Source organism: Desulfuromonadaceae bacterium, assembly GCA_019429445.1.
In the GTDB taxonomy this organism is placed as follows: Bacteria; Desulfobacterota; Desulfuromonadia; order Desulfuromonadales; family JAHYIW01; genus JAHYIW01.
In genome coordinates this window covers 57,672-105,336 of record JAHYIW010000009.1, presented here as the reverse complement: position 1 = coordinate 105,336, position 47,665 = coordinate 57,672, and the positions used below count along the sequence as shown (strand labels likewise).

The 47,665-nt window shown below is 56.5% G+C and carries 45 protein-coding genes (1 of these 45 running past the window's edge); 7 read left to right on the top strand and 38 right to left on the bottom strand.

What is annotated here, in order from left to right:
* The 26 genes from K0A93_05140 to K0A93_05015 all read right to left on the bottom strand — a co-directional run.
* On the bottom strand, positions 1-305 hold a 305-nt coding region (locus K0A93_05140; protein MBW6511494.1), incomplete at its 3' end, for a hypothetical protein.
* A 257-nt stretch (positions 306-562) separates the two neighbouring features.
* Positions 563-1,276 carry an ion transporter gene (locus K0A93_05135; GenBank protein ID MBW6511493.1) on the bottom strand — a complete coding sequence of 238 codons (714 nt, stop codon included), beginning with the start codon at positions 1,274-1,276 and terminating at the stop codon, positions 563-565.
* An 83-nt stretch (positions 1,277-1,359) separates the two neighbouring features.
* A complete protein-coding gene (locus K0A93_05130) occupies positions 1,360-1,773 on the bottom strand; it encodes a hypothetical protein (protein ID MBW6511492.1) in 414 nt (137 codons plus the stop codon).
* Positions 1,774-1,856: 83 nt separating this feature from the next.
* Positions 1,857-2,201: a DUF86 domain-containing protein gene (locus K0A93_05125; protein ID MBW6511491.1), complete on the bottom strand. Its 345-nt coding sequence runs from the start codon at positions 2,199-2,201 to the stop codon at positions 1,857-1,859.
* Entirely contained in the window at positions 2,194-2,493 is a 300-nt protein-coding gene (locus K0A93_05120) for a nucleotidyltransferase family protein (GenBank protein ID MBW6511490.1), read from the bottom strand. Before K0A93_05120 ends, K0A93_05125 begins: the two co-directional genes overlap by 8 nt.
* A 265-nt stretch (positions 2,494-2,758) precedes the next feature.
* Positions 2,759-4,174 carry an NADH-quinone oxidoreductase subunit N gene (locus K0A93_05115; GenBank protein MBW6511489.1) on the bottom strand — a complete coding sequence of 472 codons (1,416 nt, stop codon included), beginning with the start codon at positions 4,172-4,174 and terminating at the stop codon, positions 2,759-2,761.
* On the bottom strand, positions 4,171-5,667 hold the full coding sequence (locus K0A93_05110) for an NADH-quinone oxidoreductase subunit M (GenBank protein ID MBW6511488.1): 1,497 nt from the start codon (positions 5,665-5,667) through the stop codon (positions 4,171-4,173). The genes K0A93_05115 and K0A93_05110 overlap by 4 nt, the downstream gene beginning before the upstream one ends.
* Before the next feature lie 24 nt (positions 5,668-5,691).
* Positions 5,692-7,563 carry an NADH-quinone oxidoreductase subunit L gene (gene nuoL / locus K0A93_05105; protein ID MBW6511487.1) on the bottom strand — a complete coding sequence of 624 codons (1,872 nt, stop codon included), beginning with the start codon at positions 7,561-7,563 and terminating at the stop codon, positions 5,692-5,694.
* Complete coding sequence (gene nuoK / locus K0A93_05100) at positions 7,560-7,865, bottom strand: NADH-quinone oxidoreductase subunit NuoK (GenBank protein MBW6511486.1); 306 nt, start codon at positions 7,863-7,865, stop codon at positions 7,560-7,562. The genes nuoL and nuoK overlap by 4 nt, the downstream gene beginning before the upstream one ends.
* On the bottom strand, positions 7,862-8,314 hold the full coding sequence (locus K0A93_05095; GenBank protein ID MBW6511485.1) for an NADH-quinone oxidoreductase subunit J: 453 nt from the start codon (positions 8,312-8,314) through the stop codon (positions 7,862-7,864). Before K0A93_05095 ends, nuoK begins: the two co-directional genes overlap by 4 nt.
* 95 nt (positions 8,315-8,409) lie before the next feature.
* Entirely contained in the window at positions 8,410-8,517 is a 108-nt protein-coding gene (locus tag K0A93_05090) for a GxxExxY protein (protein MBW6511484.1), read from the bottom strand.
* A gap of 328 nt (positions 8,518-8,845) precedes the next feature.
* Positions 8,846-9,376 carry an NADH-quinone oxidoreductase subunit NuoI gene (gene nuoI, locus K0A93_05085; GenBank protein MBW6511483.1) on the bottom strand — a complete coding sequence of 177 codons (531 nt, stop codon included), beginning with the start codon at positions 9,374-9,376 and terminating at the stop codon, positions 8,846-8,848.
* 3 nt (positions 9,377-9,379) lie between these two features.
* Entirely contained in the window at positions 9,380-10,375 is a 996-nt protein-coding gene (nuoH, locus tag K0A93_05080; protein ID MBW6511482.1) for an NADH-quinone oxidoreductase subunit NuoH, read from the bottom strand.
* Complete coding sequence (gene nuoG, locus K0A93_05075; protein MBW6511481.1) at positions 10,375-12,786, bottom strand: NADH-quinone oxidoreductase subunit NuoG; 2,412 nt, start codon at positions 12,784-12,786, stop codon at positions 10,375-10,377. The genes nuoH and nuoG overlap by 1 nt, the downstream gene beginning before the upstream one ends.
* Positions 12,787-12,788: 2 nt before the next feature.
* Positions 12,789-14,081 (bottom strand): NADH-quinone oxidoreductase subunit NuoF, encoded by a 1,293-nt coding sequence (gene nuoF / locus K0A93_05070; GenBank protein MBW6511480.1) that lies wholly within the window; start codon positions 14,079-14,081, stop codon positions 12,789-12,791.
* Positions 14,078-14,563: an NADH-quinone oxidoreductase subunit NuoE gene (gene nuoE, locus K0A93_05065; GenBank protein MBW6511479.1), complete on the bottom strand. Its 486-nt coding sequence runs from the start codon at positions 14,561-14,563 to the stop codon at positions 14,078-14,080. The genes nuoF and nuoE overlap by 4 nt, the downstream gene beginning before the upstream one ends.
* 222 nt (positions 14,564-14,785) lie before the next feature.
* Positions 14,786-17,170 (bottom strand): NADH-quinone oxidoreductase subunit B/C/D, encoded by a 2,385-nt coding sequence (locus K0A93_05060; GenBank protein MBW6511478.1) that lies wholly within the window; start codon positions 17,168-17,170, stop codon positions 14,786-14,788.
* Positions 17,167-17,634, bottom strand: a complete 468-nt coding sequence (ndhC, locus tag K0A93_05055) for an NADH-quinone oxidoreductase subunit A (protein ID MBW6511477.1) — start codon at positions 17,632-17,634, stop codon at positions 17,167-17,169. The genes K0A93_05060 and ndhC overlap by 4 nt, the downstream gene beginning before the upstream one ends.
* Positions 17,635-17,873: 239 nt before the next feature.
* Entirely contained in the window at positions 17,874-18,179 is a 306-nt protein-coding gene (locus K0A93_05050; protein MBW6511476.1) for a hypothetical protein, read from the bottom strand.
* Between the two features lie 27 nt (positions 18,180-18,206).
* On the bottom strand, positions 18,207-19,124 hold the full coding sequence (locus K0A93_05045; GenBank protein ID MBW6511475.1) for an electron transfer flavoprotein subunit alpha/FixB family protein: 918 nt from the start codon (positions 19,122-19,124) through the stop codon (positions 18,207-18,209).
* Positions 19,125-19,297: 173 nt separating this feature from the next.
* The gene (locus K0A93_05040) at positions 19,298-20,071 is read right to left on the bottom strand and encodes an electron transfer flavoprotein subunit beta/FixA family protein (GenBank protein ID MBW6511474.1); all 774 of its coding nucleotides are present in this window, start codon (positions 20,069-20,071) and stop codon (positions 19,298-19,300) included.
* Between the two features lie 186 nt (positions 20,072-20,257).
* Positions 20,258-22,246, bottom strand: a complete 1,989-nt coding sequence (locus K0A93_05035) for a 4Fe-4S dicluster domain-containing protein (protein MBW6511473.1) — start codon at positions 22,244-22,246, stop codon at positions 20,258-20,260.
* Positions 22,247-22,274: 28 nt separating this feature from the next.
* On the bottom strand, positions 22,275-23,420 hold the full coding sequence (locus tag K0A93_05030; protein ID MBW6511472.1) for an acyl-CoA dehydrogenase: 1,146 nt from the start codon (positions 23,418-23,420) through the stop codon (positions 22,275-22,277).
* A 14-nt stretch (positions 23,421-23,434) separates the two neighbouring features.
* The gene (locus K0A93_05025; protein ID MBW6511471.1) at positions 23,435-24,217 is read right to left on the bottom strand and encodes an enoyl-CoA hydratase/isomerase family protein; all 783 of its coding nucleotides are present in this window, start codon (positions 24,215-24,217) and stop codon (positions 23,435-23,437) included.
* Positions 24,218-24,225: 8 nt separating this feature from the next.
* A complete protein-coding gene (locus tag K0A93_05020) occupies positions 24,226-25,074 on the bottom strand; it encodes a 3-hydroxybutyryl-CoA dehydrogenase (protein ID MBW6511470.1) in 849 nt (282 codons plus the stop codon).
* Positions 25,071-26,249, bottom strand: coding sequence for a thiolase family protein (locus tag K0A93_05015; GenBank protein MBW6511469.1), 1,179 nt, complete (start codon positions 26,247-26,249; stop codon positions 25,071-25,073). Before K0A93_05015 ends, K0A93_05020 begins: the two co-directional genes overlap by 4 nt.
* 190 nt (positions 26,250-26,439) lie before the next feature.
* Here K0A93_05015 and K0A93_05010 point away from each other — a divergent pair, with 190 nt between their 5' ends.
* The 4 genes from K0A93_05010 to K0A93_04995 are packed head-to-tail and all read left to right on the top strand — an operon-like array spanning position 26,440 to position 27,837.
* Positions 26,440-26,880, top strand: a complete 441-nt coding sequence (locus K0A93_05010) for a MerR family transcriptional regulator (protein MBW6511468.1) — start codon at positions 26,440-26,442, stop codon at positions 26,878-26,880.
* Positions 26,877-27,014 (top strand): chalcone isomerase family protein, encoded by a 138-nt coding sequence (locus K0A93_05005; protein ID MBW6511467.1) that lies wholly within the window; start codon positions 26,877-26,879, stop codon positions 27,012-27,014. The genes K0A93_05010 and K0A93_05005 overlap by 4 nt, the downstream gene beginning before the upstream one ends.
* 3 nt (positions 27,015-27,017) lie before the next feature.
* Positions 27,018-27,434, top strand: a complete 417-nt coding sequence (locus tag K0A93_05000) for a chalcone isomerase family protein (GenBank protein MBW6511466.1) — start codon at positions 27,018-27,020, stop codon at positions 27,432-27,434.
* A gap of 1 nt (position 27,435) precedes the next feature.
* Entirely contained in the window at positions 27,436-27,837 is a 402-nt protein-coding gene (locus tag K0A93_04995) for an acyl-CoA thioesterase (protein MBW6511465.1), read from the top strand.
* A 608-nt stretch (positions 27,838-28,445) separates the two neighbouring features.
* Here K0A93_04995 and K0A93_04990 read toward each other — a convergent pair.
* The 12 genes from K0A93_04990 to rnhA all read right to left on the bottom strand — a co-directional run bounded on the left by K0A93_04990 (position 28,446) and on the right by rnhA (position 45,075).
* Positions 28,446-29,624: a 4Fe-4S binding protein gene (locus K0A93_04990; protein ID MBW6511464.1), complete on the bottom strand. Its 1,179-nt coding sequence runs from the start codon at positions 29,622-29,624 to the stop codon at positions 28,446-28,448.
* 84 nt (positions 29,625-29,708) lie between these two features.
* Entirely contained in the window at positions 29,709-31,409 is a 1,701-nt protein-coding gene (locus K0A93_04985; protein MBW6511463.1) for an acyl-CoA dehydrogenase, read from the bottom strand.
* Positions 31,410-31,449: 40 nt separating this feature from the next.
* On the bottom strand, positions 31,450-32,238 hold the full coding sequence (locus K0A93_04980) for an enoyl-CoA hydratase (GenBank protein ID MBW6511462.1): 789 nt from the start codon (positions 32,236-32,238) through the stop codon (positions 31,450-31,452).
* A gap of 135 nt (positions 32,239-32,373) precedes the next feature.
* A complete protein-coding gene (locus tag K0A93_04975; GenBank protein ID MBW6511461.1) occupies positions 32,374-34,377 on the bottom strand; it encodes an FAD-dependent oxidoreductase in 2,004 nt (667 codons plus the stop codon).
* Positions 34,378-34,400: 23 nt separating this feature from the next.
* On the bottom strand, positions 34,401-35,315 hold the full coding sequence (locus K0A93_04970; GenBank protein ID MBW6511460.1) for an MBL fold metallo-hydrolase: 915 nt from the start codon (positions 35,313-35,315) through the stop codon (positions 34,401-34,403).
* A 66-nt stretch (positions 35,316-35,381) separates the two neighbouring features.
* On the bottom strand, positions 35,382-37,160 hold the full coding sequence (locus K0A93_04965; protein ID MBW6511459.1) for an acyl-CoA dehydrogenase family protein: 1,779 nt from the start codon (positions 37,158-37,160) through the stop codon (positions 35,382-35,384).
* A gap of 50 nt (positions 37,161-37,210) precedes the next feature.
* Complete coding sequence (locus K0A93_04960; protein MBW6511458.1) at positions 37,211-38,383, bottom strand: acetyl-CoA C-acyltransferase; 1,173 nt, start codon at positions 38,381-38,383, stop codon at positions 37,211-37,213.
* Positions 38,384-38,443: 60 nt separating this feature from the next.
* Positions 38,444-40,831, bottom strand: a complete 2,388-nt coding sequence (locus K0A93_04955; GenBank protein MBW6511457.1) for a 3-hydroxyacyl-CoA dehydrogenase/enoyl-CoA hydratase family protein — start codon at positions 40,829-40,831, stop codon at positions 38,444-38,446.
* Complete coding sequence (locus K0A93_04950; protein ID MBW6511456.1) at positions 40,828-42,684, bottom strand: long-chain fatty acid--CoA ligase; 1,857 nt, start codon at positions 42,682-42,684, stop codon at positions 40,828-40,830. The genes K0A93_04955 and K0A93_04950 overlap by 4 nt, the downstream gene beginning before the upstream one ends.
* A 179-nt stretch (positions 42,685-42,863) precedes the next feature.
* Positions 42,864-43,718: an outer membrane protein transport protein gene (locus K0A93_04945; GenBank protein MBW6511455.1), complete on the bottom strand. Its 855-nt coding sequence runs from the start codon at positions 43,716-43,718 to the stop codon at positions 42,864-42,866.
* Positions 43,658-44,308: an outer membrane protein transport protein gene (locus K0A93_04940; GenBank protein ID MBW6511454.1), complete on the bottom strand. Its 651-nt coding sequence runs from the start codon at positions 44,306-44,308 to the stop codon at positions 43,658-43,660. The genes K0A93_04945 and K0A93_04940 overlap by 61 nt, the downstream gene beginning before the upstream one ends.
* Before the next feature lie 311 nt (positions 44,309-44,619).
* Positions 44,620-45,075, bottom strand: a complete 456-nt coding sequence (rnhA, locus tag K0A93_04935) for a ribonuclease HI (protein ID MBW6511453.1) — start codon at positions 45,073-45,075, stop codon at positions 44,620-44,622.
* Positions 45,076-45,709: 634 nt separating this feature from the next.
* On the opposite strand from rnhA, the gene tsaA reads away from it, so the two are divergent.
* The 3 genes from tsaA to K0A93_04920 all read left to right on the top strand — a co-directional run.
* Entirely contained in the window at positions 45,710-46,420 is a 711-nt protein-coding gene (gene tsaA, locus K0A93_04930) for a tRNA (N6-threonylcarbamoyladenosine(37)-N6)-methyltransferase TrmO (protein ID MBW6511452.1), read from the top strand.
* Positions 46,421-46,480: 60 nt separating this feature from the next.
* The gene (locus K0A93_04925; GenBank protein ID MBW6511451.1) at positions 46,481-46,759 is read left to right on the top strand and encodes a hypothetical protein; all 279 of its coding nucleotides are present in this window, start codon (positions 46,481-46,483) and stop codon (positions 46,757-46,759) included.
* Positions 46,760-46,959: 200 nt separating this feature from the next.
* On the top strand, positions 46,960-47,665 hold the 5' portion of the coding sequence (locus K0A93_04920; protein MBW6511450.1) for a potassium channel protein. It continues 302 nt past the right edge of the window; 706 of the gene's 1,008 nt are visible here — the first part of the coding sequence; its start codon is at positions 46,960-46,962; its stop codon lies beyond the right edge, outside the window.

The window sequence follows — 47,665 nt, the reverse complement described above, 5'->3', positions numbered from 1 at the left end:
CCAATTCGTCCACTTGGAGTAGAAAGAAACCACCAGCGTCGCTGCGCTCCGAAAGGTGGACGAATTGCCTCGGAATCAGTGGCCGGTTTCCTCTGGAATGAGTGGACGAATTCGTCGGAATACGCACAAATGAATGAAGATGAAGATGAAGATAAAAACAACCAAAGGGGGTGCTCTTTTTGGGCCTTTTTCGATAGTGACACCTTTTGTAATTTGTAGGTCTGACCCTTTGGTTTTTTCTTTGGTTTTTTCACCTCCAGAGCCGCATTGCCATCCTCGGCCTGATAAATAACAACCTCACTCATGATGACCTCCTAATTCCTCCATCAACTCCTGCTTCAGCATCTCCCGCGTCTCACTCACCCCTGTAAGCAGCGTCTTGTACTCGGCCAGCAGCTCGTCGGGATCACCGAGTGCATCGGCAACGAGTGAAAACTTGCCATGGAATTGTTGGGTTGCAAGACCCCGGCGGCGCTACGGAAGAAACCGGTCTACTCGACCAGTTCATTTATGAAAAGTGTAGACGCGCCCCCCTCATGGTCTTTCAAGTGCATGTGATTCGTTATGCCTTTTCTTCTTCGCGTGCTTGAGAAAGAGCTGATGCAATTAAACCTGTTGGCACCGCAACAATACCCAAACCAACCATAAGAACAAAAAAAGTAAAAAATTTCCCACCTGCTGTAATTGGAAACATATCTCCGTAACCAACAGTGGTCAAGGTAGTAACAGCCCACCAAAGACTATGAATTACCGACTTGAATTGATCTGGCTGAACATCATTTTCAAAATAGTAGATTCCGACCGCAGACAAGTAAAGCATGATGATTGCAACAAATCCAAACAATATTAGTTCTTCTTTTGCTATAGAAAGAGCCCTTTGAAATCTTTTTATAGCCTGATTGTACCTGAATAGTTTCAAAATCCTGACTAAGCGCAGTAGCCTAAAGACCCGGACTGCTCTAAGATCTAAACCAGAAGAAATATAGAATGGAAGGATTGCTAATAAATCAACCACGCCATAGAAGCTGAAAACAAACGTCGCTTTCTTTTTTGCGACTATTATTCGGAGGATATATTCAATCGTGAATATTATGACTGTAGCCACCTCGAAAATATTCAGAAGTTTTTTGATGTTTAGGGTTAGATCAGGGAGCGTATCAATGGTGAAAGTTACAAGTGACACAACTATCAATAGTTGAATTGTAAAGGCAAATCCCCTTCCATAGAGATTGTCCGTATCATCTACCACCTTTCTGATTTTTTCGATGTGACTCACTCGCACGTCCTTTTCAAAGCGTAACGGCAACCATCAGCGACGCCCACCTTTGGCGCGTCCGCTGGATGGTGGGCGTTAAAAGCTTACTTCGTTTTTACTTTGATATACGCATAGTCTGATGCAGATGCGCCTTTGAACAAGGAAACTTCTCTCAACCCTTGGATTGACTCCCATCGCATGGTGAACGCATTGGTAAATGATGGGTTTGCCTCTTTCAAGCCAAGAGCGCCTAAGGCCGCTTTTGAAAAAGGAACTTGATCAATTCCTCCAACAGTAATCCAGTCTGCTTTGCTGTTTATAAAGATGATTTCCGTTTCCCCTTTATTATATTGGCACTTCTTTCCGTACTTGCTATTGCCACAAGAAGACGGTACTCCGAGATATGTTGAAACCTCTTTTTCTGATTTTCCTGTAATCTTGGTTACATCAATGATTGCTTCAGCCTGAGCCAGGCCTGCTATGAGGACAATAGTGGCCGCAGTGATAATTTTCTTCATTTGTTTCTCCTTTGTTCCTCCCAACAGTTTTGGCCTGCGCGGCGGATCACAGAACGTGGAGAGCTGTGAATTCAGGGGAAAGTTTACTTAATTCCTGTGGACATCCGTTGAATTGCATCCATCAGCATCGGTAAATTCAGCTGAATCGTATTCCAGACGATCTCCAGATCAACTCCGAAATATTCATGCGCCAGCAGATTGCGAAAATCCTTGATGTCTTGCCAAGGAACACCCGGATAAGCCTGCTTCACATCCGCCGACAGCTTCCCCACCGCCTCACCGATAATTTCGAACTCGCGAATGACCGCCGAATAGCGCATGCGATCCCGCACAAACGTCTCGAAGTCGATCCCCGCAACATAACTGTGAATCGCCGCGCCCGATTCGAGAATATCCTGGCAATAGAGCCGGTCCGAGCGTTCAGACATGAATAATCTCCTTGGAGACCTTCTCTCTGGCCAGCGGTTTCAACGCACTCTCGATCCCCAGATCGACCGGCTTGCCGAACTGCTGCTCCAGGTAGCGCCGCAGGCCGAAAAAACTGCTCAGCGACTTGTGCTCCGGAAGTAATTCGATGGCGATGTCGATATCGGAATCGTCCCGTTCATCTCCCCGTGCATAACTGCCGAAGAGACCGATACTCGTCACGCCGAAGCGTTGCTCCAGTTCGTCTTTGTGCGTCTGCAAAAAGAGGATGATATCGTTACGGTTTCTAACCATGGCATGGCTCCATCGATTGAATGCGCAGAGTATACTTTTGCCTTGACCTGAATGCAAGAAAGGCGTTCGGGGTACATATATCTCCTGGAGGTACAGGGGAGATTTCCCATCCAAACGCGTTGGCGGGCCCTTTATTCTATTACCGCGAAGATCACGAAGAAGTCGTTATACTTTTGCTCTTTCTCCGGAAAATCTCGACAGGGTCATGCAATCAAATCCGCATCAACTCTCTTCACCGCTCACCACACAGGCAAGTAATGCCCGCTCAGAACAAACCGTGAATCAGATCAAGCAACGGCCCCGGATAGAGGCCGAGCAGCAGCGTCGCCAGCAGACACACCCCCAGGACGGCATGCTCCAGTTCGTTCCCCGGATGGAGGGTGTTCCCCTGCGTATCGTCCTCCGTGAACATGGCCAGTACCGGTCGCAGGTAATAGTAGAGCGAGACCAGCGATGCGATGACCGCGAGGAGGGTTAAAGCGATGAAGTCGCCTTTGATGGCGGCGCGGAAGATGCCGAACTTGGCGATGAAACCGGCGGTGGCGGGGATGCCGGCGAGGGAGAGGAGGAGAATGGTGAGGGTGGCGGCGCGGAACGGGTGGCGGAAGCCGACCCCGCGCAACGATTCGTAATCCTGCACTTCGGCGCGGCTGCCGCTTAGCGAGGTGATCACGCCGAAGGTGCCGAGGGTGACGACGGCGTAGACGACGAGGTAGAAAACGACCGCTTCGAAGCCGCCGCTATTCCCCGCCAAAAGGCCGATGAAGAGGTAGCCGACCTGGACGATGGAAGAATAGGCGAGCATCCGTTTGAGGTTGGTCTGGGCCAGGGCGCAGAGACTGCCGACGATCAGGGTGAGGGCGGTCAGACCGACGACGAGCGGATGCAGCAGTGCCCAGTCGGGGCCGAACCCGGCCAGCAGCGGAACGAGGGCGGCGAGGACAGCGCCTTTCGAGCCGGCGGCAAGGAAGCCGGAGACCGGCGCGGGGGCACCCTGATAGACGTCGGGGGTCCAGAAGTGGAACGGAACGAGGGAGGTCTTGAAGCCGACTGCGACGGTGACCAGCAGCCAGCCGAACAGACCGAGCGGGTGCAGCGCGCCGTTGCTGACCACCCCGGTCAGCGCTGCGGGGAGATGAAACGACCCGCTGGCGGCATAGATCAGGGCGATGCCAAAGGCGAGGAAGGCGGTGGCGACGGAGCCGAGGACGAGGTACTTGATACACGCTTCGGCGCTGTGCGCCGAGTCGCGGTTAAAGGCGATCAGCACGTAGAAGGCGAGTGACAGCAGCTCCAGTCCGAGGAAGACGCCAACCAGCGAGGTTGCCCCCGACAACAGCGCCATGCCGGTGGCGGCCAGCAGGGTCAGGGCGGTGTACTCACCACCGCCAAAGTGGCGATTGGCCCCGTAACGCAGCGACAGCAACAGCGTCAGCGCGGCGGCCAAGGCCCAGAGGATGGTGAAGAAACGGGCGTAACTGCCGGTGCCGAAGAGGCTGGTAACTTCGACGGTGGCGGGGGGGAGCAGTCCGGCGCACAGCGCCGCCGTCGCCGCGCTGAACACACCACCGATGACGACGCTCCGGTAACCGAGACCGAAGGCGCCGAGCATCAGCCAGATGACGGAACCGCCCGCCAGGATCAACACCGGCAGCAGCGCAAAGAGCTCTGGTCCGCTCATGGCGCCCCTCCGCTTAACGTCCCGACCGTCGTCAGGAGAAATTGCACCGGCTCCCGCAACGGCGCCAGGAACGGTTCGGGGTAGACGCCGACCCAGACGATCAGCAGCGCCAGCGGAACCAGCACCCACCCTTCGCGCCAGGTCAGGTCGGCCCACACCGCGTCATCGGCCGGGGAGCCCCATAATACCGCCTTGAGCAGGCCGGTCATGTAGACAGCGGTGGTGACCATCGTGGTGGCGGCCACGGCGGCAAGCAGCGGATGGGCGCTGAAGGTACCAAAGAGGATTAAAATTTCGCCGACAAAATTTCCCAGCCCCGGCACTCCGGCGCTGGCCATCCCGAAGAGGAGGAAGAGCCCGCCGAGGAACGGCGCGCGTCCCCAGACGCCACCGAGTTCATTCAACTGCGTAGTTCCGGCGCGGGCGGCGATCATCCCGCTGGCGGCGAAAAGGGCAGCGGCGGAGACGCCGTGAATCAGCATCAGCAGGATCGCGCCTTCGAGGGCGGTGGTATTCCAGACCGCGAGGCCGAGAACCACCAGCCCGAGGTGCGACACCGACGAGTAGGCGGCGAGGCGTTTCAGATCGGTCTGGCGATACGCCACCCAGGCGGCGTGAAAAAGACCGAAGAGTGCCGGAATTATCAGCCACGGCAGCCACAGCCGCGTCGCGTCGGGGAAGAGCGGAAAGCCGAACCGCAGCAGACCGTAGATCCCGGTTTTGAGGAGCAACCCGGCAAGGTCGACCGCGCCGCAAACCGGTGCGGCGGTGTGGGCGTCGATCAGCCACGAATGCAGCGGCACGATCGGCGCCTTGATCAGGAACGCCGCGAGAAATGCGCCGCAGACCCAGTACTGTGCCGGGCCGGTTAGGGGGTGCTGGAGTAGCTCGCGCAGGGCGAAGGTGTAGGTGCCGGTCTGCTCACCGTGCAGCAGATAGAGGGCAATGATCCCGACCAGCATCAGCAGACTGCCGCAGAGGGTGAACAGAAAAGCCTTGAGCGCGGCCCGTACCCGCCCTTCGCGCCCCCAGATGCCGACCAGAAAGAAGAGCGGCACCAGCATCACTTCCCAGCAGATATAAAAGAGGACCAGATCGAGGGCGAGAAAAACGCCGAGAAAGCCGGATTCCATGATCAGCAGCAGCGCCAGGAAGAACGGCACCCGCTCGCTGATCCGCCAGGCGAGAAGGTGAGCGCCACAGCTGAGCCCCGCGGTCAGAACGATCAGGGTCAGCGCCAGCCCGTCGAGGCCGAGCGTCCAGCGGATGCCGAAATGCTCGATCCACGCCGCATCCTCAATCACATACCAGCCGCTACTGCTGCAATGCTCCCAGCCGAGCCATAAAGTCAGCCCCAGCACGGCGACGCTGGTGGCCAGCGCCACGCCACGGCAATCGCGGGCCGCTTTGCGCAGCAGCAGGCAGGGGAGCACACCCGCCAGTGGCAGCAGGGTAATCAGGGTGAGCCAGGGAAATGTCGGTAATGCATTCATAAGTCGTCAGTTCACGTCAACGGTTCAGTGTGAGCCAATCAGGAGCAACAGGCCACAGCCGAGCAGGATCAGCACCCCCCAGGCAAAGCCGTGGAGATGGGCGGTCAGGCGGCCATTGCCGAGCCAGCGCAGCTTGTCGCCGCAGTTGCGCACGGTTTGCGCCAGCCCGTCGAAAGTTTCGTCAAAGAGCAGCCGGTCGAGGCCTGCGCTGCAAAACAGCGCCATGCCGCGATACGGACGCAGCAACAGGAGTTCAAAGCAGCGATCACATCCCCAGCCACCGCGCAGCCAGCGCGCCACGCGGGTTTCGGTCCGTGCTGTTTTGCGCCGGTAACGCAGGTGCGCGGCGAGCAGGCCGACAACAAAGAGCGCCGCCCCCCCCGCCCACAGGCGCGACTCAACCGCGTGCGACAGGTGCACGACGAATTCTCCACTGGCGGCGAGGCGCTGCTGCAACCAGGGGGAGCCCCCGAGCAACGCGGGCCAGTTGAGCAGTCCCCCTCCCAGCCCGAAGAGGGCCAGCGGCAGCAGCGGCCAGACCATCAGCGCGGGGAGCCGGTGGTTATCAACCGGTCCGCGCGCGCTCCCGGCGAAGACCAGGTAGAGCAGGCGGAAGGTGTAAAATGCGGTGAGGAGCGCGGTTAACGTCGCTACCCCCCACAGCAGTTGATAAACCGGTTCCGGACGCGCCAAAGTGGCCGCCAGAATCGCATCTTTGGAGAGGAAGCCGCCACTCAGCGGGAACCCGGCGAGACACAACGCCCCGGCGAGGAAGAGGATAAAAATCAGCGGTGCGCGGCGGGCGACCCCCCCCATGCGGAAGATGTCGTTCTCTTCCGCCGCGAGGTGGATGATGCAACCGGCCGCCATGAACAGCAGCGCCTTGAAAAACGCGTGGGTAAAGAGATGGAACATGGCGCCGGAGACACTCCCGGCGCCGACGGCGAGGAACATGTAGCCGATCTGGCTCATCGTTGAGTAGGCCAGCACGCGTTTGATCTCGCGCTGCGCCAGGGCGCAGGTGGCGGCGTAGAGTGCGGTTGCCGCGCCGACCACCGCGATGGCCAGCAGGCCGGTCGGCGAGAGGGAAATCAGCGGAAAGAGGCGACAGAGGAGGTAGACCCCGGCGGTGACCATGGTCGCGGCATGGATCAGCGCCGAGACCGGGGTTGGCCCGGCCATGGCGTCAGGGAGCCACGACATCAGCGGCAGCTGCGCCGATTTGCCGCACGCTCCGAGTAACAGCAGCAGGGCGAGAGCGGTCAGCGTGGCCGGAGCGAAGCTCGCCGCCTGGGCGTTGATCGCCGTCAGCGAGAGGGTGCCGCACAACTGATAGAGCCAGAGCAGGGCAACGGCAAGGAAGACATCGCCGATCCGCGTGACCAGAAACGCTTTGCGTCCGGCGGCGGCATTCTCCGGGTTGCGATACCAGAAACCGATCAGGCCGTAAGAACAAAAGCCGACCCCTTCCCAGCCGAGAAAAAGGAGGAGCAGGTTGTCGGCGAGGACGATCAGCAGCATGGCAAAGACGAAGAGGTTGAGGAGCGCGAAGAAACGCGCGTAACTCTCGTCAGCTTTCATGTAGCCGACCGCATAGAGGTGGATCAGGGTCGAAACCCCGCTCACCATCAGCGCCATCGGCGCGGAGATGGCGTCGAACGACAGCTCGACCGGAATCGTCAGCGGGCCGCTGTCCAGCCAGGTGAAGAGGGTGGCGTGCAGCCCGTCACCGGCGGCCTGCGGCCAGAAAAGGAGAGTCAGCAGCGCTGCGCTGGCGACGCCGCACACCGCCAGCGTTTCGGCCACCAGCCGGGGCACACGCATGCCGAAGAGGGCGTTGAGGATACCGCACAGCAGCGGAAAAAACAAAATGAGGCAGAGCAGTTCAGGCTTCATCCGCGCAACTCCGAGAACGCATCGGCGTCAGTCGTGCCGGTCCGTCGCCGCAAGGTGACGACCAGCGCCAGGGCGATGGCGACCTCTGCCGCAGTCGTGGTCAACAAAAAGAGCACGAAGAGTTGACCGTCCAGCTGCTGCCAGAATGCCGAGGCTGCAACCAGCACCAGCACGGCGGCGCTGACCATGATTTCAACACCGATGAGGATCATGATCAGGGTGCGGCGGGCCAGCACCGAACCGAGACCGATGGCGAAGAGGAGGGCGGCGAGGATCAGAACATGCCCGAACGGGACGGTCATTTTGACCCCTTTCGGCTATCGGGACGCCCGATGTACCAGGCGCCGACCGCGGCGAAGAGCAATTGCAGCGAGGCCGCCTCGACCGCCAGTGCATAGTGGCAAAAGAGCGCCTGGCCGAAGGCGCGCGGCGCGGCGTAGAACGACGGCAGGCGACTGCTTGCCAGCGGGTCGGTCATGATCAGCAGCACCGAGCAGGCGGCAATCGTCCCCCCGAGGAGCAACGCTGGCAGCCAGCGTCCGTAACCGGCGGCGGCGGGGAGATCCTGCGGGGCCAGTTGCAGGATCATGATGATAAAGAGGAACAGCACCATGATCGCCCCGGCATAAACAATCACCTCCCAGGCGGCAATCAGCGGCGCGCCGAGCAGGTAGAAGATCAGCGCCAGGGCAAAGAACCCCAGCACCAGATAGATCACCGCATGCACCGGATTACGCCGCGTCACGCTCATCAGCGTGGCGATGAGTGCGGCTGATGCGAGGATGTAGAAGAATATGTTGGTTAATAGTTGTTCCACTTATTTTCTCACCACGAAGGACACGGAGATCACGAAGAGGGTGATAATACTAATCGCTTGATTCCGTCCTTGAGCAGCCTTTCGTTGAAGTTGATCAAAAGTCCTGTTTTTTGTTTTGCAAGTTTCGTGTAGGTCAACCGTTAAACGCATTTTTTCTCACCACGGAGGACACGGAGATCACGGAGAAGTCATAAAACCAATCTTTTTAGGTAACTATTCACCTGCCCACCCAAAGGTCGTCATCCCCGAGCGATCCTGTCGGGGATCTAGACTTTCAACCCTCAAAACCCTGGATTCCGGCTAAACCCCTGCCGGAATGACGTTGCAGGAGTCGCCTTCAGGCGCGATGGTTCGCGGCTAAAGCCGCTCCTACAAAAGAGCTGAATAATTACCATTTTTATTTTCCCTGCCTTCTTCTTGTTTTTCTCCGTGTCCTCCGTGTTCTCCGTGGTGAAAAACAAAGCTTTAAGGCAGTAAATCCTTCACATCCACCGGCCCATATTCGCCGTCGCCGCCACCGCGCGGTTTGCAGACGCCGATGCCGGCGTGTTTGTAAAAGTTGTAGAATTTATCCTTGCCGCCGTGATCGACCAGCAGGTCTTCTTTCTCGAAGACCAGACTGAGTGGATCACGTTTGCAGATTTCGTAATGGATGCTGGTTTGGATCGCCAGTGTCGGGCACGCCTCGGTGCACAGTCCGCAGAAGATACAGCGGGCGAAGTTGATCCGGAACCAGGCGGCGTAACGGCGACCGTCGGCGTCTTCGGCGGCCTGCAGGGAGATGCAGTCGACCGGGCATGCGGCGCTGCACAGGTAACAGGCAACGCAGCGCTCTTTCCCCTCCGGGTCGCGGGTCAGGATCAGTTGCGCCCGGTAACGGGGGGGCGGGGTCCGCTTCTGCTCCGGATATTCGATGGTCACCGGTTTGCGAAACAGGTAGCGGAGGGTGATCCACATCGGTTTCCAGGTGCCGGATATGTCGCGCCAGAGACCCATAAGCTATCCATTCATCCAGAGCAGCGCCGCTCCGGTCACCAGCAGATTGAGCAGACCGAGGGGAAGCAGGACTTTCCAGCCAATATTCATCAACTGATCGTAACGCAGGCGCGGTTGACTGCCGCGTACCCAGATGAAGACGAAGGCGACAAACAACGCCTTGCCAGCGAACCAGACGATCGGCGGCAACAGCGGGCCGTGCCAACCGCCGAGAAAAAAGACCGTGGTCATGCTGCCGAGGATGACCAGGTTGATATATTCACCAACGAAAAAGAGACCGAAGCGCATCCCCGAATATTCGGTATGAAATCCGGCGACAATCTCGTTCTCCGCCTCCGGCATGTCGAACGGCGTGCGTTTCGATTCGGCAAAAATGCAGACCACGAAAATCAGGAAGCCGAGCGGTTGCGTCAGGATAAATGGCAGCTGCTTTTGTGCCATGACGATGTCGGTCAGCGAGAATGACCGCGCGGCCATGATCACCGGCGCAATCGCCAGCCCCATCGCCAGCTCGTAGGAGACCAGCTGGGAGAGGGCGCGGATCGAACCGATCAGGGCGTATTTCGACCCCGACGCCCAGCCACCGAGAACAACCCCGTAGACTGCCAGCGAGGAAAACGCCAGGAAGTAGAGCACCCCGACATTCAGATCGCAGACCACCATCGGCAGCTCGCGCCCGAAGATGTGCAGCGGCGGCGAAAACGGCACCACCGCGAAGGTCAGCAGGGCGACCAGTGCGGTCAGGCCGGGGGCGAAGAGATAGACCAGCTTGTCGGCATCGGCAGGCATGAAATCTTCTTTGCTGAGCAGCTTGATCAGGTCGGCGAGGGGCTGAATCAGGCCGCAGGGTCCGGTACGGTTGGGACCGGGGCGCATCTGCATGCGCCCGAGGATCTTGCGTTCCGCCAGCACCAGGTAGGCCGCCAGACCGAGCACCACGCCGAAGATCAGCACCAGTTTAATCAGAATCAATAATCCGCTGATGAGGAGCTCAAGCATCATGCTTCCCCCTCGACCGCTTTCAATGTGCAACTCAGCGCGCCGCCACCCGGTACAAAACCGGAAGCGGCACCGCGCAGCAGATGGGGCAGGAAGGCGATCCCTGCCGGGACGGTTGCGGTGCAACGGACGCGTAATCTGAGATGACCGAGTTCGCTGGTCAGGACGGCATCGGCACCATCTGTCAGACCACGCTGTTGGGCGTCTTCGTCGGCCAGGAGAATGTACGGCTCGTCACGCAGCGGATCGAGATGGACTGAATAGGTGGCGAAGATATCAGCCCCACCGAACGTGTCGATCGGCCAGAGTTGCAGGCTGCCGGGAACGCTTCTCACCACCGCACCGTCATCATCTTGTGGTCGGGGCGGAATGCCGATGGCGGTGACAATCTCTCCTTCAGCTGCAGGATGAATTCGCGTCAGGGCAGCGAAACGATTATCGGTGCGCGCGAGCTGCTGACGCAGCGCTGCTGTTTCGGTCGGTTGATTTAAAATCTCCGCCAGAATCGCCCACGCCGGGCGGGGCAGGCTGCCGGGGGCGCTCTGTTCAAAGGTGCGCGGCGGATGATCGCCGCCACCGGTTATGGCAACACTGAGCCCCGGATCAAGGACTTTAGCGAACGCCTGGAGGCGCCCTTCATGGTTGATGTAACAGCCGTCACTTTCGACCGGAACCGTGGTCGGCAGGACGATCTCGGCGTGACGGGTGGTCTCGGTTGGCAGTGCGTCGAGAACAATCAGATTCTCCAGCTGTGCCAGTGCCGACTGGGCGCGACCGTGCTGCGGATAATCCTCAAACGGATCGGTCTCAAGGCAGACCAGCGCTTTTATCGTCCCGTTGAGGATGGCGTCGAGCAGGTCGTCAAAATCGGGGCCGCCATTCGAGAGCAGGCCACTGGCGTAGCTGTTCGGTCCGGACAGCGGCACCAGCACTCCACACGGTCGCGCTGCTGTCGAAGAGGCATCGACCAGATCGAAGAGCCGCTCAATCCCCGCCGCGCCGAGCAGGGCGCCCGCGCCGATGATGACCGGGTTTTGCGCCGCCGTCAGGTCTTTCCCAAGATTTCGCAGGGTGGTCGATTCGTCCCGCGTCCAGCCCTTGAACTTGTTCGTTGCCAACTGTTCCAGCGCCAGTTGCAATTGTTCCGGCGTCAGGGGGAGCTGCTCGAAGCTACACGGCAGTTGCGGTGGACGCGGATCGAGGATCACAATCCGGGCGCCGTTACGCTCCGCCTGACGGATGGCCAGCGCCAGCAGCGGTGCTTCGGCCAGTGGTTCCGCGCCGATCAGCAGGATGAAGTCGCTGCTCTGGATGTCGCCAAGACTGCGGCGCTGGTCGCCGAGCCGGGCGGTAACGGTGCGGGCGATGCGATCAAACTCGGGATGACATTCGTACACCGTTCGGGTACAGCTGGTCGCTGCCGCCCACTGCCCGAGCAACAGGTTTGCTTCAAGGGTGGCGCGACATGAGCCGAGGAAGGCGACCGTTCCGTGGCCGTGGTGCTCGATGGTTTGGCTGATTCGTTCGTGGACGGCGGCCAGAGCGTCGTTCCAGCTGACGCTTTCGCCATCGACGTGCGGTTCCCGCAAGCGTTGGGGATGATTCTGATAACCGTGGCCGAAACGCCCCCGGTCGCAGATGAAGAAGCCATTGACCGCGCGATTGACCCGCGCCTTAACCCGTAACAGTTCGCGATAGCGTCCACCGGGGAGGGTGTTGCAGCCGAGGGAGCAGTGCGGGCAGACCGATGGCGCTTCCTGCAAGTCCCAACTGCGGCATTTGAAGCGGAAGGTTTTGTCGGTGAGAACGCCGGTCGGGCAGACATCGATAATATTGCCGGAGAAGGGACTTGCGAGCCGTCCTGCCGTGACCCGCCCGTAGGCGACCCGGTTGCGCGACCCGAAGGTGCCGTAATCGGTGCCGCCACAGTAGTCGCGGTAGGTACGCACGCAACGGTAGCACTGGATGCAGCGGTTCATCTCCTGGACGATGAACGGGCCAAGATCCTGATTCGGATAGGTGCGTTTCAATCCCCGGAAACGCCGCGTCCCGTGACCGGCGGCGATCGTCATCTCCTGAAGCTGACATTCCCCCCCTTCATCGCAGACCGGGCAGTCGTGGGGGTGGTCGGTCATTGCCCATTCAGCAACATGAGCGCGAAATTCCACCGCTTCCGGGTCGAGCGTTGTCACTACCATACCGTCCTGCGCCGGGACCATGCAGGCCATCTGGATCCCCTTGATCGGACCGCTGTCGATTTTTACCGCGCAGAGCCGACACGCCCCCGCCGCCCCGAGGGCTTCATGATAGCAGAAGTGCGGAATCACCAGTCCCAGACGTTCCGCCGCCTGGATAACGGTGGTGCCATCGGCTACGGTAACGGTCTGGTTGTCGATGGTCAGGGTCGGCATGGTTACTTTTTCTTCAGCGGACAACGTCCCTTGATAACGTGATCCGCAAGTTCCTGTTCAAAATGGTTAAGGAGTCCGGCAACCGGGCCCATCGCCCCTTCGGCAAGGGCGCAGAACGAACGACCGCTGATGTTGCGAAACTGGTCCTTGAGCATGTCGATGTCATCGAAAGTGGCCTTGCCTGATTCGATCTTGTTCAGCAGCCAGGCCACCACCGGCAGCCCGTCGCGACAGGGGGTGCACCAGCCGCAACTTTCGCGGGCGAAGAAGCGGATCAGGTTGAGCGTCGCCGCGACCATGCAGGTGGTATCGTCGAAGACCGTCACCCCGGCGGTGCCGAAGCGGCTGCCGACCGCTTCGAGCGGTTCAAAGTCGAGCGGAGTATCGAGCTGGGCGGCGGTCAGATAGGGAGTTGAGGCACCCCCCGGCAGACAGGCCTTGAACGTGCGCCCGCCGCGTACCCCGCCGCCGACCTCTTCGACCACCTCGCGCAGCGGAATGCCGACCGGCAGTTCGAAACAGGCGGTGCGTTCGAGATGTCCGGAGAGCCCGAAGAGCTTGGTCCCGGCCCCCTCCAGGGTGCGTGCCAGCCCTTTGTACCATTCCGCGCCGTGGTTGATGATATGCGGTACGTTCGCCAAAGTCTCGACATTGTTCACGGTGGTCGGTTGACCGAAGAGGCCGCGCACCGCCGGAAAGGGCGGCTTCGAGCGCGGGTTGGGGCGTTTCCCTTCCAGGCCGTTGAGCAGGGCCGTTTCCTCGCCGAGGATGTAACGCCCGGCGCTGCGGTGGACGTGGATTTCACAGTCGAAGCCGCTGCCGAGGATGTTCTTGCCGAGATACCCGGCGGCAGTAGCTTCGGCGACCGCGCGGTCGAGATTGGCAGCACAGTCCTCGAAGGCGTAACGAATGAAAATATAGGCGACCGGAGTTTGCAGCGCAAAGGCAGAGATGATCACCCCTTCAATCAGCTGATGCGGATCGGCCCTGAGCAGCTCCCGATCTTTGTAGGTGCCCGGCTCCATCTCGTCGCAGTTGCAGACCAGATATTTTTTCCCTGGCTGATCGGCGGGGAAGAACGACCATTTGATCCCGGTCGGGAACCCCGCGCCACCACGACCGCGCAGGTTGGCGCGTTTGGCCTGATCGCGAATCGTCGCCGGATCGAGCTCTTTGAACGCTTTTTCCAAGGCCGTATAGCCGCCGGTCGTGCGGTAGCCGTCAATCAGGACCGTCTCGCCGGGAACACGATTCTTGAACAGCACCTGCGGGTACTCGCTGATCCTGGGGCTCATGCCGACACCTCTGCGCGTACCTGAGCCAGAATCTCGTCGACCCGTTGCGGAGTCAGTGGGCCGTAGGTGGTCAGACCGATCATCATCGCCGGCGCGTCGCCGCAGGCCCCCAGACAACAGGTCGGCAGCAGGGTGAAAACCCCGTCCGCTGTTGTTTCCCCCGGTGCAATGCCGAGTTTTTCTTGCAGATAGGCGAAGATCGCTTCCCCCTCGCGGGTCCAGCAGCAGATCGAATCGCAGACATGGATGACCCGCTTGCCGACCGGACGGCGGAAAATCTTGTCATAAAAGGTCGCCACTTCCTCGACCTCAATCGGCAGAATCCCGAGCAGCGCGGCGACCAGCGTCACGCCCTCGTCCGGTACCCAGCCATGGTGGCTCTGCACCGCGCGCAAGGCGTCGATCACCAGCTCACGCGGGTGGGCGATGGCGGCGGCTTTGCTGCGAAAGAATTCTTGCTGATTTTCGGGTAGTAGTTCCATAAACCTTTTTTCTCACCACGGAGAGCACGGAGGACACGGAGAAAATCTCAATACTCCAAAACCTTTATTTAAAAAGGATGCTCAGGGTTTAGAATCAAAAACAAAATCTTTTGAGGTTAAAGTCAAAACCGTAAACTTTGATTCTGATCATCCTGAATATCCCTGTTTAATTATCTTTGTTTTCTCCGTGTTCTCCGTGTCCTCTGTGGTGAAATCGCCTTTTTAGCGATCCAGATCTGACAAAATAAAATCCACCGACCCCAGGATCGCCATCATGTCCGCCAGCTGCCAGCCGCGCGAAAGCATCGGCATGATCTGGATGTGCGGGAAGGACGGGGTGCGGATGCGCATCCGGTAGGGGATGTTGCCGCCGTCGGAGATCATGTAGTAGCCGTATTCCCCCTTGCTTGATTCGATCGCCCGGTAACATTCACCGACCGGCGGGGTCAGGCCGCGCGAGGTGTTGACGAAGTGGTGAATCAGCGTCTCGATATCGCGTTCGGTGTCGGGGCGTTGCGGATAGGCATAACGATTGTCGACACTCGTCCAGCGCCCTTCCGGCATATTGTCGGCAGCCTGGCGAACGATCTTGATACTTTCCTTTAATTCCAGCAGGCGGACTTTGTAACGGTCGTAACAATCACCGTTTTGCGCGGTGACGATGTCGAAATCGAAGTCGTCATAGACCGAATAGGGCATCGTCTTGCGCAGGTCCCAGGCAAAACCAGTGGCGCGCAGGTTCGGGCCGGTGACCCCCCAGTCGATCGCCTCGGCGGTACTCAGCACGCCGACCCCCTCGGTGCGGGCGCGAAAGATTGGCCCGTCGGAAATCATCTTGTCGAGTTCATTGATCAGTTGATCGAAGTCTTTGGTGAATTCCTTGACGACCTTCTCCCAGCCGCTGGGCAGATCGGCAGGGAGCCCGCCGATGCGCAGCCAGGCGGGATGCATCCGCCCGCCGGTGATCATTTCGATAATGTCAAAAATTTTCTCGCGCGAATTGAAGGCGTAGAAAACCGGCGTCATGGCGCCGATGTCATGAGCATAGCTGCCGAGCCAGACCAGATGGCTGGCGATGCGGAAGAGTTCGCAGAGCATCACCCGAACGTATTCTGCTCGCTGTGGCACCTCGATTCCGAGCAGCGTTTCAAGTGGCCGCAGATAGGCGAGATTGTTCAGAATTCCGGACAGGTAATCGACCCGGTCGCTGTAGGGGATATATTGGTTCCAGTGCTGGCGTTCGGCGATCTTTTCCGCGCCGCGGTGGTGATAGCCGATATCGGCATCAAGGTCGAGCACTTCTTCGCCGCGCAATTTGGCGACCAGACGCAGCACGCCGTGGGTGCCTGGATGGTGTGGTCCGAGGTTGAGGAGCATCGCCCGGTCATCGTCCGCCAGCGGTTTCCCCTTGAAGAATTCACCGGCGTCGAGGGGCTCAAATTGTTGCGCGGTAGTGGCCGTGAACGGGGCCATTTCGGTGGCGCGCGAGGGGTGTTCCTTGCGCAGCGGGTGCCCTTCCCAGCTGGGAGGAAGGAGGATGCGCCGCAGGTCGGGGTGTCCGGCGAAATCAATCCCGAACATATCAAAGACTTCGCGCTCGTACCAGTCGGCGGCGGGCCAGATGTCGGTGATCGACGGTGCCTGGGGGAAATCACCGCGCAGCGGGGTCTTGACGCGCAGATAGCCGGGATCGTCAAAATTAAGCAGATGATACGTGAGGGTAAAGCGTTCAGCGTTGCCGGGGTGGCGACCGCTCTCGTCGACAGCGGTTAAATCCTCCAGCCGCCGATAACGCTGTGGCGCCTCGTCCTTGAGAAATCGGAGCAGCGCCGGAGTTGCTGCCGGGGTGGCGATCAGGGTCTGCATATCGGCGGCGCCGGGATCGACCCGCACCTGAACGCCGAAGCGTTCATGCAGGACCGCACTCAAATCAGATTGTTGCGGAAATGCGACGCGGGGTTGCGCCGGCCGCCAGTGGCGGCGCGCCCGATTGCCGGTGAAATCCGGGTGCTGCATCGAGGTGCCACGAATGGAGCTGCCGGTGTAGCCGGGGCCGCGTGGGTCACGCGCCTTGCTGACGCCGTCGACCAGCACCGGGCCGGTCGAGCCTTCACAGCCGCCGGTCATGCCGAGCACTTTGCGGGCGGGCGATTCCTCGTTGACGATCTTCTGCTGCAACAGCATCAGCCCCTGTATGAACGCCTCGGGGCGCGGGGGACAACCGGGGATATAGACATCGACCGGCAATAGCTGGTTGACCCCCTGGATGACGCTGTAGACATCGTACATCCCGCCGGAGTTGGCGCAACTGCCCATGGAAATGACCCATTTGGGGTTGGCCATCTGTGCGTAGATGCGCAGGATTGAGGCCCCCATCTTCTTGAACGGGGTGCCGGAGATGATCATCAGGTCGGCTTCGCGTGGCGAACCGCGCAGCACTTCCGCGCCGAAACGGGCGAGATCAAAGCGCGGCGTCATGCTCGTCATCATCTCGACGAAGCAACACGACAGACCGAAAAAAGCAGGCCAGAGGCTGTTCTTGCGCCCCCAGTTGATGGCGTCGTCGAGGGTGGTCAGAATGACGTTGTCGGGGAGTTTTTCCGTCATCGATCGTTGCCTCCGGTCACGGAAAAACGCCGCGCACGGGCGGCGGGAGGCGACCAGTCGAGCGCGCCGACGCGCCACAGATAGACCAGCCCGAGAAAGAGGATAACGACGAAACAGCCGATCTGGGCAAAACCGGCCCAGCCCAGGAGATCATAGGCGACCGCCCAGGCGAGGACGAAAACGACTTCCAGATCAAAAACGATAAAAAAGATTGCGACCAGATAAAAAGGGACCGGATCGACCAGCCGCGAGGAGCCGGTGGGAATGACGCCCGATTCATAGGAACTGTTTTTGAGCGGTGAACGGGTTTTCTGGCCGAGAAACCAGGCCAGAAAGAGGAGCACGCCGATGATCACAGTGGCGATCAGGGTATACAGGGCGAGGGTGAAGACCCCTTCCGGGGAAGGCGCTCCGGAACCGGGAATATTGAGTGTTTTTGGTATGATGGGATGGTTTTCAAACATTCAGATTCTCACCGAATTGCGGCGTGATTCAAGCTGATGGTAAAGTGTATACAATTTCTTCGGGATGAACATCTTATCATATTATCAACACTGTCATCAGCTTTATCATGCCGTCAGGCACCAATGATTTGCGCGCGGCACAATCATTGGTGCATTTCTGCCGCAGGAAATTGACGTCCGTCATTTCCTGCTGAAAATCTGGCCTGCTGGAATCGCCGCAGAGGGCACCCTCTCTCTACCTATTTTCCGAATGCGGCAAGAAAATCCTTGAGCGTCAGCGGATCGTTAGACTTAATCTTGCCGCTCATAAAATCGGTCATCCCCGGACGATAGCCGTCGTTCCATATTTTCAGGAAAAAATCGGTGTCGGTCTTACAGACGCAATCGGCCGCATCGATTGTTTTCCCCTCTTCAACCCGGCAGGTTTCCGGGGTGAGGACCACCGTTCTTTTGATCTCATCAATCGAAAAGTAGAAGCTGGTTTCCGCTTCGATTTCACCTGGGGTATAACTCCCCTCCAGGCCGGAAAAAATAGTTGCAATCATGATATTGGACCTTTTTGAGTGTTTGTTTTAAAGCGCCTGGATCTTTGCAGTGAGCGCTGGCACAAATTCCTTCAGGTCGGCAACAATCAACACATCGGCGACTTCGCCGATCGGGGCGTCTTTGTCGGTATTGATCGCCACCACGAATTCCGATTTCTTCATCCCGGCCAGATGCTGGATCGCGCCGGAAATACCGCAGGCTATATATAATTTGGGTGAGACGGTCTGTCCGGTGGTTCCGACCTGACGACTGTGATCGGCCCACTCGGAATCAACCACCGGGCGACTCGCCCCATACTCCCCTTTGAGAGCTTTGGCCAGAGCTTCGATGATGGCCAGGTTCTCCGGTTTGCCGATACCGCGACCGGCGCTGACGATTACCTCTGCCCTGGAGAGGTCGACTCCCCCTGCTTCGGCTTCTTCATAACCGCAGAACTCTACCTGTGCGGCGGCACCGGTATCGATCGGCACTACTGTCGGAGTGCCGCTCGGTGCGCCTTCCAGACCGAACGCCCCACCCTGAAGAGTCAAAATGATCTGACTTGTTTTTGCTTTAACATCACGTCTTAACTTGGAGTTACAGGCCGGTGCAACCGGAATCCCATCAACGATATCGACAACTTCAGAAATCTGGGCGGCATTGAGTGCCAAAGCTATACGCGGCGCCAGATCCCAGCCATACGAACTGTGGGAAAAGACCACCATATCGGGTTGTTCTTTGGCAATAACATCAAGCAGAAGTTGTTTATGAACCGCCGGGTTATATTCGCCATATTTGCCAGCATCGGCCAGATAGAGCGTCCCGTTATAGGCCGGGAGGGTGCTCTGTGCACCGACCAGGAACATGGCGCTTTCTGCATCGAGTTGCTGTGCGAAGGCGACGAGTTCATAACTGCTGTTGAGCAGTTTGCCGTCTCTATATTCTGCAACGAGTAAGGTTTTCATTTTTTCCTCCCAAGAGCCTGTCTGGTTTGACGGGCCGTAACGAAAAAGTGGATGTTTGAGGCCAGATTCATGGGAATCTAAGAGCGAATAGTTGCGCTATCTGTCGAAGATTGCCGTAAATATGGACCAATCAGCCGATTTTGCAGTAGGTCCTTGTTAAGCCAGATAGGCTCTTACGCCAGCACGGCAGTTTTGTCTTTCAGGATTTTAATCAGCTGATCGGCGAGATCCCCCACCGCACCTTCAAGGACCAATCCTCCCCCCCTCTTCTCCGGGAAGTACATCCTGGCCGTCTCCTGCTTACTTTCAACCTTATGCAACTCTGCAACCGGGATCGAGAGCAGCTCCTTCTTCTTTGCTTTCATGATATTCGGCAGGGTCGGATAGCGTGGAGTGTTAAGACCGAGCTGACAAGTCAAAAGCGCCGGGGCCGTCGTCTTGATGAGCGCCTTGATGCCACCTTCGAGTTCACGTTTGGCGGTTATCTGACCGGCATCAAAGGCAAAGTCGACGATGGTCGTGATACTCGGAATTCCTAGCATCTCTGCAACCAACACCCCAACCTGTCCTGAACCACGATCCTGAGACTGCATCCCGGTAAAGATGAGATCGAACTCCTTGCCTTTGGCAAATGCGGCGATTATCGATGCGATTTCATAGGGATCCTTTTTGAAAGAGTCGTCGTCGCTGATGTGGACGCCGCGATCACACCCCATCGCCAGAGCCTTCTTCATCATCTCCTTGACCCGATCCGGACCGATCGAGAGAACCGTCAGGTCGGCCTCGTCGACCTGGGTCTTAAGCTGCACCGCCTGCTCTACCGCGTATTCGTCATATTCGTTCATCCGCCAGGCGAGATCCGAATTGTCGTACCAGTTTCCTTCGCTATTCAGCTTGAATTTTGATTCCATATCGGGAACCTGCTTGATACAGACCAGAATTTTCATCGTTAACCTCCCGCTATTTTAAGTTGAACTCATTCAACAGAGCCTTTTGCAATCGTCCTCTTACGTCATTCCCGAAGTGATTTTAATCGGGAATCCAGTTCTTTAACTGGTTGAAAATGCAGGATCTTTTGATAGAGGCATTGTTGGGATGACAACCTTTTACAAAAGGCCCGACAGAATCGATTTTTATACATCCAACCGCTCGACCAGAATCTCGGCGATATCCTTCGGCGTCAGTTGACCCTCGAGTTCCGCCCCTTTGACCCCGTCCTCGAACATGGTCAGACAAAACGGACAGTTGGAGACCAGCGTTGACGCGTCTGTCTCCGCCGCCATCTTCACCCGGGTTTCGCTGATCCGGCTGCCGAGCTTCTCCTCTGCCATAATCCGGCCGCCACCGGCGCCGCAACAGAAACTCTCCGCCCGATTTTTAGTCATCTCATTGAGCTTGATTCCGGCCGCCGCAAGTAGCGCGCGCGGTGCTTCGTAAATGTCGTTGTAACGACCAAGATAACAGGAATCGTGATAGGTGCAGTTTAACGGATTGTCAGGGGTGAACTTCAAACGGCCCTCCCCCAGCAGTTTTTCGAGAAAGACGGTGTAATGTTCCACCGGAGTATCGAAATCAAGATCGCGATAATCCTTGGCCAAGGTGTTGAAGCAGTGCGGACAGGTGGTGACAATCTGTTTGACTTCATACTGTTTGATCAGCGCGATGTTTTCTGCAGCAACAGACTGATAGAGATATTCATTCCCCATTTTGCGGACCGGTTCGCCGCAACATTTTTCCTCTTTTCCAAGAATACCGACCTTCACTCCGGCCGCCGTACAGAGCCTGATAAACGCCTTGGCGATCGCCTGATTCCGTTTGTCAAACGAGGCATAACAGCCGACGAAGTAGAGGATGTCGACATCCGGATCTTCGGACAACAGCTTGACGTCGAGACCTGCAGCCCAGTCGCCGCGCGTCGCGTAACCGATGCCGAGAGGGTTGCCGTTGACTTCGACCTGATTCACCGCCGTCATCACCTCTTCACCGGGGAATTCCCCTTCCATCAGTACCAGATTGCGCCGCATATCGAGGATCTTGTTGACATGTTCGATACTCGCCGGACAGATCTCCTGACAGGCGCGGCAGGTGGTACAGGCCCAAAGAACGTCGGTGGAGACGGTCTCGATCAAATTCGCCTCGGGAGAAGTAAAAGCGACCTCACCAATTTGATTGACCACTTTCATCGGTGATAGCGGTTTGTCCGTTGCATACGCCGGACAACGATCCTGACACCGCTTGCAAACGGTACAGGCGTCCGCATCAAAAATATCTTTCCAGCTCAGATCGGTCAGATGTGCAGTGCCAAACGATTCAGCCGCTTCATCCTCCAGGTCGAGGGTGACCATATTCCCTTTCGGCCCACGGTCGACAAACAGATAGTTAGCGCTGGTGGTGAAGATATGACGAAATTTTGAAAACGGGATCGAAATAATAAAGCCGATGACCAGAAACAGATGCAGCCACCAGGTCGCCTTGTGCAAGGAACGCAACGCTTCCGGGTCGATAGGCGCCATAGCTTTGGCGAAAACCAGCCCGACCGGCGACCAGATCGCCAGGGGGGTGCCGAGTTCGGTCACCGCCATGCGTGCCCCTTCGATGACGAAGCCGGTGATCAGGATTGTGAACAGCAGACCGTGCATGAGCAGATCGTCTTTTGTATTCGCCAGACCTTCAGGACGGACGATATAACGGCGGACAAACAGGCCAGCCAGCATGACAATCGCGACCAGACCGGCGATATCAAGGGTGATCGAAAAAAGTTTATAAAATGTGCCGGTGAGAAATTTGATATCGAACAGAGGGTCGGTAAAATCGGCCTGTACCACAATCAGGCAGGTGCCGATAAAGAGGAGCAGAAATCCCCAGAAGAAGAGCGCATGAGTCCATCCCGGCCCTGCAACCCGCAGCAGTTTACTCTGCAGCAGGATCGAGCGCACTGTATCGATAATGCGCCGATCAAGCTGGTCGGTCCGGTTCAGCTCCTGTCCTTGACGATAAACCTTGATACGCTGCCAGAATCCGTATCCTAATATTACGAAGGCGAAAAACGTCAGCAGATACATCGGGATCAAGACCCCGGCCGAGCTGCCGACATTCCAGTAGATTTCACGCGTAAATTCCATCTTGCCTCCGCTGACTAAAACATTTTTGTTATCGACAAATCATGGAGCCGATGACAACTCGCTGGATTTCGCTGGTCCCCTCGTACAGTTCGGTAATCTTGGCGTCACGCATCATCCGTTCGACCGGATAATCCCGGGTGTAACCGTAGCCGCCGAACACCTGCACCGCCTTAGTCGTCACCTGCATCGCCGTCTCCGACGCGAACAATTTGGCCATCGCCGCGTCTTTAGAATACGACAGTCCGGCGCTGGCACGATAGGCGGCCTGGTAAACCAGCAGCCGCGCGGCCTCAATCTGGGTCGCCATATCGGCGAGCATGAACTGCACCGCTTGAAAACCGGCAATCGGCTGGTCGAACTGCTTGCGCTCTTTGGCGTAGGAAACGGCTGCGTCGAAGGCCCCTTGAGCGATGCCGAGCGCCTGTGAAGCGATGCCGATGCGGCCGCCGTCGAGGGTCTTCATGGCGATTTTGAACCCTGAACCCTCAGGGCCAAGCAGATTGTTGATCGGAATCCGACAATTTTCAAATACCAGCTCGCGGGTCAACGATGCGCGAATCCCCATCTTCTCTTCCTTCTTGCCGAAAGCGAAGCCAGGGGTCTCCTTTTCGACGATGAAGGCGCTGATGCCATGATGTTTTTCAGCATGCTTGTCGGTACGGGCAAAAATGATGTAGATTTCGGCCTCGCCGCCGTTGGTGGTGAAAATTTTCGTACCGTTGAGCACCCATTCATCGCCGTCGCGCAGAGCAAAGGTCCGGGTGCCGCCGGCATCAGAACCTGCGGAGGGCTCAGTCAGACCGAAGGCCCCCATTTTCGACCCTTCGGCCAGTGGGGTCAAATAATTTTGCTTCTGCTTTTCGCTGCCGAAGAGGTAAATCGGATTGGCACCGAGCGACAGGTGTGCTGACAGGGTTACGCCGGTTGACGCACAGACCCGCGATAGCTCTTCAACAGCAATCGCATAACTGAGATAATCGGCTCCGGCACCGCCAAACTCTTCCGGGACTATAATTCCGGTCAGACCGAGCTCACCCAGTTTGTCGAACATCAGCACACGATCGAACCGTTCCTGTTCGTCGCGCTCCTTGCTCCCCTCGGCGAGTTCGTTTTCTGCGAAGGCGCGGACGGTGTCGCGAATCAATTTTTGCTCTTCGGTCAATTGAAAGTTCATAATCATTCACCTCACTATTTATGAAGGAAAACGGTCGGTCGTTTTCCAATGAAAGCCCGCATACCCTCTTTTTGATCCTCGGTAGAAAACAGCAACGCAAACAGATTCCCCTCAAAAGCGAGAGCTTCAGCTAATGGCATATCGAGCCCTTTGCTGATCGCCTCCTTGGCCATGGCAACACCGACTCCGCCGTTAGCGACGATGGTGTTTGCGGTTTGCAGCGTCGCTTCGAGCAGATCGACCGCTGGCACGACCCGGTTGACGATTCCGAGCGTAGCCGCGCGTTCGGCATCAATCATCTTTCCTGTGAAAATCAGTTCACGGGCGATATTCGCTCCGACCAGGCGGGAGAGCTTCTGCGTTCCACCGAAGCCGGGCATGATACCGAGGGTCGTTTCAGGAAAACCGAATTTCGACCCCTCCGCCGCATAGATGAAATCGCAGGCGAGTGCCAGTTCGAAGCCGCCGCCGAGGGCATAGCCGTTAACCGCGGCAATCACCGGTTTCGACAACCCGGCAATTTGTGCCAGAATTTTTTGCCCCTGACGGGCAAAGGCCGCCGCAGCGAGAGGATCGAGTCCTGCCATCTCCTTGATGTCAGCCCCGGCAACAAAGGCTTTATCTCCGGCACCGCTCAACACGATAACCCGGACAGCGTCGTCCTGTGCCAAAGCGCACAGAGCGCTTTCCAGTTCGGCGAGAGTGTCGCGATTAAGTGCATTGAGCTGCGGCGCTCTGTCGATCAGTAATAGCGCCACGCCCTCTTTCTTGGTCCAGTTGAGATTTTTCAAATGCATCGCTCACCTCAATTGTAAGAGTAGAATCCCTGGCCGCTCTTTTGGCCCAGACGACCGGCTGCAACCATTGTGATCAGTAGCGGGCAGGGGCGGTATTTCGGATCGCCATACCCGCCCTGCAGCACATTCATGATTGCCAGCACCGTATCCAGACCGATGAAATCCGCCAGAGTCAGTGGTCCCATCGGCTGACCGGCACCGAGCGTCAGCGCCGTGTCAATATCCTCCACCGAGCCGACCCCTTCGAACAGGGCAAACATTGCCTCATTGAGCATCGGAATCAGGATCCGATTGACGATGAAGCCCGGATAATCCTGAGCTACCGCCACCTCTTTTCCCAATGATTTTGCGAGTTCGACAGTCGCCGCAAAGACCCTGTCCGAAGTCGTTAAGCTACGGATCACTTCGACAACCTGCATCCTCGGCACCGGATTCATAAAATGCATACCGATCACCTGAGCGGGACGCCTGGTAACCGCCGCCAGTCTGGTAATCGAAATAGAGGAGGTATTACTCGCCAGAATCGTCTCTGGTGCGGCGATGGCATCGAGTTGTCGGAACAGTTCCAGTTTGAGATCTTCAATCTCCGGAACCGCTTCGATAATGACGTCGCAGTCGGAGAAATCGTGCAGATCGATCGTTGTCTCAATACGACCGACCGCCGCTTCCAATGCTGCATCTGTCATAACATTTTTCACCACCTGGCGGTGTAGATTTTTACGGATTTTCGCCAGACCATTCTTTAATTGCGTCTCGCTGACATCGAACAGCAAGACATTATATTCTGCCAGCGAGGAAACCTGAGCAATTCCGCATCCCATCTTCCCTGCCCCGACAATCCCTATCTTCAACATCAGTTCACCTTTTCAAACAGCGCGGCGACCGCTTCACCACCACCGATACAGAGTGTCGCCAATCCGTAGCGAACCTGCCGCCGCTGCATTTCATTCACAACGGTTGCGACCAGGCGGCCACCACTGGCACCGACCGGATGTCCGAGCGCCACCGCGCCGCCATTGACATTGACCTTGTCAGGGTCGAGGTCGAGTTTTTTGATCGCCATCAGCGGGACCGCGGCAAACGCCTCATTGATTTCAAACAGGTCGACAGAACCAACCGCCACCCCCGCCAGGGCGCAGACCTTTTCAATTGCCCCAATCGGAGCTGCGGCGAAACGATCAGGATGGATGCTGTGGCTCGTGTATGCCAGCAAGCGCGCCTTTGGCGTCAGATTATATCGTGCGACCGCCTCCGCATCGGCGAGTAGACCGAGTGCTGCACCGTCACTAATGGTCGAAGCGTTGGCGGCGGTAATCGTCCCCTCTCTGGCAAAAACCGGCTGCAGGGAACTGATTTTATCAAACTTCACCCGAAAGGGTTCCTCGTCAGCGTCAATTGTTTTCTCGACACTTCGGGAAGTTATGACCACCGGCACAATTTCAGCATTGAAAAGTCCGTTTGTCACGGCCTGCTGCGCACGTTGATACGAGCGAATTGCATAAGCGTCCTGCGTCGCGCGATCAAGGCCGTATTCGGCGATCAACGCTTCTGTCACCTCCCCCATGTGCCGACCGGTATATGGATCACGCAGGGCATCGTGCAACAATAGATCGACCGCTTCACTGTTCCCCATGCGCATGCCATAACGGGCGGCAGGTAGAGCATAGGGAGAAAGAGACATGTTTTCCATCCCCCCGGCAATCACCAACTGAGCCCGGCCGAGCCGAATCGCATCGGCCGCCAGCATCATCGCCTTTAAGCCGCTGCCGCAAACCTTGTTAATGGTCATCGCAGGGGTCGTATCGGGCAAGCCGGCAAAACGCAATGCCTGTCGCGCTGGCGCCTGGCCGGAGCCGGCTTGCAAAACTTGACCGATGATCACCTCGTCAATCGTCTCGGGCGTAAGTGCGGGTTGTTTCAATAGACCGTTGATCACTGCCGCCGCCAATTCTGGCGCAGCGACGCCGGCGAGTTTCCCGCCGAAGCTAGCGAAGGGGGTTCTGAGCGATTCAATTAAAAAAACATCCTGCATGTCAGCTCCATTCCTGTTTGTGATTTTGTCTACAATAATTTTACCTTACGTTAAAGTCAACCAAAAATACAACAGCATTCTATAAAAACTAAATTGTTTAAAAACCTTATGAATAGAGGATTTAAAATATTGACAGAATTGTAAACATGATGATATTTTTCTAAAAAAAACGTACGTAAAGGTGAGCATAATGATAAATAATGAGAATAACTCAAGTCCGGGTGTCGACCTGGTGCAGATCGGCGATCTGGCCGAGCAACTCGGTATCACCACCCGTACCATCCGTTATTATGAAGAGATTGGACTGATGGGGCTCTCACAGCGTGTCGGCACCGGTGCACGGCAGTACGGCCGCGACGAAATACGTCGTCTGAAGTTCATCCTCAAACTGAAGAATCTTGGCATCGATCTGAAGGAGATGCGGGAGTTGGCCGACCATTTCGATGCACATAATCAATCCTTCAACTCTCAACAGCGTCAATTCAGCACTATCACACCGCGGCTTCTCGAAATCCTCGATCTGAACATCCACAAGGTTGATGAAAAAATTTCAACCCTTTCATCCTTGCGAAAAGATATTGTTGATTACCGCTTGCGCATTCTAAACGACTTAAAGGAGCAGAAACCATGACCAGAGTTGCCATTATTCTTAGCTTGCTGACGACTTTTGTCTTTACCGGTTCTGCAACTGCGGCGGAATTCAAGGGAGTCACCCTCCCCGACAGTGACCGTCTGGAGGGGCAAACCTTACAGCTCAATGGCTAGGGGATGCGCACGAAGTTTTTCTTCTCGATCTATGTCGGCGCGCTCTACACTCCATCCCGGGTGACGGATGCCGCCGAGGTGATGAATCCTGACCTCCCCAAAGTAATCCGCATGCATTTTGTTTACGACGAGGTGTCGGCACAGAAACTGCGCGACGGTTTTGCCGAGAGCACTGACAACAATATACCAGAGTTCAGCAAGAGTGCTGATGCGCAGAAATTTTTGCAGATTTTTGATTTTGATGCAGTTAAAAACGATACGATCGATATGCAGTTTACCCCTGGCGGCAGACTTACCGTTCTGTACAACGGCAAGCTGGTCGGCCTGGTTGATTCGCCGGCGGCAACCAAGGCGGTGCTGAATATCTCCTTTGGCGCGGAACCGATCGAAAGTTTAAAAGAAGGGATGCTCGGAAAGTAACATGACTGAAATCAAGAAATATTCAATCCCGGTCGAATTGCGTTTCGCTGATCTGGATGCCTACGGTCATGTCAACAATGCCGTCTACTTTACTTTGCTGGAGACGGCGCGCACCAAACTGTTTCACGATAAGTTCATCGAATTCATGGGGCAGTCGTTGCTGTTTCTGGTGGCGAAGGCAGAATGTGAATACAAACTTCCGATTGGACTCGACGATGTCATGATCATTACGCTGGAGATAGCGCGGGTCGGCAATTCGAGCTTTGACATCGATTACGTCCTGCACAACGGGGACGGCAAACTGTTCGGGCTGGCAAAAACGGTGATGGTCTGCTACGACGGCAAGGCAAAAAAACCAACCCGCATCCCGAAGAGTCTCAAGCAGATGATGCTGGCCGACTGAAAACAAGGTCGCGAGGAGAGACAATATGCTGCTCATCTGCACCGGGACGGGGCCTTTTCTTATGGGGCCCCGTTGGCGTTGAAAATTGTTATAGCCGGGTTTCATGGTGGCTTCAATACAGCACTCCCCGTTCACTACGAAGACGCCGACAGGCACGGGGCGCAAAGAACAGCCCCGTCAGATGCGGCAGATGCGCACCGAGTGCGTCCCTCGTACACAGTCCCTTGAATTCCTCACTCTGCGAACCCGACATGCTCCATGCAATGGCAGGCCCTTTTCTGCTTACTCTTTTGGGCCAGCAAAAGAGTGAGGCGGCAGCGGGCCGCGACCCGCGAAGTTGTTTTTCGATTCAGTAGGAAATTGGATCATAATCCGGCGGGTTTCGTCCCGCCAGCCGACATCCTTTTGCCCGGCAGCAAAAGGATGCAAAAGTGCCTGTGCTTGCAGCGGGTATGGTGGTCGCGTATATCTGTGCTTTTAATAAGCACCAATCTTCCGCGCCATCCAAGTCCCCCTTCTCCAATTTCTGGCGGAAGATCAGTAACGCAATCCCAAAAAAGAACAGGCGGCCCGTCTCGCAACGCGCCGCCTGTTCTTCCCCGCTGGGCTCAACTCCCCGGCAACAACCGGCGAAGTTTCTTCTTGATGCCACTGATCACATACGGCTTCAGCCGCCCCTTTTCTTTGAGAATCGCCTTGAGCATGTCACGGCGTTTCTCCGGGGGAAGCGGTCGCTCCGCCCGTTCAACCAGACGCAATGCGCCGCGCTTGCACACCGGAATACACGCCCCGCAGCCAAGACAGGCCGGCTCGTCAAGGTAGGCGTAACGCCCCGCTTTCTCACTGCAACTGGCCGGGGTGAGCGCCTTGACGTTGCAGGCGGCAAAGCAGAGACCGCAGCCATTACAGGCATCTTTGTCGATCTGCGCCAGAAACGGCGTCTTGCCGATGCCATCCTGATAACCGGCCTGGACCCCGAGCATCAACTCGCAGCAGCAGGAACAGCAATTGCAGATAAACGATGGCTGGTGGCGGATATTATCGGTGATGTGGGTCAGATTGTGGGTGCGGGCGGTGTCGAGGATCGCCAGCAGTTCGGCTTTGCTCTGTTCTCTGGCAAAGCCGCGCCGCGCCATGAACCTGGCCGCGCTCCCCAATGAAATACAGATATTCTCGACCGGCGCGCCCTTGGCGCAGGTCGCGTCGAGATGCTCCTTTTTGTGACGGCAGTAACACATGCCGACTGCCCCGAACGAACTGTTCTCGATGATCTGACGGGCATCTTCGTAGCTGGTCACTGTGGAGCTGACCGGAATCTGGTTTGCGTAGACCAGTGAGCGGGTCAGACTGGTCTTGCTGCCGAAAAACTCGCTCGCCTGGCCGGTCTGCGGATTTTCGTACATGTACTCGGCCATCAGCCTGGCCAGCTCGGCCAGCGGCAGGTCGGCGCGGTTTTTCATAAAGGTAAATTCAAAAAAGCCGATCAGCCCCGGCATCAGCAGGTAGTAGGTTTTGCCGCCGTAGGGCATATCCATCACCAGCCCCTTGTCGGCCATCTTGTCGAGCAGCGGTGTCAGCGCTGGAGCCGCGATCCCGGTGGCCCGCACCAGCTCCGGCAACGTCGCTTCCTCCAGCGGAAAGCACGAGGCGATGAAGGCCTCTTGCTCATCAAAGAGCAGTGCCAGAATCTCGCGCAACTTTTCGTTATCGACCAGCCCGACCGGATATTTGTTGAGTCGGTCGATCAGCGGCACGATGCTGTCTTTGGAGCCGAGATGATGTCCCATCGGGTTGTCCTTTCTATTTTTTATTCACCACCCGTTCGCCGCGCTCACTGGAGACACGGAGGGCACGGAGAAAAGCACTGAAACTCAGGAGGAATAACAATCCCGTAGCGCCAGCACCTGGCCGTTCCACACCCGTTCAAACCTGGCATCGTCAAGCTCCGGCTGCTTGATCATCTGGCGGAAGAGTTCTTCCTGTGCGGCGCTGTTCTTGTGATCGAGGAGCATGCGCAGCGCAAAGGCCGAGAAATCCTTGACCAGAAAGGTGAAGATCTGTTCGAGCAGATCGTCGTCGAGCGCATAGATGCGACTGTTCTCCAGAATCAGCTGGGCGTAGGCGATGAGGGTGAAGAGTTCGCCGGCGGCGAGCATATAATCGATATTGGCGCTCTGCTGAGCGTCCGGCGGCGCGTCCTGGAGCAGACGACGGAAGAGTTCGAGCTGTGCGCGGAAGATCAGCACATTCGGCAGTTCGATCCTGGCGTAGGGGCGGCGATAATCGGGAAAGCGGACTTTGCCCAGACCGCCGGTAAACTGGCGGAAAAGGTAATTATCGTCCCCGGCCTCGTTGCGCCGGGGGAGATCTGGATAGTCGAGCGGCGCGAAGAAATAGTTGCGCACGAACTTGATGATCAGCGCCATGTTGACATGCTCGGTCCCTTCGAGCTTCGGCAGCATACCGATATCGCGGATCGCCATCTCGAAATAGGTGTCCTGCTCGAAGCCTTTGGCGGCGATAACATCATGGAGCATGCCGACCACCTGCTCCCCCTGACCGGTCACCTTCATCTTGACAATCGGGTTATAGAGCAGATAGCGGCGGTCGTCGTCGGTGGCATTGCGCAGATAGTCAGCCGCGCGCCAGGCGAAGAGTTTCATCGCCGTCAGGCGCGCGTAGGCTTCAGTAAACAGTTTGCGTACATGCGGGAAGTCGGTCACCAGGCCGCCGTAGAGGGTGCGACCGGCGGCGTGGTTGAGCGCCTCGTAAAAGGCGTGGGTGGCCATACCGACCGCCGCGCAGCCGAGTTCTAACTTGCCGATATTGACGGTATTGAGCGACGAATTCCAGGCCAGTTCGCCGCGCGAAAGCATGTCGGCGGTCGTGATCGGATAATCGTGCAGGGCAAACTCGGCGACATAGGCCTGCCGCACACCCGAGGTGTCGATCTTTTTCACGCACTCGTAGGCGGGATGATCGGTCGCGACGACAAAGAAGACGTACTCACCGCTGTCGGCAATTTTGCCGAAGGTCGAGACCAGCGCCGCGCAGTTGCCGTTCCCGATATAATATTTGGAGCCCCGCGCCAGATAGGTACCGTCGCCCTGCGGGTGGAGGGTCATCGCGCTGGAGTAGAGATCGGCGCCGTGGTCTTTTTCCGACAGGCCGAAGGCAAAGACCCCGCCGTCACGGAGCAGCTGCGCCGTGCGCCGCTTCAGCGCCTCGTTATCCCCCATCCAGATCGGGCCGAGGCCGAGAATCGTCACCTGCCAGGCATACCAGTAACAGAGTCCATAGAATGCGAGAACTTCGTTGAACTCACTGAGCCGCCATGTGTCCCAGCGCACCGCGTCGCCCTCCCCGTACTCGGCGGGGGTCAACAGGGTGGCAAAGATCTGTTCGTCCTTGATGAATGCCAGAAAGTCCTCATACCAGACCATCGCCTGATCGTCGGCCTTGATCTGCGCCAGCCCCTTGGTTTCAAAAAATGCGATCGTCCGTTCCACGATCTCCCGCGACCGGGCATCGGCATGCTCACGCCAATAGCTTTTCGGATTGAACAACTTCATTCGTTTTCTCCGTCACAAGACTGTTAAAACCGCCTGGTGCCTACCGAAACCGCGAAAAATCGGCCGCGCGCCCGGCAAAAAACGCTGCCAACGCCTCGGCCGCTTCCGGCGACGCCAAGCGTTCCAGAAAGAGTTGTCCCTCTTCCGCCATCACGGCGGGAACGGTCGCGGCGGTGCTTTGCTTCAGCAGCCGCTTCGCCAGCCGCACCGCTGCCGGTGGCTGTTTGGCCAACTGTTGCGCCTGCGTCAGGGCGTGCTGAAAAACTTTGTTGCCCGGAAAAACATCGTTCACCAGCCCCGCTTCACAGGCGCGGGCGGCGCTGAACGGCTGGCCGAGCAGAATCATTTCGGCGGCGCGCGCATGACCAATCAATTGCGGCAGCAGCAGGCTGGACGCGGCCTCCGGGCAGAGGCCAAGGTTGACAAACGGGGTCTGAAATTTTGCGCTCTCCCCGGCATAGACCAGATCGCAGTGCAGCAGCATGGTGGTGCCGATGCCGATGGCCGGCCCGTTGACGGCGGCGACCAGCGGTTTGGTCGCCTGGCTGATGGCGGCGAGAAAATGAAAGACCGGGCTGTCCTGGCCGGTCGGCGGGTCCTGGGCGAAATCGCGCAGATCGTTGCCGCTGGTGAAACAGTCGGCGGTGCCGTGAATCAGCACCACCCGCATTGAATCATCCTGCTCGGCGCGTTGCAGCGCCGCCGCCATGTCGCTGTACATCTGACGGTTGATGGCGTTGAACTTGGCCGGGCGATTAATTCCGATGCGCAGCACCCCGCCAGCGGCCGCGACATCGATCAACGCATCATTATCAGCAAGCGTCATCATCCTGTACTCCCGTCATAGTTTTGTAACCGCCGCAAAAAAAGCGGGGGAATTTTTATTCCCCCCATCACATTGAGAGAGAGTCGGAGGCTCTCTGTGACAGCAACGACCACCCTGGCCGCGCCGACGGCTTTACCTTTACAATTTACGGCCTGTTGCATATCCCTGATGCACCGCATCGAAGACCATTGCCGGGCGTTTCGCGTCACCAATGACATGGCAAACAACCCCCTTGCCTTCGAGCTCTTGCTGCAACGGATTGACCGGGCGGGTGCCGGCCGCCAACACCACCGTGTCGGCACTGAATTCGACCACTTTCCCGCAATGTTCAGCCTTGACCGCTTGCGCGGTGATTTCCAGAGCTTTTGCCCCGGTCAACGTTTCGACCCCGTAGCGTTGCATGTCGTCGAGCATCACCCATCGGGTGGTTTTACCGAAATTGGCACCGAGCTTGTCGAGCATTTCCAGCACCACCACCTTGCGTGTTCCGTGCGTCGCCAGGGTTCGCAGTTCGGCGAGATCGGCGGCCTCGTGCACCAGCAGAAATTTCAGCGCATCTGCCGATAGCGTCCCCTGTTCGGCCAGCTCCAACGCCGTTTCCACCCCGACCGCACCGCCACCGATGATCACCACGTTGCGGCCGACCTCGACCTTGCCGGAAAGGACATCCCAGGCCTGCACCACATGTGATAACTCGGCGCCGGGGATCGGCGGGGTCAGGGCGGCACCGCCGGTCGCCATAATCACCACCTCCGGCTGAAGTTGCTCGACCAGCGCCCGATCGGCGCGAGTGCCGAGGCGCAGTTCAATCGCCGAGATTGCCACCTGCTGCGCCAGATCGGTGGCGAGCTGGACAAATTCTGCGCGCCCCGGCGCTGCCCCCGCCAGCAGCAGCTGCCCGCCGAGTCGGTTCGACTGTTCAACCAGCGTCACCCGGTGTCCCCGCTCACTCGCTGCCAGCGCCGCACTCATCCCGCCCGGCCCGCCGCCGATCACCAACACCGCTTTCGGCGTTTCGGCCCGGGAAAAATTTTCCTGCAACTCATGACCAGCGCGCGGGTTGCACAAACATTCGACCGCGCGCATTTCAAACAGGTGGTCGAAACATCCCTGGGCACAGGCGACGCAATGGACGATCTCCCGTTCCCGACCGGTGCGCGCTTTTTCCGGCAGCTCCGGGTCGGCGATCAGCGCCCGTCCCATGGCGACCATGTCGCAGCTGCCCTCGTTCAGCAGCTCCCGCGCAATTTGCGGATCGTTGATCCGATGACTGGCGATCACCGGTACCGTGACCACCTCTCGGATACTGCGGGCCAGATAGGCATAAACCCCGCGCGGCACCTTGGTCTGAATCTGCGGCACCCGCGATTCGTGCCAGCCGACGTTGACACAAAAAGCATCCGCCCCGGCGGCTTCGAGCTGGCGGACAAATTCACGCAGCGGCTCCCGCCCGATGCCGTTCGGCATGAAATCGTTGCCGTTGACCCGCACAAGCAGCGGGAACTCGGAACCCACTTCCGCCCGCACCGCGCGCACCACATCGAGTCCGAAACGCATCCGCTTTGCGGGGCTGCCACCATAGTCATCAGTACGCTGATTGGTCGCCGGGGAGAGGAAAGAGCTGACCAGATAACCGGTGCCACAGAGAATTTCAACCGCGTCGAAGCCGGCCTGCTTGACCCTGCCTGCCGCCGCCGCGAAACTGGCGATCGTCGCGGCAATTTCGTCCAAGCTCAGCGCATGCGGGGTCTCGCCGGTCAGCCGCGAAGCAGTTGCGGAAGGACCGACTGGCTGTTTGCCGCCGAGCAGCATCGAATGGTTATAGCGCCCGGCATGGTTGAGCTGCACTGAGGCGCGCGCGCCGTTTTCCTTGATCGTGTTCGCCAGGCGGGTCAGTCCCGGAATGAATTTGTCATCGTGGGCGCCGATGTGCATCGGATTGGCCGCCAGCTCATCGACCGAAGCATACCCGACCGTGATCATCCCCGCCCCGCCTCGCGCCCGTGCGGCGTAAAAAGCCAGCAGCTGCTCGGTCACCTGATAGTTGCGACACATATTCAGATGCATCGCCGGCATGTAGATGCGGTTCGCTATTTTCATCTGGTTGATCGTGATCGGGGTAAACAATGGGTCTGCTGACATAACGGTTCCTTCCCCTGCGGACATTAATTTTCTGTCAGCCCGAAGGCGGTTAAAGCTTCGTCCAGTAAGTGGGGCCGGGTCAGATAGTCCTGCATGAACAGAATTTCGGAGGCCTTCAGATACGTCACCACCGGATTGTCCAGTAATTCGCCGAAGAGCGTCGCGACAATCCGGCTCACCGGCGTGCCGACCGCGAATTGTGCCAGATGCGCTGCCCGTTCACGTAATTTGGCAACATAAAAACTGACGACGGCGTCGATCCTGGTGGCACTGTAGCGATGGCCAGGCAGTACGTTGCGCCCCCGCAGCTGTCGGAACTTGACCAGACTGGCACAGTAGGCGGCGTAATTATCGAAACGTCCGGCAAAGGTGCGCAGGTCGATTTCGAGGAGCGGCGACTGAAAAATATTCGCCAACAGGATATCGCCGCTGATCGCGCTCTCGCCGAGGAGAAAAATCAGGTCACTCTGCGAATGTCCGGCACAGTGCAGATAATCGACCCCAAGCTGCTGCACTTGCGGCGAAAATTCGAGCACTTGATAATGCTCCGGCGGCTCCGAAAAAAGGCCGACATGGCTCCCTTGTTCGTAGAGCCGTTGCTGAAACTCGTCGTCAAACCCCATCTTCGTCAGTTCGTGCTTCAGCAGTTGCAGACGCTGCTGCTGATGGTGCAGTTTCAGTGCGTCGAGTTCTGACAGATAAACCGTCGCGCCGCTGGCCGCCTGAATTTTACCGACCTGACCGCAATGATCGATGTGCCAGTGGGTCAGGAAAATGTGCTTGAGTCGTGACAGGTCAACCTCCCGACAGAGCGTCTCCCAGGCGGAAATCGTCGGCGGTCCGGTATCGAACAGCACCAGTTCCCCCGCCAGCTCAGTGGTGTAGAAGTGGCAGTCCCCGACCATATAGGGGGTCGCTACAGTATGTTGACGGATCATAATGGACTCACGGCAGGGCAGGGCACCGAACCGGCCAGGCCGGTCCGGTGCTTGACGACAGTTCGATTAAAACAGGTATTTTTCCGATTCCAGGGCCGCATTCGCCAGCGTGCGCTTGGCCGCTAACAAGCCGCTGGCATCGTATTTGGCAAAACGCCGGATACCGCTGAGAATCATCGTCAGGGTATCGCCTTCCTCGACATAGAAGGCACCCTTCCTGGCGGCGGTACTGATGATTTCCGTGGCACTAAAAGCGCACACCTTGACCGCCGCCAGCAGCAATTCGCGTTTCGCGGCGCTGGCCGCCGCATAGTTTTTCTCGGCCCGCAGCACGGCACTTTCGAGGGCAAAGATCTGGATCGAAATATCAGCGGCGGCGAGCAGGATTTCCTGCTGATCGGCCAACTTGTCCATGAACTTCTGCACTGCCGCACCGGAGAGGATCAAAAACAAGGTCTTGAGATTTTTCAGCAGCGCCTTCTCCCTCGCCAACAGGACAGTGTCGTCGATCTCCTCGAACGACGGCGTCATCAGCGACTCGAACGCCTTCATTGCTTCTTTCTGCAACGGCAGTTCACCCTTCATTGATTTGCGCAGGATCATCCCCGGAATCAGCAGCCGGTTGATTTCGTTGGTGCCTTCAAAAATCCGGTTGATGCGCTCATCCCGGTAGAAACGCTCGGCCGGATACTCACTGACAAAGCCGTAACCGCCGTGGATCTGCAACACTTCATCGACGGTGTGCCCCAGCACCTCACTGCAGTAGACCTTGGAGATCGCACACTCCGGGGCATATTCCTCGATCCCCTTCTGATACTCCTCGTAGTAGTTGTCGATCCCTTTTTCGATCGTCGCCAACTTGGTGTCGAGTAGCCCGGCCAGCCGGTAGACCAGTGATTCTGCGGCAAAAATATCGGCGCTAAGATCGGCGATCTTTTCCTGAATGGCACCGAACGAACCGATCGTCTTGCCGAACTGTTTGCGCTCGTTAGCGTATTTGATCCCTTCGACCAGAGCCATCTTCGCCGCGCCGGTCACCCCGGCACCGAGCTTGAAGCGACCGACATTGAGGACGTTGAAAGCGATCTTGTGCCCCTTGCCGATTTCACCGAGCACGTTTTCCACCGGCACCTTACAGTTATCGAGGATGATCTGGGTGGTCGAGGAGCCCTTGATCCCGAGTTTTTTCTCTTCGGCACCGACCACCAGCCCTTCGAAATCGCGCTCAACCAGAAATGCGGTAAAGTGCTGTTTGTCGATCTTGGCAAAGACCGTGTAGAGCTTCGCAAACGAGCCGTTGGTGATAAACTGTTTGGTACCGTTCAACAGGTAATGCTTGCCGTCTTCAGAGAGGGTTGCCGATGCGCTGGCGCCGAGGGCGTCGCTGCCGGAACCGGGCTCGGTCAGACAGTAGGCGGTGATCCACTCGCCGGAAATGATTTTGTCCAGGTACTGCTCTTTCTGGGCCGGCGTGCCGTAATAGACCAGGGGCAAGGTGCCGATACCGGTGTGGCAGGCAAAGGCGACAGAAAACGAGCCGGAGGGGGCAATTTTTTCTCCGACCAGCATGCTGGTCGCCTTGTCGAGTTCGAGCCCGCCGTACTCCTCCGGCGCATCGAGCATCAACAGCCCGAGTTCGCCGCACTTGCGCATCCCTTCGACCACCAGATCAAAATTCTGATTATCGATCTCCTCCAGATGCGGGAGGATTTCATTGGTGACAAACTGCTCGGTTGTTTCAGCAATCTGCTTCTGCTCGTCGGTAAATTCCTCGGGGGTAAAGACCTCGTCGCAACCGACTTCTGCCACCAGATATTCGCCCCCTTTATAGATCCGTTCACTCATACTTCACCTCATCTGATTGATTGTATAGAGTCGGGCCCCAACGGACCGTTCTACAGTTTTTCGAAAATGCCGGCCGCGCCCATACCGCCGCCGATACACATCGACACCATGCCGTATTTCGCCTCCCGACGCCCCATCTCCGCCAGCAGCGTCGCCGACAGTTTGGCGCCGGTGCAACCAAGTGGATGCCCGAGAGCGATCGCTCCGCCGTTGACATTGACGATTTCCGGATCGAGCCCGAGCTCGCGAATCACCGCCAGCGATTGTGCCGCGAATGCTTCGTTTAATTCGATCAGACCGAGATCGCTCTGCTTCAGACCGGCCATTTTCAGCGCCGCCGGAATCGCTTCAAGCGGACCGATTCCCATCAGTTCAGGCGGGACACCCTTCACCGCAAAAGCGATAAAGCGGGCGATCGGGTCGATGGCAAGTTTCTTCATATAAGCCTCGGACACCACCAATACAGCCGCCGCACCGTCAGTCATCTGCGACGAATTTCCGGCGGTAACGCTCCCGTCGAGTTTGAACGCCGGCTTCAGTCTGGCGAGTCCTTCGAGGGTCGTATCGTCCCGCACACCATCGTCAATCGATACGGTTTCACGTTGTTTCTTAACCTTGTTCTTTTCCAGCACGACCTGTTCAACTTCAACCGGGATGATTTCATTCGTAAATCGGCCGGCTTTTATGGCAGCGGCGGCTTTAAGATGACTCGCCACTGCGAACGCATCCTGATCGGCGCGATTGATGCCGTATTTTGCAGCGACAAGTTCGGCGGTGATCCCCATCGAAGCGTAACTTTCCGGCCATTCACCCACCAAAGACGGATTGGCACTGTATTTGTTCCCCCCCATCGGCACCATACTCATCGACTCGGCGCCACCGGCGATAATACAATCGGCAAATCCGGCCATAATCCGCTCAGCAGCAGTCGCGATTGACTGCAGGCCGGAAGAGCAGAAACGATTGATGGTTTGGGCTGGCACCTGATATGGTACGCCTGCTTTCATTGCGGCGGTCCGCGCAAAGTTCATCCCTTGCTCCCCTTCCGGAAAGGCGCAACCGACAAGAATATCATCGACTTCAATGGCGTCGATTCCGGTTCGTTCAATCAATCCCCTGATTGCGGCGGCGGCCAGATCGTCAGGACGCGTATCTTTAAACTTCCCTTTTTTTGCGCGACAGCCCGGGGTTCGGTAAGCTGCCAAAATGTATGCTGAACTCATTATGTCCTCCACTATTCTCGTCGGCGCGACGGCTGAATCACGACCGCGCTGTTCGTCTGATTAATTACGGAGCGGCTTCCCTTTTTTGAGCATGTGCTGGATCCGCTCGGCGGTCTTTTTATGGCCACACAGTTTCAGGAAACCTTCCCGTTCAAGATCGAGCAGATACTGCTCGGTGATCAGGGTTCCGGCCGGCACATCGCCGCCGGTGATAACATCGGCTATCACTCCGCCCATGACCGCTTCGTACTCGGTCGCAAAACCGCCCTGAGAGAGGTTCCACAACTGGCTCTTGATGCTCGCCGCAACGCTGCGCCCGGGTGCCGGGATCGCCTCTTCCGGCTTGCCGGGACGGTAGTTGGTCGCCAGAGCGAGTACCTTCTGCTTGGCGTCGGCGAGCAACCGGTCGAAATTCATGGTGATCGAATCCCCTTCACGCAGGTAGCCGAGATCCCGCATTTCTGCCGCCGACATCGACACCTTGGCCATACCGATATTCTGGAAATTTTTAAAGATAAAGGGGGTGACGTCGGTGTCGTACTGTTTGGCCAGGTTAACCGCCCGCAGGCACATCTCTTTGGTGCCGCCGCCAGCCGGGAGGAGTCCGACGCCGATCTCAACCAGCCCCATGTAGGTTTCCGCGTAAGCTGTGATCGCGTCAGCATGCAGACTGAATTCGCATCCGCCGCCCAGAGTCATGTTGAAGGGGGCTGCCACCACCGGGATTTTGGCGTATTTGACCGCTATGGTCGCTTTCTGGAAGGCGCGCACCGCCATGTCGATATCCTCAAAAGCCCCTTCGGCCAGCGCGACCGCCATCAGCATCAGATTGGCACCGACCGAAAAATTGCCCCCCTGATTGCCGATCACCAGACCGACCCCTTCTTGCTCGGCCCGCTTGATCGCTTTGTGGGTCATCGCCAGAATATCGCCGGTGATCGCATTCATCTTCGAATGGAATTCTAAGCCGAACACGCCATCGCCGAGATCGAGCAGCGAACAGTTTCCGGTTTTTTCAACGACGTTCCCCGCTTTTTTGAGGATCTGAAGGTTGATTTCCCCCTCAACCGGCTCTATTTCGCGGTACTCGCCGGCGATCAGATCATAAAACTGCTTCTTGCCACCCTCGAACCTGTAGAAGCTCTCTACACTCTTCAGCACTTCCGGGACGGCGACGCCATCCTTCTCGGCACGTTTAACAAACGCCTTCACGCCGATCGCATCAAGCATTTCGAACGGCCCGAGTTCCCAGTTGAACCCCCACTTCATGGCGTTATCGACATTGACGATATCGTCAGCAATTTCGGGAATCCGTTTGACCGTATAGATCAAGGAATCGCGCAGGGTGCGCCAGGCAAATTCCGCCGCCTGATCGTTACCGGCAACCACCATTTTCAGCCGTTGCGCCGGGTCGTCGATCATTTTAACCGCTTCGACCGAGGCGAACTTCGGCTTGGTGATCGGTTTGTAAGTGTCATCGGTGTAGTCAAGATAAGAGATCTTGCGCCCCTCGGCTGTGTTCTCTTTAAGGTAAAACCCCTGTTTCGATTTATTCCCCAACCGCCCGGCTGCGACCATTTTGGTCACATAGTCAGGAACCTTGAACACCTCACGTTCTTCGTCCTCGGTGAGGTGTTCATAGGAGTTATTTCCCACGTGTGCCAGGGTGTCGATCCCGACCAGGTCGGCAGTCTTGAACACCGCGCTTTTCGGACGGGCGGTCGCCGGACCGGCGACCGTGTCGACTTCTTCTACCGTCATCCCCATGTCGACCATGTGCTGCATGCCGTTATACATGGCATAGACACCGATGCGATTGGCGATAAAATTCGGGGTGTCCTTGGCGTAAACGATCCCCTTGCCGAGTCGGCGGGAAAGGAAGTCAGCCATATCGGTGAGCAGTGCCGGGTCGGTTTCGCTGCAACCGACGACTTCGAGCAGACGCATATAACGTGGCGGATTAAAGAAATGCGTGACCAGAAAATTCTTGCGCACTTCGGGGGGGAGATCTTTGGCCATTTCATTGACCGACAGGCCGCTGGTGTTGGTCGACAGGATCGCACCGGCAGAGAGATGCGGGACAACCGTTTCGGCAAAGAGTCGTTTTTTGATTGCCATGTTTTCGATGACGACCTCAACGATCCAGTCGCAATCCTGCAGTTTAGTGGCGTCGTCTTCGAAATTGCCGATTTCGATCTGCCGGGCGAATTGTTGATGCTGAAACGCCGCCGGCTTCATCTGGATCACCGCCTTCAGCCCATTGGCTGCGATCCGGTTGCGCACCTGCGGGCTCGCAAGGGTCAGCCCCGCCTGCTGTTCCGCGTCGGTCAACTCTCGCGGGACAATGTCAAGCAACAGCACGTCAAGCCCTGCATTGGCAAGATGGGCGGCAATGGTTGCACCCATCACCCCTGCGCCGAGAACGGCCGCTCGATTGATTTGCCTCATCCTTTTCCTCCATTTTCGTTTTTGTTCTGATGACCGAAACCGTTTCCTTCGGCGTAATAGAGCGAATCGATCTTCTCTTTATATTTCTGGTAAATGACTTTGCGCTTGAACTTCAGCGTCGGCGTCAGCTCGCCCCCCTCCTCTGAAAATTCCCTCGGGAGAATCACGAATTTTTTAATCGTTTCGTATGAAGGCAACTTGGCGTTCGCCTCAGCGATCCGTTCTTCAAAAATCTTTTGGACCTTGGCGTTGGCGACCAGATCTTCCAGATCAAAATAATCGATCCGTTCCTGATGAGCGAGTTCGATCAATCGTTCTAAATTCGGTGTGACCAGGGCGACCAGATAGGGGAGTCGATCACCATGCACAAAGGCCTGGGAAATATATTTGTCGAGCTTGAGTTCATTTTCAATCGGCTGTGGCGCAATATTTTTCCCCCCGGCGGTGATGATGATCTCTTTTTTGCGATCAACAATGTAGACATAGCCCTCGGCATCGATCCGGGCGATATCCCCGGTACTCAACCAACCGTCTTTCAACACCTCGGCCGTCGCTTCCGGGTTCTTGTAATAGCCCTGCATCACTTGCGGCCCCTTGAGCATCAACTCCCCGTCGTCGGCCAGTTTTGCCTCGGTCTGCATCAGGGGGCGGCCGACCGAGCCGAAACGGAGCTCTTTGACGCTGTTCAAGGTCACCGCCGGACTGGTTTCAGTCAGTCCGTACCCTTCACATGTCGGGATACCGATAATCCACATAAATTCATTGATTGTTTTATCAAGAGGAGCGCCACCGGAAATAAACAGGCGCAGCCGACCGCCGAAACGCTGCCGAATTTTCTTGAAAACCAGATGGTCAGCCAACCGATACTTCACCCCGAGGAGCCCGGTTTTTTTCTGCTGAACATACTTGCAATAGATATACTCCCGGCCGATTTCGACCGCCTTGTGGAACATCTTCCGTTTCAACGGATTCATCTGATGGACATTTTCATAAATCCGCGAATAGATCTTCTCAAACAGACGGGGGACGCTGACCATCATGGTTGGGCGGACTTCGATGATATTCTCCACGACTTTTTCAACACTCTCAGCAAAAGCGATATGACAACCATACATCAGAGCGGCGTGATATCCGGCAGTTCGCTCCAGAACATGACAGAGTGGCAAAAAACTGAGAAAGGTCTCATGGGAGGGCATCCCCCCGAGCTTCTCCACCCCGTAATGGGCGTCGAAGAGCATGTTGGCATGCGTCAGCATCACTCCTTTGGGCGCGCCGGTCGTGCCGGAAGTGTAGATGATCGTCATCAGATCATTGCTGCCGATCAATTCGATTCCGGCTTCTATTCTACCCTGCTCCTCTTCGGTCAACGGGTGAGAAATTTCAGAGAGTTGATAAAGGGTATTCACCGGAAACTCCCGTGAGCCGAGAAATCGTTCAAAAGAGAAAACGTGGCGAACCCCGGAAATCTTCTCGCGAACAGACAATAGCTTTTCATATTGTAATCGGTTAGAAACAAAAACGATCTCAGCCCCGCAATGATTGATCACATCGGCGACCTGTTCTGGTGTGTTGGTTGCGTAAATCGGGACCGTGATGCCGCGTGCCATCTGCGTACCGAGATCGGAAATCACCCAACCAGTGCGATTCTCGGAAAGGATCGCTACCCGATCACCCGGTTGAAGGCCGGTCTTTATCAGCCCGCGTGACGCCATTAACACCCTCTGATACAAGTGCTCATAGCTTAACGTTATATATTTACCTTCCTTCTTGAAGCTGACAACCGGCAGGGTCGCATATTTCACCGCAGACTTCTTAAACATTTCAGGAATGGATTGATACGGTATGGACGTCATCTTGGCACCTTTTACCTTTGGGGGCGATTAAAAAATACATTACTCTTACGTTCACGTCAATCAATTTTGAAAAAATTTTATGTTTTATTACACTGCCATATTTTTATCTTGCATGCGGTGACTTGAGGCAGACGGGTCTCCCCCGACCGACCGGTCGGGGGAACTGTAATAAAAGTAAATCAGAACCTGTAAGACGCTTCAACGCTGACGATATCGACATTATTGGCGAACGATCCGATCAGGGCGCCCCGCCCAGAAGCCATATCGGTCAAGTTTATCGCACCATCGTCAACAAAAAGATGCGCATAGGCGAAATCAAGGGTCATGTCATTCATGACATAACTGGCGCCGAGAGAGACCCAGGTACGGTCGGCACCGGGAATACGCGGCGTACGACTCTTATCCGGGATCGGTGTTTCATCGTAAGCAGCACCGGCGCGCAAAGCGAGCGTATCGCTGTGGTGATAGGTCCCGCCAATCGAGTAGCGCATGTTGTTTTTCCAGTTTTCATCCGTAACACTCACGCCACCACCTAATGCAGCAGGTTTGCTGAAGGTTAGCTGCTCAAACACGCTCCATTCGGTCCACATCAGGTCGGCCATGACATCAAACTTTTCGTTGAAACGATGGAAAACGCTCGCCTGAGCGCTCGCGGGCAATCTGATCTTACCTGCAGTATCACCTGACCCATTCATAATGGCACTCGTCATCGACATGGTCCCATCAACGGAATGAAAGACACTCGAACGATACGAAGCCCCTACACGGGTATCATCATTAAACTCATACAATGCACCAATATTGAATCCATACCCCCAGGAATCTCCTGTCACTTCAGCATAGCCATCAATTCCTGGGGCTAGATATTGCGCTTGAGACAAAGTTGCATCAAGATACTGTGCGCTGACCCCCAACCCGAGACTGAAGCTGTCATTAAGTCGGTATGAGGCGCACGGATTGATGTTAATGGTCATCAGCTCCGATTTAATGGCGTGATAACGACCGACCCAATCGGTATCGTATTTAGTCGCCATGCCGAACGGGGTATTAACACTGAGGCCGTAACTGAACTTTCACTCGCTTGGGCGGCAAAATAAAAGTTCGGCACCACTGCCGCTTCACCGCCATCCCCGCCTGACGGTGCAGTTGAGATATCTCCACCGACCGGGTTCGTTGCCGAAGTCGTCGAAAATTTTGCCGATGGCAAGATTACATGTAACCCGGCCGTTGCGTTCATTCCCTCCAGACGGGCCATCCCAGCCGGGTTAAAGTAGATGGTGGTAGCATCTTCGGCTATTGCCGCACCACCGGCAAAGGAATTTCCCAACCCTTTAACACTCTGCTCAATCAAAGCAAATCCCGCAGCGGATGCTGCCACGGCCGACAACACGACAAGTCCTGTCATTACTGCCAAAAATACGGCTACTCTTTTAATAACTTCTCCTCGTTGACTAAACTGCGTTTTGTCCAAAAAATTGCTCAACATCGGCACAGTTACCAGCCATCGTAAATCGCCGCACCAGACAGCGCTCCAATGTAAAAGCAACACCTGTGATAAGCAATACATCATCTTTACGTACAGGTCAATCAAATATATAACGATATTATAAATTACATAAATCACAGAATTTAACAGATCGAGCCAACCACAACGCAAAAATATAACAATTTGTAACCATATGATTTAAGGAGTATTTTGAATGATAATTTCATTAAATTAATTTATTATTAAAACTAACGTTGTTACATTTAGTGATTATATTAATCTCACAGATTGTTTTTTTGCTGAGACTTTATCTAATGTTTGCGTCATGACACATCACCACTGGCAGGGGAGGTTAACAATGAACAAACTCGCACTGCGAGTGCATCAAGATTGGGTCGTCGTGCGGTTTTTTGGGGGGAGGGGGGGGCCGCTATTGGTGGGTTGTCTTGTCAGCGCGCGCGGCCATTGCTGATCGCCATGCGCGCCAACTCGTCACAGCGTTCATTCTCGGGGTGCCCGGCGTGGCCGCGTACCCAGGTCCACTCGATGTCATGCGGTTTTGCGGCGACCAGCAGTTGCTGCCAGAGATCCTTGTTGGCGACCTCTTTCCGCTGCGAATTTTTCCAGCCGCGCTGAATCCAGCCGGGAAGCCACTCCGTCATCCCTTTTTTGAGATACTCGGAATCGGTAATCATCCGCACCCGACAGGCGCGTTTGAGCTCTCGCAATCCCATCAGGGCAGCGGTCATCTCCATGCGATTATTGGTCGTTTCGGGCGCGAAACCGGACAACTCCTTTTCGTTCGCGCCACAGCGTATTACCGTTCCCCAGCCGCCGGGGCCGGGGTTGCCGGAACAGGCACCGTCAGAGAATATTTCCACCAGTTGTGAATCAGGTTGTGACATGTCGGCTGCTCCTCGGTCTGTGGGTCTGTGGGGGGACGCAGATTACCACAACGGAACGACGAATGAAATCGGTTAAAACTCCTGATTTACCAAAAAAAGCCGCTAAAACAGCTGCTTGAAACAAATAAAACATTTTCTGATTTTTGGCGACATAAAAAAAATCGCCGATCATGACGACTAAAACGAAAACCTCGTTCTCCTCATTAACTATCTGTAATTATTCAGGAGAGTTCGTTTTTTTCGAGGGCAGTATCGGTTAAACCCTTGTTTTGTGGATACTGTTTTAAAAAAACCTTATTGAAATCATGAAGATAGGGATGTAGAAGTACATATCGGGATGATCAAGGTAGTCTGTTTAACCCTTGTCAGAGGAGATAGGAAAATGGCTGAAATCTTTGTTGGTGCCCTGATTGCTTATGTCTCGATTATCATCGTTGCCCAGGCAGTTGCCCTGCTGAAAAAGACCTCAGGGCAACAGTAAAACTCCAACTCGTGATGCATAACGCTAAAAGCCGCCCTCCAGATGCGGCTTTTAGCGTTTCAGATCGGTCGTTTACCCTCCACCACCTTGTTGCGGTAAATCTGTTGATATAAAAATCTCGCCGTCAAGCCACACTTATGGCACTATTCGCAGATGATGAACGAAGTAAAACTGACGCCGGTCGGCATTGTACACAGCCCGTTTCGGGAGAAATTCGGCATTCCGCGACAGCCCGGGTTGATCGCCGAGGTGGCTGCGACCATCGAACTGCTGCCACCGTTCAATCGCGAGGAAGCGGTGCGCGGGCTGGAAGGGTTTTCCCATCTCTGGCTGATCTTCGGTTTTCATGCGATTCGGCCGTACACCGGCAGCTTGACGGTTCGCCCGCCACGTCTTGGCGGCAATCAGCGGGTCGGCGTATTTGCCAGCCGCAGCACCCATCGGCCCAACCCGCTGGGGCTGTCGGTGGTGGCCTTCGTCGGGTTCGAGCAAGCAGCGGGCAAGATCCTGCTCAAGATTCAGGGGGCCGATCTGCTTGACGGAACGCCGGTCTACGACATCAAGCCGTATCTCCCCTATGCCGACGCTATTCCCGCTGCACTGGGAGGGTTTGCAGACCGGGCGCCTGAGCCGCAATTGTCCGTTGTTTTTTGCGCCGCCGCTGATCGTCGCTGTACCGAACTGGAGACCGAACGTCCCCAATTGCGATCATTGATCATTGCTGTTCTTGCGCAAGACCCACGTCCGGCATTCAAGGGGGAGGAGCACGAGCGGGTTTACGGGGTGCGCCTTTTTGATCTTGATGTGCGCTGGCGGGTGCATGAACGCTGCGCGCAGGTCGTCACGATCGAAATATTTACCTGACCCTCCCCGGTCGATCTGCTTTGCACCAGGCAAGGTTTTGCACGCGGCAGAATTTTTTCGATGAACCCACATTTTTATTTATCAAAATTGTGTTCCTTGTGTATTTTTTGTCATGCCGAACTGCGCGCAGTCTACCGGCGCCTCGTCCCGACCAGCCGCAAGGTGGTCAACGCCTTCTACCGTCATAGCGACAAAACGATCTGGTACGCGCAGGAACGACTGAGCCGCGTGCTGGCGCTGCACGAGGTCACCCACGTCGTTCTCGACCACTACTTCGTCCAACCGATCCCCGTCGGGGTCAACGAGCTGCTCGCCAATCTGGTTCAGCGTTCCAATTGAGCCTGTCCGCAACATGGTGCCATCCTGGCAGCCTGCCCCCATAGACTCAAGCAATCTCTGTTTAATCGGGCTTCACAAATTGTATACAGTATACATAAATATCAAGAGGGTTTAATCATCGCACAAGTCTAAGTCACTTAACTGCTTGCCTTTTAAGCTTTCGGTGTCTATCATCGCTTAAGTTTTGCAAAGGACATTTTATGGATCCGGTTCGTCACCTGCGCTTCTCTGTCTCCGCTCTCTTTTCGGTCATCGCTATTGGGACCTTCGGCTATGTCATGATCGAAGATTGGCCGCCGTTCGACGCCCTTTACATGACGGTGATCACCCTGGCGACCGTCGGCTTCAAAGAGGTCCATGATCTGTCTCCGCAAGGCAAGCTGTTCACTATTGTCCTGATCATCAGTGGCACCGGTATGATCGCCTATACCCTCAGCAGCCTGCTCCAGTTTACGCTTGAGGGGCAGCTGCGTAAGATCCTCGGGAGGAAAAAATTGGAGAAACGCATCAGTAAACTCAGGGGCCATTACATCATCTGCGGTTTTGGCCGCATCGGGCATCTGATCTGTCGTGAATTTCAATCGAAACCCATGCCCTTCGTCGTCGTGGAAAAGGATCAGCATCATCTGGAACGCCTCAACCGCGAAGGCTATCTGTATGTTGAGGGCGATGCGACGGATGACGACATCCTGCAAGCTGCAGGTGTCGCCCACGCCAAGGGACTGATCACGGCCGTTACCTCCGACACCGATAATGTCTATATCACTCTCACCGCACGTGGCCTCAACCCGAGCCTCTTTATCCTGGCCAGATCAGGCGAGGAAGGCTCTGAAAAGAAGCTCATGCGGGCAGGGGCCAGCAAGGTCATTTCACCCTATACGATTGGCGCCAACCGCATGGCGCAGG

Excerpts from the sequence above, each read along its gene's own strand:
- K0A93_05130 (MBW6511492.1), bottom strand. The coding sequence starts at position 1,773 with ATGAAGAAAATTATCACTGCGGCCACTATTGTCCTCATAGCAGGCCTG.
- K0A93_05125 (MBW6511491.1), bottom strand. The coding sequence starts at position 2,201 with ATGTCTGAACGCTCGGACCGGCTCTATTGCCAGGATATTCTCGAATCG.
- K0A93_05120 (MBW6511490.1), bottom strand. The coding sequence starts at position 2,493 with ATGGTTAGAAACCGTAACGATATCATCCTCTTTTTGCAGACGCACAAA.
- K0A93_05115 (MBW6511489.1), bottom strand. The coding sequence starts at position 4,174 with ATGAGCGGACCAGAGCTCTTTGCGCTGCTGCCGGTGTTGATCCTGGCG.
- K0A93_05110 (MBW6511488.1), bottom strand. The coding sequence starts at position 5,667 with ATGAATGCATTACCGACATTTCCCTGGCTCACCCTGATTACCCTGCTG.
- nuoL (MBW6511487.1), bottom strand. The coding sequence starts at position 7,563 with ATGAAGCCTGAACTGCTCTGCCTCATTTTGTTTTTTCCGCTGCTGTGC.
- nuoK (MBW6511486.1), bottom strand. The coding sequence starts at position 7,865 with ATGACCGTCCCGTTCGGGCATGTTCTGATCCTCGCCGCCCTCCTCTTC.
- K0A93_05095 (MBW6511485.1), bottom strand. The coding sequence starts at position 8,314 with ATGAGCGTGACGCGGCGTAATCCGGTGCATGCGGTGATCTATCTGGTG.
- nuoI (MBW6511483.1), bottom strand. The coding sequence starts at position 9,376 with ATGGGTCTCTGGCGCGACATATCCGGCACCTGGAAACCGATGTGGATC.
- nuoH (MBW6511482.1), bottom strand. The coding sequence starts at position 10,375 with ATGCTTGAGCTCCTCATCAGCGGATTATTGATTCTGATTAAACTGGTG.
- nuoG (MBW6511481.1), bottom strand. The coding sequence starts at position 12,786 with ATGCCGACCCTGACCATCGACAACCAGACCGTTACCGTAGCCGATGGC.
- nuoF (MBW6511480.1), bottom strand. The coding sequence starts at position 14,081 with ATGAGCCCCAGGATCAGCGAGTACCCGCAGGTGCTGTTCAAGAATCGT.
- nuoE (MBW6511479.1), bottom strand. The coding sequence starts at position 14,563 with ATGGAACTACTACCCGAAAATCAGCAAGAATTCTTTCGCAGCAAAGCC.
- K0A93_05060 (MBW6511478.1), bottom strand. The coding sequence starts at position 17,170 with ATGACGGAAAAACTCCCCGACAACGTCATTCTGACCACCCTCGACGAC.
- ndhC (MBW6511477.1), bottom strand. The coding sequence starts at position 17,634 with ATGTTTGAAAACCATCCCATCATACCAAAAACACTCAATATTCCCGGT.
- K0A93_05050 (MBW6511476.1), bottom strand. The coding sequence starts at position 18,179 with ATGATTGCAACTATTTTTTCCGGCCTGGAGGGGAGTTATACCCCAGGT.
- K0A93_05045 (MBW6511475.1), bottom strand. The coding sequence starts at position 19,124 with ATGAAAACCTTACTCGTTGCAGAATATAGAGACGGCAAACTGCTCAAC.
- K0A93_05040 (MBW6511474.1), bottom strand. The coding sequence starts at position 20,071 with ATGAAAATTCTGGTCTGTATCAAGCAGGTTCCCGATATGGAATCAAAA.
- K0A93_05035 (MBW6511473.1), bottom strand. The coding sequence starts at position 22,246 with ATGGAATTTACGCGTGAAATCTACTGGAATGTCGGCAGCTCGGCCGGG.
- K0A93_05030 (MBW6511472.1), bottom strand. The coding sequence starts at position 23,420 with ATGAACTTTCAATTGACCGAAGAGCAAAAATTGATTCGCGACACCGTC.
- K0A93_05025 (MBW6511471.1), bottom strand. The coding sequence starts at position 24,217 with ATGCATTTGAAAAATCTCAACTGGACCAAGAAAGAGGGCGTGGCGCTA.
- K0A93_05015 (MBW6511469.1), bottom strand. The coding sequence starts at position 26,249 with ATGCAGGATGTTTTTTTAATTGAATCGCTCAGAACCCCCTTCGCTAGC.
- K0A93_05010 (MBW6511468.1), top strand. The coding sequence starts at position 26,440 with ATGATAAATAATGAGAATAACTCAAGTCCGGGTGTCGACCTGGTGCAG.
- K0A93_05005 (MBW6511467.1), top strand. The coding sequence starts at position 26,877 with ATGACCAGAGTTGCCATTATTCTTAGCTTGCTGACGACTTTTGTCTTT.
- K0A93_05000 (MBW6511466.1), top strand. The coding sequence starts at position 27,018 with ATGCGCACGAAGTTTTTCTTCTCGATCTATGTCGGCGCGCTCTACACT.
- K0A93_04995 (MBW6511465.1), top strand. The coding sequence starts at position 27,436 with ATGACTGAAATCAAGAAATATTCAATCCCGGTCGAATTGCGTTTCGCT.
- K0A93_04990 (MBW6511464.1), bottom strand. The coding sequence starts at position 29,624 with ATGGGACATCATCTCGGCTCCAAAGACAGCATCGTGCCGCTGATCGAC.
- K0A93_04985 (MBW6511463.1), bottom strand. The coding sequence starts at position 31,409 with ATGAAGTTGTTCAATCCGAAAAGCTATTGGCGTGAGCATGCCGATGCC.
- K0A93_04980 (MBW6511462.1), bottom strand. The coding sequence starts at position 32,238 with ATGATGACGCTTGCTGATAATGATGCGTTGATCGATGTCGCGGCCGCT.
- K0A93_04975 (MBW6511461.1), bottom strand. The coding sequence starts at position 34,377 with ATGTCAGCAGACCCATTGTTTACCCCGATCACGATCAACCAGATGAAA.
- K0A93_04970 (MBW6511460.1), bottom strand. The coding sequence starts at position 35,315 with ATGATCCGTCAACATACTGTAGCGACCCCCTATATGGTCGGGGACTGC.
- K0A93_04965 (MBW6511459.1), bottom strand. The coding sequence starts at position 37,160 with ATGAGTGAACGGATCTATAAAGGGGGCGAATATCTGGTGGCAGAAGTC.
- K0A93_04960 (MBW6511458.1), bottom strand. The coding sequence starts at position 38,383 with ATGAGTTCAGCATACATTTTGGCAGCTTACCGAACCCCGGGCTGTCGC.
- K0A93_04955 (MBW6511457.1), bottom strand. The coding sequence starts at position 40,831 with ATGAGGCAAATCAATCGAGCGGCCGTTCTCGGCGCAGGGGTGATGGGT.
- K0A93_04950 (MBW6511456.1), bottom strand. The coding sequence starts at position 42,684 with ATGACGTCCATACCGTATCAATCCATTCCTGAAATGTTTAAGAAGTCT.
- K0A93_04945 (MBW6511455.1), bottom strand. The coding sequence starts at position 43,718 with ATGGCGACTAAATACGATACCGATTGGGTCGGTCGTTATCACGCCATT.
- rnhA (MBW6511453.1), bottom strand. The coding sequence starts at position 45,075 with ATGTCACAACCTGATTCACAACTGGTGGAAATATTCTCTGACGGTGCC.
- tsaA (MBW6511452.1), top strand. The coding sequence starts at position 45,710 with ATGATGAACGAAGTAAAACTGACGCCGGTCGGCATTGTACACAGCCCG.
- K0A93_04925 (MBW6511451.1), top strand. The coding sequence starts at position 46,481 with ATGAACCCACATTTTTATTTATCAAAATTGTGTTCCTTGTGTATTTTT.